At 59.8% G+C, this 56,319-nt stretch carries 53 protein-coding genes (2 of these 53 only partly in view); 24 read left to right on the plus strand and 29 right to left on the minus strand.

Annotated elements, in window-relative coordinates; genetic code table 11:
* Positions 1 to 768: the 3' portion of an efflux RND transporter permease subunit gene (locus VFG26_RS10365; RefSeq protein WP_325024952.1), read on the plus strand. It extends 2,370 nt beyond the left edge of the window; only the last 768 of its 3,138 coding nucleotides appear in the window; its start codon lies off the left edge, out of view; it ends in the stop codon at positions 766 to 768.
* Between the two features lie 93 nt (positions 769 to 861).
* Positions 862 to 2,025: a tellurite resistance TerB family protein gene (locus VFG26_RS10370; RefSeq protein WP_325024954.1), complete on the plus strand. Its 1,164-nt coding sequence runs from the start codon at positions 862 to 864 to the stop codon at positions 2,023 to 2,025.
* Between the two features lie 88 nt (positions 2,026 to 2,113).
* Here VFG26_RS10370 and VFG26_RS10375 read toward each other — a convergent pair whose 3' ends face one another.
* Genes VFG26_RS10375 through VFG26_RS10385 form a run of 3 tightly spaced genes read right to left on the minus strand, consistent with a single transcriptional unit; the run spans position 2,114 to position 5,086 of the window.
* Positions 2,114 to 3,214, minus strand: coding sequence for an HlyD family secretion protein (locus VFG26_RS10375; protein ID WP_325024956.1), 1,101 nt, complete (start codon positions 3,212 to 3,214; stop codon positions 2,114 to 2,116).
* Positions 3,207 to 3,959 (minus strand): ABC transporter ATP-binding protein, encoded by a 753-nt coding sequence (locus VFG26_RS10380; protein WP_325024958.1) that lies wholly within the window; start codon positions 3,957 to 3,959, stop codon positions 3,207 to 3,209. Before VFG26_RS10380 ends, VFG26_RS10375 begins: the two co-directional genes overlap by 8 nt.
* Positions 3,956 to 5,086: an ABC transporter permease gene (locus VFG26_RS10385; RefSeq protein WP_325024959.1), complete on the minus strand. Its 1,131-nt coding sequence runs from the start codon at positions 5,084 to 5,086 to the stop codon at positions 3,956 to 3,958. Before VFG26_RS10385 ends, VFG26_RS10380 begins: the two co-directional genes overlap by 4 nt.
* A 360-nt stretch (positions 5,087 to 5,446) precedes the next feature.
* On the opposite strand from VFG26_RS10385, the gene VFG26_RS10390 reads away from it, so the two are divergent.
* Positions 5,447 to 6,121 carry a DUF2147 domain-containing protein gene (locus VFG26_RS10390; protein ID WP_325024961.1) on the plus strand — a complete coding sequence of 225 codons (675 nt, stop codon included), beginning with the start codon at positions 5,447 to 5,449 and terminating at the stop codon, positions 6,119 to 6,121.
* 106 nt (positions 6,122 to 6,227) lie between these two features.
* On the opposite strand, the gene VFG26_RS10395 is transcribed toward VFG26_RS10390, so the two are convergent.
* Entirely contained in the window at positions 6,228 to 7,118 is an 891-nt protein-coding gene (locus VFG26_RS10395; RefSeq protein ID WP_325024963.1) for an alpha/beta hydrolase, read from the minus strand.
* A 495-nt stretch (positions 7,119 to 7,613) separates the two neighbouring features.
* Between VFG26_RS10395 and VFG26_RS10400 the strand changes: the two genes are divergently transcribed.
* The 3 genes from VFG26_RS10400 (at position 7,614) to VFG26_RS10410 (ending at position 10,135) form a co-directional block, all read left to right on the plus strand.
* Positions 7,614 to 9,425 carry a hypothetical protein gene (locus VFG26_RS10400; RefSeq protein ID WP_325024965.1) on the plus strand — a complete coding sequence of 604 codons (1,812 nt, stop codon included), beginning with the start codon at positions 7,614 to 7,616 and terminating at the stop codon, positions 9,423 to 9,425.
* 185 nt (positions 9,426 to 9,610) lie between these two features.
* Positions 9,611 to 9,787 carry a hypothetical protein gene (locus VFG26_RS10405; protein ID WP_325024966.1) on the plus strand — a complete coding sequence of 59 codons (177 nt, stop codon included), beginning with the start codon at positions 9,611 to 9,613 and terminating at the stop codon, positions 9,785 to 9,787.
* A gap of 114 nt (positions 9,788 to 9,901) precedes the next feature.
* Complete coding sequence (locus tag VFG26_RS10410) at positions 9,902 to 10,135, plus strand: hypothetical protein (RefSeq protein ID WP_325024968.1); 234 nt, start codon at positions 9,902 to 9,904, stop codon at positions 10,133 to 10,135.
* Here VFG26_RS10410 and pabB read toward each other — a convergent pair.
* The 3 genes from pabB to VFG26_RS10425 form a co-directional block, all read right to left on the minus strand.
* Entirely contained in the window at positions 10,112 to 12,004 is a 1,893-nt protein-coding gene (gene pabB, locus VFG26_RS10415; RefSeq protein ID WP_325024970.1) for an aminodeoxychorismate synthase component I, read from the minus strand. The genes VFG26_RS10410 and pabB overlap by 24 nt on opposite strands.
* 92 nt (positions 12,005 to 12,096) lie before the next feature.
* Entirely contained in the window at positions 12,097 to 15,240 is a 3,144-nt protein-coding gene (locus VFG26_RS10420) for a multidrug efflux RND transporter permease subunit (RefSeq protein WP_325024971.1), read from the minus strand.
* A gap of 3 nt (positions 15,241 to 15,243) precedes the next feature.
* Entirely contained in the window at positions 15,244 to 16,428 is a 1,185-nt protein-coding gene (locus tag VFG26_RS10425) for an efflux RND transporter periplasmic adaptor subunit (protein ID WP_325024973.1), read from the minus strand.
* A gap of 523 nt (positions 16,429 to 16,951) precedes the next feature.
* Here VFG26_RS10425 and VFG26_RS10430 point away from each other — a divergent pair.
* Positions 16,952 to 18,808: a CHASE3 domain-containing protein gene (locus tag VFG26_RS10430; protein ID WP_325024975.1), complete on the plus strand. Its 1,857-nt coding sequence runs from the start codon at positions 16,952 to 16,954 to the stop codon at positions 18,806 to 18,808.
* Positions 18,809 to 18,829: 21 nt separating this feature from the next.
* On the opposite strand, the gene VFG26_RS10435 is transcribed toward VFG26_RS10430, so the two are convergent.
* Entirely contained in the window at positions 18,830 to 19,045 is a 216-nt protein-coding gene (locus VFG26_RS10435; protein ID WP_325024977.1) for a 2TM domain-containing protein, read from the minus strand.
* A 181-nt stretch (positions 19,046 to 19,226) separates the two neighbouring features.
* Between VFG26_RS10435 and VFG26_RS10440 the strand changes: the two genes are divergently transcribed.
* Positions 19,227 to 19,436: a hypothetical protein gene (locus VFG26_RS10440; RefSeq protein ID WP_325024979.1), complete on the plus strand. Its 210-nt coding sequence runs from the start codon at positions 19,227 to 19,229 to the stop codon at positions 19,434 to 19,436.
* An 82-nt stretch (positions 19,437 to 19,518) separates the two neighbouring features.
* Here the strand turns inward: VFG26_RS10440 and VFG26_RS10445 are convergent, their stop codons facing one another.
* Positions 19,519 to 19,785: a histone deacetylase gene (locus tag VFG26_RS10445; RefSeq protein ID WP_325024981.1), complete on the minus strand. Its 267-nt coding sequence runs from the start codon at positions 19,783 to 19,785 to the stop codon at positions 19,519 to 19,521.
* 148 nt (positions 19,786 to 19,933) lie between these two features.
* On the opposite strand from VFG26_RS10445, the gene VFG26_RS10450 reads away from it, so the two are divergent.
* Complete coding sequence (locus VFG26_RS10450) at positions 19,934 to 20,347, plus strand: NUDIX hydrolase (RefSeq protein ID WP_325024983.1); 414 nt, start codon at positions 19,934 to 19,936, stop codon at positions 20,345 to 20,347.
* Here VFG26_RS10450 and VFG26_RS10455 read toward each other — a convergent pair.
* A complete protein-coding gene (locus tag VFG26_RS10455; RefSeq protein ID WP_325024985.1) occupies positions 20,344 to 21,624 on the minus strand; it encodes a DUF763 domain-containing protein in 1,281 nt (426 codons plus the stop codon). The two genes, VFG26_RS10450 and VFG26_RS10455, sit on opposite strands and share 4 nt — an antisense overlap.
* Positions 21,625 to 22,291: 667 nt before the next feature.
* On the opposite strand from VFG26_RS10455, the gene VFG26_RS10460 reads away from it, so the two are divergent.
* Both VFG26_RS10460 and VFG26_RS10465 read left to right on the plus strand, forming a co-directional pair.
* Positions 22,292 to 22,690: a hypothetical protein gene (locus VFG26_RS10460; RefSeq protein ID WP_325024987.1), complete on the plus strand. Its 399-nt coding sequence runs from the start codon at positions 22,292 to 22,294 to the stop codon at positions 22,688 to 22,690.
* Between the two features lie 227 nt (positions 22,691 to 22,917).
* The gene (locus VFG26_RS10465) at positions 22,918 to 24,714 is read left to right on the plus strand and encodes an ABC transporter ATP-binding protein (protein WP_325024989.1); all 1,797 of its coding nucleotides are present in this window, start codon (positions 22,918 to 22,920) and stop codon (positions 24,712 to 24,714) included.
* A 99-nt stretch (positions 24,715 to 24,813) separates the two neighbouring features.
* On the opposite strand, the gene VFG26_RS10470 is transcribed toward VFG26_RS10465, so the two are convergent.
* The 3 genes from VFG26_RS10470 to VFG26_RS10480 all read right to left on the minus strand — a co-directional run bounded on the left by VFG26_RS10470 (position 24,814) and on the right by VFG26_RS10480 (position 28,622).
* Positions 24,814 to 26,994, minus strand: coding sequence for an amylo-alpha-1,6-glucosidase (locus VFG26_RS10470; protein WP_325024991.1), 2,181 nt, complete (start codon positions 26,992 to 26,994; stop codon positions 24,814 to 24,816).
* A gap of 64 nt (positions 26,995 to 27,058) precedes the next feature.
* Positions 27,059 to 28,150, minus strand: coding sequence for a glycosyltransferase family 4 protein (locus VFG26_RS10475; protein ID WP_325024993.1), 1,092 nt, complete (start codon positions 28,148 to 28,150; stop codon positions 27,059 to 27,061).
* 211 nt (positions 28,151 to 28,361) lie between these two features.
* Positions 28,362 to 28,622 (minus strand): hypothetical protein, encoded by a 261-nt coding sequence (locus tag VFG26_RS10480; protein ID WP_325024995.1) that lies wholly within the window; start codon positions 28,620 to 28,622, stop codon positions 28,362 to 28,364.
* A gap of 372 nt (positions 28,623 to 28,994) precedes the next feature.
* Here VFG26_RS10480 and VFG26_RS10485 point away from each other — a divergent pair, with 372 nt between their 5' ends.
* Positions 28,995 to 29,252 carry a hypothetical protein gene (locus tag VFG26_RS10485; RefSeq protein ID WP_325024997.1) on the plus strand — a complete coding sequence of 86 codons (258 nt, stop codon included), beginning with the start codon at positions 28,995 to 28,997 and terminating at the stop codon, positions 29,250 to 29,252.
* A gap of 169 nt (positions 29,253 to 29,421) precedes the next feature.
* A complete protein-coding gene (locus VFG26_RS10490) occupies positions 29,422 to 29,730 on the plus strand; it encodes a hypothetical protein (RefSeq protein ID WP_325024999.1) in 309 nt (102 codons plus the stop codon).
* 76 nt (positions 29,731 to 29,806) lie between these two features.
* Here VFG26_RS10490 and VFG26_RS10495 read toward each other — a convergent pair whose 3' ends face one another.
* The gene (locus VFG26_RS10495) at positions 29,807 to 30,052 is read right to left on the minus strand and encodes a hypothetical protein (protein WP_325025001.1); all 246 of its coding nucleotides are present in this window, start codon (positions 30,050 to 30,052) and stop codon (positions 29,807 to 29,809) included.
* A 472-nt stretch (positions 30,053 to 30,524) separates the two neighbouring features.
* Positions 30,525 to 30,866: a hypothetical protein gene (locus VFG26_RS10500; RefSeq protein ID WP_325025003.1), complete on the minus strand. Its 342-nt coding sequence runs from the start codon at positions 30,864 to 30,866 to the stop codon at positions 30,525 to 30,527.
* Positions 30,867 to 31,331: 465 nt separating this feature from the next.
* Here VFG26_RS10500 and VFG26_RS10505 point away from each other — a divergent pair, with 465 nt between their 5' ends.
* The gene (locus tag VFG26_RS10505) at positions 31,332 to 31,877 is read left to right on the plus strand and encodes a hypothetical protein (RefSeq protein WP_325025005.1); all 546 of its coding nucleotides are present in this window, start codon (positions 31,332 to 31,334) and stop codon (positions 31,875 to 31,877) included.
* A gap of 331 nt (positions 31,878 to 32,208) precedes the next feature.
* Positions 32,209 to 33,579 (plus strand): hypothetical protein, encoded by a 1,371-nt coding sequence (locus VFG26_RS10510; protein WP_325025007.1) that lies wholly within the window; start codon positions 32,209 to 32,211, stop codon positions 33,577 to 33,579.
* A 15-nt stretch (positions 33,580 to 33,594) separates the two neighbouring features.
* Here VFG26_RS10510 and VFG26_RS10515 read toward each other — a convergent pair whose 3' ends face one another.
* Entirely contained in the window at positions 33,595 to 33,903 is a 309-nt protein-coding gene (locus VFG26_RS10515; RefSeq protein ID WP_325025009.1) for a formate dehydrogenase subunit delta, read from the minus strand.
* A gap of 149 nt (positions 33,904 to 34,052) precedes the next feature.
* On the opposite strand from VFG26_RS10515, the gene VFG26_RS10520 reads away from it, so the two are divergent.
* Both VFG26_RS10520 and VFG26_RS10525 read left to right on the plus strand, forming a co-directional pair.
* Positions 34,053 to 35,102 carry a flavodoxin family protein gene (locus VFG26_RS10520; RefSeq protein WP_325025077.1) on the plus strand — a complete coding sequence of 350 codons (1,050 nt, stop codon included), beginning with the start codon at positions 34,053 to 34,055 and terminating at the stop codon, positions 35,100 to 35,102.
* A gap of 150 nt (positions 35,103 to 35,252) precedes the next feature.
* Positions 35,253 to 36,347: a DNA topoisomerase IB gene (locus tag VFG26_RS10525; RefSeq protein WP_325025011.1), complete on the plus strand. Its 1,095-nt coding sequence runs from the start codon at positions 35,253 to 35,255 to the stop codon at positions 36,345 to 36,347.
* 26 nt (positions 36,348 to 36,373) lie between these two features.
* On the opposite strand, the gene VFG26_RS10530 is transcribed toward VFG26_RS10525, so the two are convergent.
* The 3 genes from VFG26_RS10530 to VFG26_RS10540 form a co-directional block, all read right to left on the minus strand.
* Entirely contained in the window at positions 36,374 to 37,108 is a 735-nt protein-coding gene (locus VFG26_RS10530) for a Crp/Fnr family transcriptional regulator (RefSeq protein WP_325025013.1), read from the minus strand.
* Between the two features lie 201 nt (positions 37,109 to 37,309).
* Positions 37,310 to 39,646 carry an FdhF/YdeP family oxidoreductase gene (locus tag VFG26_RS10535; protein WP_325025015.1) on the minus strand — a complete coding sequence of 779 codons (2,337 nt, stop codon included), beginning with the start codon at positions 39,644 to 39,646 and terminating at the stop codon, positions 37,310 to 37,312.
* Between the two features lie 203 nt (positions 39,647 to 39,849).
* A complete protein-coding gene (locus VFG26_RS10540) occupies positions 39,850 to 40,629 on the minus strand; it encodes a Crp/Fnr family transcriptional regulator (RefSeq protein WP_325025017.1) in 780 nt (259 codons plus the stop codon).
* A gap of 264 nt (positions 40,630 to 40,893) precedes the next feature.
* Between VFG26_RS10540 and VFG26_RS10545 the strand changes: the two genes are divergently transcribed.
* The gene (locus VFG26_RS10545) at positions 40,894 to 41,844 is read left to right on the plus strand and encodes a sensor histidine kinase (RefSeq protein WP_325025019.1); all 951 of its coding nucleotides are present in this window, start codon (positions 40,894 to 40,896) and stop codon (positions 41,842 to 41,844) included.
* On the opposite strand, the gene VFG26_RS10550 is transcribed toward VFG26_RS10545, so the two are convergent.
* The gene (locus tag VFG26_RS10550) at positions 41,845 to 42,492 is read right to left on the minus strand and encodes a hypothetical protein (RefSeq protein ID WP_325025021.1); all 648 of its coding nucleotides are present in this window, start codon (positions 42,490 to 42,492) and stop codon (positions 41,845 to 41,847) included.
* Between the two features lie 192 nt (positions 42,493 to 42,684).
* Between VFG26_RS10550 and VFG26_RS10555 the strand changes: the two genes are divergently transcribed.
* From VFG26_RS10555 to VFG26_RS10565, 3 genes are all read left to right on the plus strand, one after another.
* A complete protein-coding gene (locus VFG26_RS10555) occupies positions 42,685 to 43,191 on the plus strand; it encodes a cytochrome P450 (RefSeq protein ID WP_325025023.1) in 507 nt (168 codons plus the stop codon).
* Positions 43,192 to 43,283: 92 nt separating this feature from the next.
* Positions 43,284 to 44,273, plus strand: coding sequence for an alpha/beta hydrolase (locus VFG26_RS10560; protein WP_325025025.1), 990 nt, complete (start codon positions 43,284 to 43,286; stop codon positions 44,271 to 44,273).
* 133 nt (positions 44,274 to 44,406) lie between these two features.
* A complete protein-coding gene (locus VFG26_RS10565) occupies positions 44,407 to 44,724 on the plus strand; it encodes a hypothetical protein (RefSeq protein ID WP_325025027.1) in 318 nt (105 codons plus the stop codon).
* 18 nt (positions 44,725 to 44,742) lie between these two features.
* On the opposite strand, the gene VFG26_RS10570 is transcribed toward VFG26_RS10565, so the two are convergent.
* The 3 genes from VFG26_RS10570 to VFG26_RS10580 are packed head-to-tail and all read right to left on the minus strand — an operon-like array spanning position 44,743 to position 48,930.
* Positions 44,743 to 45,819 carry a lipocalin-like domain-containing protein gene (locus VFG26_RS10570; protein ID WP_325025029.1) on the minus strand — a complete coding sequence of 359 codons (1,077 nt, stop codon included), beginning with the start codon at positions 45,817 to 45,819 and terminating at the stop codon, positions 44,743 to 44,745.
* Positions 45,809 to 48,274, minus strand: a complete 2,466-nt coding sequence (locus VFG26_RS10575) for an ABC transporter permease (RefSeq protein ID WP_325025031.1) — start codon at positions 48,272 to 48,274, stop codon at positions 45,809 to 45,811. Before VFG26_RS10575 ends, VFG26_RS10570 begins: the two co-directional genes overlap by 11 nt.
* On the minus strand, positions 48,271 to 48,930 hold the full coding sequence (locus VFG26_RS10580) for an ABC transporter ATP-binding protein (RefSeq protein ID WP_325025079.1): 660 nt from the start codon (positions 48,928 to 48,930) through the stop codon (positions 48,271 to 48,273). Before VFG26_RS10580 ends, VFG26_RS10575 begins: the two co-directional genes overlap by 4 nt.
* A gap of 277 nt (positions 48,931 to 49,207) precedes the next feature.
* Between VFG26_RS10580 and VFG26_RS10585 the strand changes: the two genes are divergently transcribed.
* Positions 49,208 to 49,402 carry a hypothetical protein gene (locus VFG26_RS10585; RefSeq protein ID WP_325025033.1) on the plus strand — a complete coding sequence of 65 codons (195 nt, stop codon included), beginning with the start codon at positions 49,208 to 49,210 and terminating at the stop codon, positions 49,400 to 49,402.
* Positions 49,403 to 49,510: 108 nt separating this feature from the next.
* Here VFG26_RS10585 and VFG26_RS10590 read toward each other — a convergent pair whose 3' ends face one another.
* Positions 49,511 to 49,699, minus strand: a complete 189-nt coding sequence (locus VFG26_RS10590; protein WP_325025035.1) for a hypothetical protein — start codon at positions 49,697 to 49,699, stop codon at positions 49,511 to 49,513.
* A gap of 325 nt (positions 49,700 to 50,024) precedes the next feature.
* Here VFG26_RS10590 and VFG26_RS10595 point away from each other — a divergent pair, with 325 nt between their 5' ends.
* Positions 50,025 to 50,483, plus strand: coding sequence for a DUF3775 domain-containing protein (locus tag VFG26_RS10595; RefSeq protein ID WP_325025037.1), 459 nt, complete (start codon positions 50,025 to 50,027; stop codon positions 50,481 to 50,483).
* A 74-nt stretch (positions 50,484 to 50,557) separates the two neighbouring features.
* Here the strand turns inward: VFG26_RS10595 and VFG26_RS10600 are convergent, their stop codons facing one another.
* The 5 genes from VFG26_RS10600 to VFG26_RS10620 form a co-directional block, all read right to left on the minus strand.
* A complete protein-coding gene (locus VFG26_RS10600; RefSeq protein ID WP_325025039.1) occupies positions 50,558 to 51,142 on the minus strand; it encodes an HPF/RaiA family ribosome-associated protein in 585 nt (194 codons plus the stop codon).
* 112 nt (positions 51,143 to 51,254) lie between these two features.
* Entirely contained in the window at positions 51,255 to 52,463 is a 1,209-nt protein-coding gene (locus VFG26_RS10605; protein WP_414653277.1) for a biotin/lipoyl-binding protein, read from the minus strand.
* A 10-nt stretch (positions 52,464 to 52,473) separates the two neighbouring features.
* Positions 52,474 to 52,677, minus strand: a complete 204-nt coding sequence (locus VFG26_RS10610; protein WP_325025041.1) for a DUF1656 domain-containing protein — start codon at positions 52,675 to 52,677, stop codon at positions 52,474 to 52,476.
* Positions 52,674 to 54,515, minus strand: a complete 1,842-nt coding sequence (locus tag VFG26_RS10615; RefSeq protein WP_325025043.1) for an FUSC family protein — start codon at positions 54,513 to 54,515, stop codon at positions 52,674 to 52,676. The genes VFG26_RS10610 and VFG26_RS10615 overlap by 4 nt, the downstream gene beginning before the upstream one ends.
* A 69-nt stretch (positions 54,516 to 54,584) precedes the next feature.
* Complete coding sequence (locus VFG26_RS10620) at positions 54,585 to 55,637, minus strand: cupin domain-containing protein (RefSeq protein ID WP_325025045.1); 1,053 nt, start codon at positions 55,635 to 55,637, stop codon at positions 54,585 to 54,587.
* Between the two features lie 336 nt (positions 55,638 to 55,973).
* On the opposite strand from VFG26_RS10620, the gene VFG26_RS10625 reads away from it, so the two are divergent.
* A protein-coding gene (locus tag VFG26_RS10625; protein ID WP_325025047.1) for a PAS domain-containing protein crosses the window boundary here: on the plus strand, positions 55,974 to 56,319 show its start. 1,895 nt of this gene lie beyond the right edge of the window; the window shows 346 of its 2,241 coding nt (coding positions 1-346); it begins with the start codon at positions 55,974 to 55,976; its stop codon lies off the right edge, out of view.

The raw sequence follows: 56,319 nt of genomic DNA on the forward strand, positions 1-56,319 counted from the left end.
CTGCGGCGCTCGGTGATCGGCGTCGATCTCGATCGCGGCGTTGCTATGAGCACCGCGCGCGATCGGTTCCTCGAAGTTGTCAACGGATTGGATCTGCCCAAGTCGGTGATCTTGCAGCCCTCGGGCGACGCCGAGGTTCAAGACGAAGTTGCCGACGGCTTCATCACGGCCATGGGAACCGGCATCTTGATCGTGCTCGGGCTTTTGATCTTGCTCTTCGGCAGCATCTTCCAGCCGATCACGATTCTTCTGTCGTTGCCGCTCTCGTTCGGTGGTGTCGTGCTAGCTCTGCTTGCCACCAACAATCCGATCAGCATGCCGGTCTATATCGGCCTGCTGATGTTGATGGGCATCGTCACGAAGAACGCGATCATGCTTGTCGATTTCGCGATCGAGGAGATTGCCGCGGGCGTGGACCGCGCCACGGCGATTATCGATGCTGGACGTAAGCGGGCGCGACCCATCATCATGACGACGCTCGCCATGGCGGCCGGCATGCTTCCCAGCGCCTTTGCGCTTGGCGACGGCGGTGAATTCCGCGCGCCAATGGCGATCGCTGTCATTGGCGGGCTGCTCGTTTCAACGCTGCTGTCTCTGGTATTCGTGCCGTCCTTCTTCACGGTGATGGACGATCTCGGGAACCTCATGCAGCGCATTTTCGGCCGCTTCATCGGTCCGCGCGATGAGCCGCCTGGGAATGAGCACCCGGCATCGGGCAAAGCGGCGGATGCTTCTGGCAAACGTCCGCTGCCGCTCGCGGCGGAATAATTTCGAAAGGATTGATCGGTCGTCGGATTGTGCTGGCCACGGCGCGTTCCTACGTTCCAGCCCGAGCGGCTGCAACAGAAGGAGCCCCCTCACATGTTCGACGCCAAATCCATACTTGAAGGTATTGTTCGCGGCGCGGCACCCGCGAGTGCATCAACTCCACCGCAACCCAACGGCAACAACGCGCCAGCCGGCGGCAGCATTGGAGATATTTTGAATGACATTCTTCGCAATGCAGGCGCCGGAGGCCAGAGCGCGCAAAGCGGAACGAGCAGCGGCGGCGTAGGCGATATCCTAGGTCAAATCAGCCGAAGCCTGACGCAGGCGCAATCGAAATCGCCATCACCGGCTGAGCCTGGGCAGCCCGCGCAAACGAGTTCCCCAGACTTCGGCAGCATCCTCGGTCAGATCAGAGACAGTCTGAGCGGGGCAGGCGGTTCGGCGTCCGGCGGCAGCAGCATCGGCGAGATCTTGAGCCGCGTCTTCACGCAAGCCACGGAAGGCGTGAAGGAGGGTTCGCAGCGCATCGGGCAGGAGACCGGTGCGAGCGAGGCTCTCGGCCGGCTCGCGTCGGACCCGCAGACAGGGCCGATGCTCGAAAAACTGAAAGGCCTCATCCAAAACAATCCCGAGGCGTCGAGTGCGGCTGCCGGCGGGCTTGGCGGATTGTTGCTCGGCACGCGCACAGGCCGGTCGGTTGCGACGAGCGCGGCGAAGCTCGGCGCCCTCGCGATGATCGGCGGTCTCGCCTACAAGGCCATCCAAAACTACCAAAAAGGCGCGCCGCTGCTCTCAGGCGACCAGTCAGATGAGGAGCGCAGAGCCCAGGGCGTCCGGCTAACAGACGGCGGAATGGCCACTGAGCCGCCTCCGGCCGGTTCAGGTTTCGAGCCAGCAGCGATGACGAATGAGGCAGCAGTTCATTATCTGCAAGCCATGATCGCCGCCGCCTACGCTGACGGCCGCCTCGACCCGAACGAGCGGCAGGGGATCGTGTCCAGTCTCAAAGGGGCAGGTCTCGACAGCGAGTCCGAAGCGTTCTTGTCACGCGAACTCGATCATCCACATTCCGTCGAAGAACTGGCCGCGTCCGTGGAAACACCACAGGAAGCGATCCAGCTCTACACGATGGCCCGGTTGGCGGTTGCCGATAACTCTCCGGCCGAGGACCGGTTTTTGTCTTCGCTGTCGCGGGAGCTTGGGCTTGATCCGCAGCTCGCGGCCCAAATCGACTCGACGGCGTTGGCGGCGGCCTGACCCGGCATTTCCCCTTAGCGGCATCGCAAAACGAAAAGGGCGCCCGCGGCAATCGCGGACGCCCTTTTTTACTGTGAGTCTTACTCGATCAGTTGGTCTTCGTGCCGCTCGATGCGTTGGCGGCCTGATCGAGCTTGAAGAAAGTATCGACGCGCATGCCCGTGAAAAGCGGCGGGCGATCGTCGAGCGAGACCATGACTTCCACGACTTCAACGTCGTTGGGACGGCGCGGACCACGCGTTGCGATGCGCGGCGCACCGAGCGACTGCGAGATCGAGGTCACGGTGCCTTCGAAGGTCTTGTCCGGGAAAGCATCTGCCTTCACGACGACACGCTGGCCGACGTGAACGCGAGCAGCGTCGCGTTCTTCGACTTCGGCGCGGAGGCGCAGGCTCGACATGTCGCCGAAGACCACGACGGCGCTTTCGGGCGACGGCACGGCCGTTTCACCGACGCGTCCCAGGACATTGAGGACGGTGCCGTCAGCGGGGGCGCGAATGCGCGTGCGCTCGAGCGCAAGCTCGGCCGAGGTCAGGTCCGAACGGGCGAGCGCCAGCGAGGATTCCAGACGCTGCTGCAGCGGCATGTTGGGCTGGGCGTTGACCTGAGCCAGCTTCGCCTTAGCGGCCGACAAAGCTGCTTCCTTGTCGGCGAGATCCTTGCGGGCCTTTTCGACCGCATCGGCGTCGCCGTTGTCCTTCTTTTGCGCGCGGTAGGCGGCGTCAAACGCCTCATGGGCGGCGAAAACGGCACGCTGCGCCTTGGCAACCGCGTCTTCAGCATTGCGGCGGTCGAGAGCAGGACCGGTCGCGGCTTCTTCAGCGCGTTCGCGCTCGCGCACGCTGGCTTCAGCGGCAGCAGCTGCGATCTTGTTGTAGTAGTCATCGTCGTCGAGGCGGATCAGCAGATCGCCGGCTTTTACTTGGTCGTTGGTGCTAACGAGGACCTCGGCAATCTTGCCGCCGACTTCGCTGGCGATGCGAACTTCACCGTCCTTCGGTTCGACGCGCGCGGTGGCGGATGCCGCCCATTGCGCAGCCGGGACGGCAGGATCCGCGTGCGCGGGGCCGGTGACGGCCGAGAACATCGTCTCGCTGTGCGTCAGGGAGTTGATGGCAAAACCACCCATGAGCGCCAACGCGCCGGCGGCCAGGATGGCCGTTACCGTGGGGTCAATCTTCTTAAGCATGCAGCTTGCGCCTCTTCGTCAAATCCGTGATTTCGGGGGAATCTATTCCTTCCGGCCGGCGTTCTTCGCCGACTATTCTTCCATCTTCGATGCGTACGACGCGATCGGCGTAGCCCAAGGTTCTCGGGTCATGCGTTACGGCCAGGACGCTGCGATGCTGCTCCTTCGCGATACGCGACAGGAGCGCCATCACGGCATGTCCGTTTTCGCTGTCGAGCGCGGCTGTCGGTTCGTCAGCGAGTACGATCGAGGGGGAACTTGCGATCGCGCGAGCGACCGCCACTCGCTGCTGTTCACCGCCGGACAGGTTGCGCGGGTAGTTGGTCAGGCGGTGGCCCAGACCCACTTCTCGCAGTACCTCTTCCGAGCGGCTCGTAGCAGCGAAACCTTTGACGCCTCTGACATCGAGAGCGATGCGCACGTTCTCGATGGCATTCAACGTCGGAAACAAGTTGTAGGACTGGAAGATGAAACCAAGGTGCTCGCGGCGCACCTTGGCCAGCGCTTCGGCGGACAGTCCATCAATCAGCGTATCGGCGATGCGGATGCTTCCCGACGTCGGCTTCATAATGCAACCGAGGATCGAGAGCAGCGTCGTCTTGCCGGAGCCCGAGGGCCCCATCAGCAGGGTCAGCTCGCCGGGAACCAGTTCAAGCGAGACGCCTTTGACGGCGACCACCAAGCCTGCCCCGGAGCCAAGCTCCTTGACGATATTGTCCGCTTGCATGACGGGGGTCGTTGTCATCTCGAAAACACCGTAGCCGGATCTATCTTCGTGACCTTGACGATGGCAGACAGCGCCGAGATCGCGCACATGAACAGCGTCAGCGCGAACAGCCAGAAGGCCAAGCCCGGCGTCATCACCAGCGGCAACGACGAATTCCTACTCAAGTAGAGTATCACTAGCGCAATTACCATGCCGAGCACGTAACCCATGATGGCGCTCAGGCCGGCTTGCGCCAGGATAACCTTATAAATGTAGCCTCTCGAGGACCCGAGCGCGCGCAGCGTTGCAAACTCGTGAATGTGGTCCTTCGTGCTGGAGTACAGCGTTTGAGCGACGATGACGGTTCCGACGAGGCTGCCGAGGATTGCGCCGCCGATGAGGGCCAAGCCGGCACCCGTGCGGAACAGCCACTGCTTCAAGCTACGGCTTTCGAACTCGTCCTTGGTCAGCACGTCGGCCGAATCCAAGCGCTTGGCGAGATCTTTCTGGACTTCCGTAATGTTGGCACCCGGCGCAAGCTTCACGAGCAAGAAGGTCGTCTTGTCGTCGTCAACACCCAGCAATTGCCGAGCTCGGCTGAGCGTCGTGTATGCGTACGGCGATTGTGTGAAGGAGCGTATGCCCTCAGTCAGTGCGCGGATCTTGACGCGGCCGGTCGCGGCCTGGGCAGTGTCGCCGATGCCATTGATGCCGAGCTCGTTCAGGTACGTGCGGTCGACCGCGATTGCGTCCGGCGCCTTGATGTCTTCGATGGAGCCTTCGACCAAACCCCACGGTAGGAGGCCCTGATCATCGAGGTTGCTGCCGATTAGGACGACGCGGGAGGAACCGCCCTCGGGCTTGCGCCATTCTGCGAACGCTACCACGAGCGGCAAAACGGTCTCGACGCCAGGAGTGGCAAGGGCCTGATGGCGTTCACGGTCTCCCAGCAGGAGACCGCCGTCCTCAAAGCTTTTGGCACCATAGGTGGTGACGATGAGATCAGCGTTCGACCGGGCGATGTTGGCGGTAATCATCCGGCTCGAGCCGAGGTAGAGACCGAGCTGCACGGCCACAAGGACGATCGAGAAAAGGATACCAATAAGCGTAACCGCCAGGCGAACGCGATCGTGCAACAAGTTACGAAGCGCGAGAGTAAAAACCATGTATCTGCCGGATCTCTTAGAATTGTTTCTAGTGGCCCTATGGCCTGCAAATGGCGCCTACTCCGCATCATACCGGTGCGCCTACGCAGGCTCATATAGCTTTAATGTATCGCTGCGACCACAGCCAAACGGCAAATTGGCCCGCGTCACGTTCCGCTCTCAGACTGTGCCAGAGGTTAATCAGAGGGATGATGAAGGTTCCGTCCCAATTATTAGCAGCGGCTTAACAAATTAGATCCAATGTTTTGCCGCTTTCGGGGCATAGGAGTAATAAACTTGGGTTCTCATCTGCGGTTTATTGTCATGCGTAGCTTCAATATTGTGAATTGTTCAACAGCTGCCCTCGTAGCCGCAACCTGTTTGCTGGGCGCGAGCATCGGACCCGCTCCGGCGGCCGCCGAGCCGAAAGAAGTGGGCGTCTGGTATGACGACAGCGGCAAAGGCGCCGTGAAGATCGAGATCTGCACACCGACCACGCTGTGCGGCAAGATCTATTGGCTGGAAGAGCCGATGGCCGCCGATGGGCAGCCGAAAGTCGACAGGTACAATCCCGAGCCGGAAATGCGCGAGCGTCCGATCTGCGGTCTGCCGGTGCTGGGCGACCTGAAACAGCTCTCTGGCGGCGGTTTCGACAACGGTTGGGTCTATGACCCCAAGGAAGGCAAATCCTACAGCGTGGCCCTGGATCTCGTTGGGCCCGACAAGCTCAAGGTGACGGGCTACAAGGGCATGCGCTTCTTGGGCAAGTCGTTCATTTGGACCCGCGCTCCGGCTGACCTGCCGTCGTGTGCTCCTGACGAGGCATCTGCCTCCCCAGGCTCTGGCGCCAGCACCGGCGCAGCCGGCGTCCCCGCCCACGCTCCAGCTGTGAAGAAGCAGGCCGCTGGAGCGACGAAGAAACCTGCGAAGACCACTTCTGCTGCTCCGAAGACCAAGACCGCCGAAGTCGCGGCGGCAGCTCACAAGAAGAAAAAGCCGCCTGAGAAAGCGGCGGCTACGCAGCCGAAGGCCCAATCGCCAGTGGCAGCGGACTAGCGCTCTCAAGTTACGACGGGCAGCTCACGAGATACGGAAACAGAAAAGGCGGCTCCAACTAGGTTGGTGCCGCCTTTTTCGCGATAGTGCCCTGCGAACGCTTCAGCTATTCAGCTGCGCCCAGTTGTTTCGAGCCTGTGGAAGCGGGCTTCTGGCTTGCGGCCTTGTCGGCCTGACGCGCAAGCACGCGCTCGACAAATTCCATTGTCCGCTCAACAACATAGTTGCGCTGACGGTCGAGCGTGACCAAGTGATAGCTATCGTCGAGCACCGATACTTCGACCATGCCGCCGAGCTGGCGCTGGAGTGCCATCGTGTTCTTGATGTCGCTCTGGTCGTCGTGGCGGGGATGGAAGATCAGCGTGTGAAGCTTCACGAGCGGCAACATCGGACGGACGTTGCGGACGAGGCAGAAGAATTCATAGACAGTGCCGCCGCCGCGCTCGGTAATGTCGGCCGGCATGTTATCGCTGCCGCGCATGGAATCGAGCGCGAAATTGCGTACGCGCTCATCCTTGATGCCATAGGGAGCCGGCGTGCGGAATTTGAAGAGCCGTGCCGTCCACTTGTCGGTGACAAGGTGAAACAGCTTGATCGCCTTCGGGATGGCCCAGCCGTTGACGGCAAGCGTCGGTGCGTAAAGCATCACGCCGCAGGCTTGGTCCTGCCGATACGCCGCAAGCCTCAAGGCCAGGATCGAGCCGGCCGAGGCGCCACCGATGATGATGTTATCGCAAACCGTACGCAGGTGGTCGAAAGCGTCGGATACCGACTTATACCAATCCTGCCACGTTGAAAGTCCAGAGACGTCCGTGCCGAAGGTGAGACCCGGAACAACGGGGCAATAAACGGTCATGCCCTTACGGGACAGCGCGTGGGCAACAGCCTTCATCTCCAGCGGTGATCCGCCCAGAGAGTGAACCAGCAGAACCCCCGATTTCCCGCCGGGAATATAGAGGCTCCCGCGGGGAGGCTGAAATTTTTCTTGGTTTTTCATTACCTACGTGAACTCGTTATTACCCTGTGGGACGCTATTACGCCGTGGGCGCCTCAGATGCCAACGCAACTTTGTCGCGTCGCCGCAGATTTGAGCTACTTTGCAGATACCCGCAGTTGAGATTTGGTTTGTGGAAGCTATTACGAAGTAGCTGAAAACGCCATACGTTTTGGTGTCAGGTTACTTACGATTGGTTAAGCTGGACGGAATGCCGCGCTGGTTTGCCGCGAAAGTGTTGCTGCATTGCGGCACAATTTCCTACGATCCCCGGAGAACTCTGGTTCTGCAGCATGCAGTTTTCCTTCGGCTAAAGGTTCCATTTCGAATCGCCGGCGCGCGATCCCAGCGACGAAGACGAGGCCCAAGTCGAGACTATCCAGCAACCCCTGGATTGCAGACACTGTTCCCACGAAATCGATGCTTTATACTTAAACCGCCGTTACCGGCCGCGTTCCGCGGGTTACACCGGTAGAATGTGCCGGGGACTGAGCTGAAGTGATCCATTCCTTGCGCCTGCCCGTTTCGCTGCTGACCGCCGCGGCCATTATGGTGTGTCAGGTTCCAATGCGCTTTGCTTTCGCCCAACCGGTCAGCCGGGCAGACTACGAAGCGTGCCAAGCTAAAGATGACTTCGCCCTCAAAGCCGCTGTCGTAACCATCGCAACCGACGCTCTCACAAATGGTACAAAGACGATCGATTACAAGGCGTTGGTTGCCGACCAATGGCGGCAGAGGAACCTTGATCAGATCATCGACAGCCGCGTTGATATCGCCGTTGCCGAGATAACGAGCGAAACGAGCTGGTCGGAACGTCTCCAGTCACTTGCCGACAGCGAAAAGTCACAACAGCTCGCCACAGCCGTCGCCGAACGGGTCTATCGCTCGGATGCCGTGAAAGCAGGCATCGAGGACCTCGCAACGGGAGTTGCAAGCGAAGTTGGCAAATCAATCGAGTTCGCGAGCGCGGATGCGACGGGGCCCCTCCTCGATTGCCTGAAGGCTTACGTCGGACCGCGTTATGGAAGCTCGGTCGCCGCAGCGCTTGCCAGCGATGCGAGCAAGGGCGTCGTGGTCGATCCGAGTAAAGGGGCCGGCGGCGTCTCGGCGGGTTCTGTGCTGAAGGAAACCGGCGGCGGACTTGCCGGGGCGACGATCCTCATCGTGCGACGTCAACTTGCCGGGCTCGCGCAGCGTGTCGGCCAACGGATCGTGGGCAGCGTTCTTTCGCGTCTTGTCTCGGCAGTGGCCGGTGGCGTTGGCCTCGTTCTCATTGCCAAGGATCTCTGGGACTTCCGCAACGGCGTGCTGCCGATCATCGCCACCGAGATGAAGGCACCGGCCACAAAGGAGAAGGTTCGCGAAGAGCTCGCAAACACTCTCCGTGAGCAGATGAACGAGCACGTTGCCGAGATTGCCAATGCCGCGGCTGACAATGTCATCGACGTCTGGCAGACCTTCAGGCGCGCGCACGCGCTCGTTCTGAGGATTGCGGACGAGAACGGGGAATTCCGAAAGTTCCTCGACGGGGTTCGGCCGGATGCCCTGCCGCGGCTCGATGAGGTGGTGTCGATCCTGGTCGCCTCGGAGGGTGAGCCGGCCATTCTCAATCGGCTACAGGATGGATCCCTGAACAATGCGGTGCACCTTATGCCCGAGAGCGGACTCCAGATCGCACGGGACCTGAAGTCGGTCGGCGCCGGCCTCGACTGGACGGGTCTCGCCGGCGACCAGATCGGAAGGGTGACCGAGTACGAGTTGCATAAGCGGATGTCGCCGAAGGATCTTACTCGAGCTTCCCTCGACCGGATACTTGCACTCAACGACCGGAGGGCGATCGTTCGGATTGCGAGCGTGCCGCCCGATGCGCGCGAGATGCTGTTCGCCCTTCAGCCCGGCGATCTCGACAGCCTGCTGAAATCGCTTTCGGAAGATGAGCTGCGCGCGCTCGCCGGTTATCTGTCGGGACTGAAGCCGGGGCCGCGGGAGAAGGTGTTGCGGGCCGTCTCAGCTGATCCTGCCAAGATGCAGGTGCTGGCCTCGCCGCGGGTTCGGGAGCGCATCATTGCCAGCAGCGATCAGGGGGCGGCCGCCGACATGATGCTTGCGCCGTCGGCCGGTTACTCCACGAAGGTTCTGGGAGACGACCTGAAGCTCGTCTGGGATGGCCGGGTGGCACCACTGTTGCTCTGGGACAAGCATCCGCAAGCCGTTATCGGAGCGGGACTTATCACATTGATCTTGTTGGCGTGGCTCGCCCGCCTGTTCCGGCCTCGGCGGGTGAAAAGCGCACCTGCCGGCAACACCTAAGTTGCAGGACAGGCGGCATGCGCACCTTCGTAGAGCGCCCCTCACCAAAAGCTTTCCACATGCAATCCAGCGCAGATGATCTCAACCGCCTCTGCTGGCTGCTATAAAGATTCGGCGGTTTGGGAACCCATGAGAGCAAGGGGGGCGAAATGCGCGTTCGGCTAAGAGCGGAGGGAGTGCACGACATGGGTTTGAAGGCGCCAAGCATTGTAACTTTCATGCTTTCGGTGATCCTAACCGTCATCGTCCTGACGTCCCAATTTTTCGGCGCAGAAATACCTTGGCTAACGGGACATGAATCTTGGGCGTTGCTTGCTTCCTATACGATCCTGATGCTCGGCTGCATGGTTCGCGGCATGTAATCTGGCGTGGCATTCAAAACGGGGTTTATCGCGATCTTGTTTTCTGAAGAAATGCTTCTTCTACTTACGATGTGCGCAGGTGTCGCGCGGCATCGGGCGGGCTAGAGAGTGGTCATGCTGCCGAGTACCGAAGAAGGCATGACGAAAGAGATTCCTCAGGTCTTTGCACGCCGCGCACGGCTTTCATCGAAAGCCATATTCACTGCGGTTGCTTTGACGCTGGCGGCGCTCATTGCGATGGCCATCGCCTCGCGTCGCGAGACGCAGACTTCCGTCAAAACCATCAGCCCCGTTACGCAATTGCCGGCCGAAAGTGACTCTCTCCTAGTCCCGGTGGTCTCCCACTAGCCGCGGCACCAGCGGCTCGGCTCGAATAAGTCCGCGAACGGAATTTCCCAAATAAATCGCATCCGCCTTGTTGACGTCGTCGATCGTCAAAGCGGCTTCCGATGCTCGGCCCTCGTCGACGAGCGCCGCCCGCAGCGTGCCCGGCAGAAGACCGGCCGCGAGCCGGGGCGTCAGAAGCTTGCCGTCGCGCTCGACGAAGACGGTCGTGCGGCTGCCTTCGGCGAGTTCGCCGTTCTCGTTGAGATAGATCACCTCGTCGGCGCCGAGGGTTTCGGAATAGTGCTTCCACTCCCGATCATAAAGCTCGCGGCGCGTCGTCTTGTGGTACAGGAACTGATCGCCGCTGTTCACGCGCGTGTCGGAGACCACGTACCGCATGACGGCATCCGCCGGGCTCTTTGGCTGAGGCGCTGTCGTGACCGTGACGGCGCCATCCTCGTCGAGCAGCAGGCGGACGCGCCGCCGCTCACCGGGCTGCTCGGCGATCGCCTTGTCGATGGCGTCCCTGACCTTCACCGGGTCATAGGCAAATCCGAAGTATGCCGCTGACGCTGCCAGCCGCGCCAAGTGATAACCCCGCAACCAGATGCCATCGCCCGGCTCATAGAGCATCGTCTCAATCAGTTCGAAGCGGCGAACGGGGTCGGTCAAGAACTTCATCTTGAGCAGGCACTCGGCATATTCTTTCGGGCCGTCGGAATCTGCGACGATCCCTGAGCCGATACCCATTTCACCCGCGCCGTTGCGGTCGATGACGGCCGTGCGGATGGCGACGTTGAACTGTGCCGAACCATCCGGCGATAAATTGCCGATGGCTCCGCAGTAGATGCCGCGCGCCTCGGTTTCAAGTTCGCGGATGAGTTCCATCGCCCGGATCTTGGGGGCGCCCGTGATGGAGCCCGGCGGGAAGATGGCCTTCAGAATATCTCTGATGCCGACACCATCCTTCAGGTGCGCGCGCACGCCTGATGTCATCTGATGGAGGGTCTTGAAGGTTTCGATCGTGAAGAGATCCGTGACGGTCACAGAACCGAGGTCGGCGATCCGCCCTAGGTCGTTGCGCATCAGGTCGACGATCATCAAATTCTCGGCGCGGTTTTTGACGTCCGTCGACAGGGTCTGGCGCACCTCTGCCTCTCCCTCGGGCGTGCCGGCGCGCGGTGCCGTTCCCTTCATGGGCCGGGTTTCGATGAGGTTGTCGTGCAGGTCGATGAAAAGTTCGGGCGACGCTGACAGAATAGTTGCATCGCCCGTGTCAACGAGACCCGCGTAGGCGACGCGCTGTTTCAGGCGCAGGTCACGATAGAGGGCGAGCGGCGAGCCCTGGAGATTGAACTTCGCCTTGAACGTGAGATTGAGCTGATAGATGTCGCCGCTGCGGATGTTCTTTTGAACTTCGTCGAAGCGCTTCAAATACGAAACGCTATCCCAGCTATGCGCAAGCTCACCCAGCGTTGGGTTGCCGATAGCCTCTTCGGTCAGCCATCCCTGCACCTCGGCTCCCGTCATTTCACGGGGGGCGGAATAGAGGCCAAACCAGAGCAAGGGCATTTTGCGCTGCTCAGGCAGCAGATGCGCGAGCCTTGGCTCGAGCAGGTAGCCAAGCTCGTAGGAGAAGAAGCCGGCGGCATGCAGGCCGCGTCCAATACCCGCCTGCAGCGCCGTTAGCGCGGCTTCGACATCTTCCGGAGCATCCGCGCGGATGATCTCGACGGGCTTTTCGAACAGCTTCGATACGGCATCAAGGCTCGTGCTGTTATCGAGCAGCACGAAACCTTCGGCGAGATTGGGCGACGCCGGCTTGGCGGAGCTTGCCTGGGAGGGGGTGGAAGCCGCCGTCCCTGATGTCTTTGAAGAAGAGGAATCCATGGGGCGCTTCTAGCGCGGCCGCATGCCGATTGCCACACCGTCCTCGCCGCGAACCGTGCGAGATTTCGCCCAGTACGGGCGAGCGCCCGCGGTCAATGTTCAGGCATCTTCTTCGCGGCCGGAGGCTTGCCGGTCAGGCCTTTCGCGCGTTCGCGGATGGTCTGGAAGACCACGTAGAGCATGGGGATTATGAAAATCCCGATGAGGCTGGCGGCGAGCATTCCCGCGAAGACCGGCGTTCCGACATCGCGCCTGCTGATCATTGCAGCGCCAGTTGCAATGACGAGCGGAAGGAGACCCAATACGAAGGCGATCGAAGTCATTATAACGGCGCGGAAGCGCATCTCGGCGCCAAGCACGGCGGCCTCCCGGATGGAGAAGCCTTCCTCGCGGCGCTCCTTGGCGAACTCGACTATTAGAATGCCATTCTTTGCTGCGAGCGCGATGAGCACGACGAGGCCGATCTGCGCATAGATGTCGAGCGACAGGCCGGCCATTTTTATGCCGGCGAACGCGCCCAGCACACCGACCGTCACCGAAAGGAGCACCGGGATAGGGATCGTCCAGCTTTCGTAAAGCCCGACGAGGAACAGGAATGCGAACAGAATCGCAAGCGCGAGAATGTAGGGCGTCTGCCCTTGCGATTGGTATTCCTGAAAGGCGGTGCCCGTCCATTCGAAGCTATACCCTGGCGGCAGTGTCTTGGCGGAAATGTTGGCCATCGCCTGTAAGGCCGTTCCTGATGACACGCCCGGCGCGGGCGAGCCGTTTATCGTGACCGAACGATAATTGTTGTACCGGGCGATCGTCTGGGGTCCGAGAATAGTCGATATGGTAGCAACCGAGCGCAACGGCACCATCTGGCCCGTCGCATTGCGCACGTAGATTTTCCAGATCGCGTCGATCTTATCGCGGTCGGCAATTTCACCCTGAAGATTGACCTGCCAAGTGCGTCCATAAAGATTGAAGTCGTTGACGTAGGTACCGCCGAGCGTCGACTGGAGGGCCGCGAAGATGTCGGCGATCTCCACGCCGAGCGCTTGGGCCTTTTCGCGATCTATGTCGAGGTAGATCGATGGGTTTGACGCGGTGAAGGTCGAGAAGACCCGCTGCAAGTCGGGACTCTGATTGGCAGCCGCGACGAGGCCTCGCATAACGCTGCCCATTGCGGCCGTGCTCGCTCCTTCGAGATTTTCAAGCTGATATTCGAAGCCGCCACTCGTTGAGAGGCCAATAATCGGCGGAACGTTGAAGGCACGGATTTGCGCGGTGCTGATTTGCTGCGCCGCCGCGGTGACTTTGGCGATCAAGGCCTGCGCCGAATCTTGCGGCTGCGTGCGGTCGGCGAACGGCTTCAGGCGTGCAACCATGAATGCCGAATTGGGCTGCGCGCCGCCATCCAAAATAGAGTAGCCGACGATCGCGATGATGTCTTGGATTTGCGGCATCGCCTGCAAGATGTCTTCAACTTGCGCGACGACTCCGACGGTGCGGTTGACTGATGCGCCGTCCGGCAGCTGAACGGATATGAAGAACGCACCTTGGTCCTCTTCCGGGATGAAGCCAGTCGGCGTGACCCGAGACAGCATGTAAATCCCGGCCGCGGAGGCAATGACAGCAATGATGCTGAAAAAGGAAATACGAACGAGACGGCGGACAATCGCCCCGTAGCCTGCGCGTACATGGTCGATCCCTCTGAGGAGGTATCCCATCAAGCCGCGCTTTTCGGTGCGTCGCAGGAAAATTGCGCAAAGCGCTGGCGAAAGCGTCAGCGCATTCAATGCGGATATGAGCATAGCTGCCGAGATCGTCACGGCGAACTGACGGAACAGCTCTCCCGTCAGCCCAGGTATGAAGGCAATAGGCACGAAGACTGACAGCAGCACGAGCGTTATGGCGATGACGGGTGCCGTGATCTCTCGCATCGCTTTTTTCGTTGCTTCTACGGGCGAAAGATTTGGCTCTTCCTCCATCACGCGCTCGACGTTTTCGACGACGACGATTGCATCATCGATGACGATGCCGATGGACAGCACGAGCGCCAACAGCGACACGGTGTTGGCGGAGTAGCCAAGGGAGATCATAACGGCGAACGCGCCTATGAGGCTCACCGGAACGGCAACGGCCGGGATGATGGTTGCGCGCAAGCTGCCGAGAAACAGATAGACGACGACGATCACGAGGACGAAGCCTTCGATCAACGTCCGTATGACTTCCTTGATCGTCTCATCGACGAACAGCGAGCTGTCATAAACGACCCGCGTTTTCAGCCCTTCGGGAAAGCGCTTCGACATGTCTGCCAAAGCCAGCCTGACGCGCTCTGCCGTTCTGACTGCATTGGCGCCTGGAGACAGATAGATCGCGATCGATACGCCCGGCTTGCCGTTCAACCGGCTTTCGGTATCGAGGCTTTGCGCCCCCATCTCGGTACGCGCCACGTCGCGTACGCGCAGCAACGAGCCGTCGGGATTGGCGCGAATAACGATATTGCTGAATTGCTCCGGGGTCTCGAGCCTTCCTTGCGTCTGCAGGTTCATTTGAAACTGCTGATCTGGCAACGCAGGTTGCGCGCCGATGCGGCCGATGGGCGCTTGGACATTCTGGGCTTGGATGGCCTTCACGACATCTGACGGCTGCAGCCCAAGGTTCGTCAATCGTTGCGCGTCGAACCAAATCCGCATTGAGTACTTCTGCACGCTCGACAAGCTGGCTTGCCCCACCCCTTCGGTGCGGGACAGACGATCAAGGACGTTGATCGCCGCGTAATTGGTTATGAAGAGCGGGTCCTGCTTGCCGGTTTCGGAATACAGAAAAACGTATTGCAGAATTGCCGACGACCGCTTCTGCGTGGTGACGCCCTGCTTCTGGACCTCTTGAGGAAGCCGGGAAAGCGCCGCCTGCACGCGGTTGTTCACGTTGACCGTATCAATGTCGGCGTCCGTACCCAGCGCGAAGGAAACTGTGAGGCCATAGCTGCCGTCGTTGCTGCTGTTCGACTTCATGTACAGCATCTTGTCGACGCCGATGACCTGGGCTTCGAGCGGTTGGGCCACCGATGATTCGACGACTTCCGCCGACGCGCCCGGATAGGTCGTCGTGACCTGAACCTGGGGCGGAACAAGATTTGGAAATTGCTCGAGTGGGATACGCGAGAGCGCCAGCAATCCCGCAATCGTCGTGATCAGGGCAATGACGATCGCGAGCCGCGGCCTGTCAATGAAAATGGCTGAAAACATTGCCTATTGACCGGTGGATTTGGTCGGATCGGGACCGGCCGGCTGCGGCTTCACTTTCATGTCGGGCCGGACGCGCTGAATGCCTTCGGACACCACCCTCTCACCTTCCTTCAGTCCGGCTGTCACCATTGCAAGGGCGGGCGTGGATTGACCCAATTGAATGCGCCGCTGAACCACGACGTCGTCTGGGCCGACCACGTAGACGTATTCGCCCTGCTGGTCGGACAGGACTGCCGCCCGCGGAATGGCCAAGGCGACGACTGGCTCGACACCTTCGATGAGCGCGGTGATGAATTCGCCGTCCAGGAGCGGGCGCGTTGTCACCTCACGGGGCTTGGGCGGCTTCGGGAGCGGGTTTGGAATATTACCGCGCACCAGGACCGTATCAGTATTGGTCGAGACGGTCGGATCGACGTAGTCGAGCTTGCCCTTTTCCGAATAGAGCGATCCATCGGGCAGACGAATTCGCAAGACGACCGCCTTGAAGCCGCCCTTGGGCACGTACAGCTTGCGCAGCTCTATGAACGTGGGAGCCGGCACAGGAAAGACGACGTACATCGGATCCTGGCTAACAATCGTCGTCAGTGTTCCTGAATTCGGGCCGACGATGTTGCCGGGTGTCACCGCCGTGCGCCCAATCTTGCCGGAGATCGGCGCGGTGATGGTGGTGTAACCGAGATTGATTTCGGCAGTTTTAAGTTGCGCTTCGGCGCCTAGGATTTGAGCTTCGTAGGCCTGCTGCTGCGCAAGAGCGCTGTCCACGCTCGATTGCTGACCCGCCGGACCCTTGAGCAACTGCTTGGCCCGCCCCGTGGTCAGCTCAGCATTTCGGAGGAGGGCCTTGTACTGGTTGATCGAGGCCTGCGCATTTTGCACCTGTGCCTCAAAGGGGGGACGTTCAAGCCGATAAAGCACGTCGCCTTTCTTGACTTCGGCGCCTTCTACGAATGCCCTTTCCTGCAACTCCGCCGTGACGCGGGCGACGATGTTGACCCTGTCGATCGCCTCGATACGGCCGATGAACTGCTGCACCTCAGTGACAGGTTTCTTTTCCGCTATCGTATACCCAATCACAGGCGGCCCGGCCGGCGCTTGGGCAGAAGCGGTTGCAGCGGCACATGCGAAAATGAGCGTCAGGCTAAGCGCCCGAAGCGCGCTGCGCCGGCAATGGGCATTTGGGGCTGTCATAGCTGCCTGCGAACGTTCAATGACTAACGCGCATTGGAAAATGCTAACGCAAAGCCATCAAAGGGGCAGCAAAGTCAAAATTCCTCCTTAGCGGAAAGGACTCATTTCTTGAGGCCTTTTCTTCGACTTTCATTGCGTGGGTTTACGGATTAATCACAACCAGGGCTCGCGCAGATTGGCTGCCTCAATGGCGGGCATATAGCTAAAATGAGATTGCAATTGTCCCGAAAGTCATCCTAGGAATTTGGATGTCCCGGATGAGCCCCATTTCGAAGTGCGCGATTGCCGTCGCGTGCATTCTTTTGAGCGCGTGCGAAGCGCAGGAGCGGAAGCTGCAATGCACTGATCCGATCATGACTGCCGAGTGCGGACGTCTTTTGAGCGCGTGTCAATCCGAGCGCCGGGCCGCAGATGGCGGGAACGCCAAGAGCGCCTCGCAGCTGATGACGGCCTGTCTCAGACGCTCATACGAGACCCGCTGCAATGCCATGTGTCAGATCGCGGAATAGGCGGCGGGGACTGAATGCCTGCACTCACCCATCCAATCAAGAAGAGGGTTCCGGAAGCATCGGCCCTCGCGCTGTTGCTCCTGACCTTACTGGCCGTGTGGCTCGGCTCCCGATTGGTCAACGAGGCCTCCTGGGTTCGCCATACGCTTGAGGTTCAGTCGAAGATTTCGGAAATTCGTGCCGACCTGCAGTCGACTGAAATCGCGCAGCGCAACTTCGTCCTGACCGGTGACGAAACGTTTCTCACGCCCTTCAGACGGCGGCGCTCCAAGCTCAATGCGGGGCTCGATAACCTTGCGCAAGTCGTCATCGACAATCCGAAGGAGCTCCTCGCATTAGCGTCTGCCCGGCCGCTCATCGAGCAGCGCCTAGCCGACGCGGATCGCGCCATTATCCTCCGGCAGGAAGGCAAGTTCGAAGAGGCTCGGGACCAGCTCCTCAGTAAGCAGAGTCTGGAACGCGCAGCTAAATTGAACGAATTTTTCACGGAGATGCTGGCTGAAGAGGAAAGGCTCGTTCAGATCAGGAGCTCGCATGCGCGAGAGACGAGCAAGGGCGCCGCGTTGGTTTTGGGATTGGGCCTGCTTGGGCTCGTGTATGCGCTTGGCGCTTGGATCCTCGGCGCCCGGCGCTCCGCCGCAGAACTCGCCCGGACGAATACCGAGTTGCGCCGCTCGATTGCCGACCGCGAGGCTGCCGAGCAGCAGGTCCGGCAAATGCAAAAGATGGAGGCTATCGGGCAGCTGACGGGAGGCATCGCTCACGACTTCAACAATATGCTTGCCGTCATTACGAGCGGCATCACGCTTGCGCAGCGCCGGATCGCGCGCGGCCAGGAGGGCGCGCCGGAGCTGCTCGAGGGCGCTCTTGATGGCGCGCGCCGGGCGGCGCGGCTCATCAGCCGCCTTCTCGCATTTTCTCGCCAACAGCCGCTCTCGCCCAAACCGCTCGATGCCAACCGATTCGTTTCCGGTATGTCGGAACTGGTCGCACGATCTCTCGGCGGATCCATCCGGATGGAGACCGTGCTCGGCGGCGGCCTTTGGCCTGTTTCAGTCGATGCTGCGCAACTCGAAGCGAGCATTCTCAATCTGTGCGTCAACGCACGCGATGCGATGCCGGACGGTGGCCGTCTTACGCTTGAGACCGCAAATTTCTATCTCGACGAGAGATACAGCGCTCTGCATCCGGGCGTGCCTCCCGGCCAATACGTGCTCATCGCCGTCACGGATACTGGCTTCGGTATGGACAAGGAGACGACTGAAAGGGCCTTCGAGCCGTTCTTCACGACCAAACCTGCGGGAAAGGGGACTGGGCTCGGTCTGCCGCAGGTTTACGGGTTCGTGAAGCAGTCAGGGGGCCATATCAAAATCTATTCCGAGCCCGGCCAGGGTACGACCGTCAAAATCTATCTCCCGCGGCACTGGGAAAACGCTCCCGCAGAAGTGGAAGGCCGCGCTCCGCCCCAGATCGTCCACGGCACCGAAACGGTGCTGGTTGTGGAGGACGATGCAAAGTTGCTGGAGCTGACTGCCGAAGGGCTGCGTGAAATGGGGTACAGCGTCGTGGCCGCTCCGCATGCGAATGACGCGCTCGCGTTCCTCGCAGGCGATGGGCACATCGATCTTCTGCTTACCGATATCGTGATGCCCGATATCAATGGACGGAAGCTCGCCGACCAGGCCCGGAATCTGCGGCCGGCACTCAAGGTTCTCTACATGACCGGCTTCACGCGAAACGCCATCGTGCACAACGGCATCCTTGACGTCGGCGTTCACCTGCTTGCCAAGCCATTCACCCTCGAAGAACTTTCACAGAAAGTTCGCGAGGCGCTGAATACGGTCGTGGTCGAAACCGCACCGCGCAACTGAGACGCTTATCGCAGGCTCAGCTCACCTGCGAATGGGCCGGACAGGCCGTACCGGACGAGAGGGCGCGCGCCATACTGAATAGCCATGCGCCGCAAGACCTATGCCCCAGCCGATAAGCACCCAATAAAACCAAATCGTTTGGGGGTTCATGTAGTTGATGATCGCGAGGATCACGTTCACGCCGACATAGGCCAGCAGGTGAATCTTGAAGCCCTGATTTTCTAGCAGTCTGTTCATCTCGGTCTCCGGCCGAATATCCCGCTAGTTGCTTTGTACCGGCTTTCCCGTTCGGCCGCTCAGAAATCTATGGTCAACGGTCAGTTGAACGACCGGAACCTGGACATTTGGGTACGCGTTATCGCCGGATGCCCTGGAAACAAGCAGCGGACCCGAACGAAAGGGCCGTCTGGAGGAGCCCATGAACAGTAGCGAAAAGCCTAAGGCTCAGGTTGACCAAGAGCTCGACGAAGCCCTCAAGGAGACCTTCCCGGGAAGTGATCCCATTGCCGTCGATCGTACCAGCGACCAAGTCGTACGGCCGGTCGATCGCCAGCCACCGCTCCTCGACAAGGATCTCGTTGAGAAGCTTTCTGAGCAGGCGAAAGCGGAGCAGTTAAAATCCAAATAGCTGCCGCTCTGCCTCCCAGACCGTCGATATTCCGGCCGGAAAACTTCGCGTCTTCCGGCCGACTTATTCTCATGCGTCCGCACTACGGCCCGGGATTGGGCGAAGGGGCAGGATGCGTGGGGCTCGCGTTAGGCGACGAGGGAGTTGTCACCGGCTCGGTGATCGTGGACTGGCCGGTGTTGGTGCGATCGACCGTGGGGCTCACCCGGCCGTAGAAGAACCAAGCGATGAGAGCCAGCGCGATCAACAGCGCAATAATTCCAAAGGAAGACGACGTGCTCCGCGGGGAACGGGAGAGGTCGCCGGTATCGCGACGCTGGCCGGTTTGTGGATCGGTATATAAAGCCATTTACATTCCTCCAGTTCGTGTGAGGAGGAAACAGATGCGAAAAGAGGAAGGTTCCGAATGACGCAGAACTGTACGGCCTAGCTGCAAATGATAATAATGCTGTCTATGCTGTCTATGCTGTCTTTGCTGCATTCGGAAAAGCCCATTCATGACAATTCGACAGGTCGGAGCCGTGCCCCTTCGGAAGACGCGGGAGGGACTGGAGGTTCTTCTCGTATCGTCCAGAGAGACGGGTCGATGGGTCATTCCAAAAGGTTGGCCTTCGAAGCGGTTGAGCGATCCGGCGGCGGCGGCGCGCGAAGCCAAGCAGGAGGCAGGCGTTACGGGAAAAATCTCAGGCGTGCCGATTGGCAGCTACCGTTACCGAAAGAAGATGACGGCGGAGACAAAAGTGCTCACCGTCATTTGTTATGTTCTGTGGGTGAAGAAGCAACGGAAGCGTTGGCGCGAGCAGGATCAGCGAACGCGTGAGTGGTTTCCGCAGGAAGAAGCCGTGAAGAAAGTTCGCGAGCCCGGGCTGAAGGCGATCTTCGCTGGGCTCGAGGCGCAGCGCAAACGTTAGGCTGCGCCACGTGTCTTACCGGCCTTTGCAGAAGGCGGTGGTGGCGCTTCCCATCCGAACACAGAGCGGCCGCCTAAAGACGACGAACTTGCCAGTTCCTGCGCCACGTATTCCTCAAAGGACGGGCCGCTGACAGTCCGTTCCAGCTGTCTTGCCTGCGCGTCCAGCCGCTTCAGCGCGGCGAGCGTCTCGGCATTTCCAAGCTTGGCCTTTTCGACTGCGGACTTCAGGACCCTTATCGTCTCGTCATACACTTTGGTCGGCACCGGATAGGGATGCCTATCCTTGCCACCGTGAGCTAGCGAAAAACGGGCTGGGTCTTGGAAGCGATAGGGCGCACCGTGGAGCACTTCGGCGACCATCGCCAAGGATTGCACAGTCCTTGCTCCGACTCCCGGCGTCAGTAGCAGGTCGGGGAAGTCCTTGGGCCCCTGCTCCGCGGCAGCCGCCAAGGTTCCGTGAAGCCGCCTTATGAACACGTCGCTCGAACGAACCTCGTGGTGGGCCGGCATCGAGAGGTGAGGCAGTGAGAGCTGCTGCTGTTCCTCGAGAACAGCGCCTGCGCCTGTTCTCTCCTCGGTCATCAGCTCGGAGACGATTTTGTCAGGACCGAGCGTCGACAGCAGGTCAAGCTGCGCCGATCGCGATGCCGCAGCGCGCCGGTCCGTCAGGTTGACGATTTCGCCCTGCTGCGGACCGTCAATCGCCGCATGCGGCTCGTCAATGAAATTCGATTGTAATTGCGAACACCAATGGTAGCGGCGCGCCTGGCGCGTTCCGGTGTTCATGCCTTGTTGAACGACCGTCCAATGGCCGTCGCACGTTGCGAAAAATCCGTGAAGATAGAGATCGAAGCCGTCCTGCACGGCGGCGCTGTCGACCTTGGCGACCAGTCGGCTGGTCCTGGTCAGCGCGTCAGCGTCAATTCCGACGCGGTCGCCAAGGGCGCCCAGCTCGTGAGGTGTCTGGCGCGATTGCTTGCCGCGACCTCCGCAAACGTAAACGCCCAATTCGTCTTGAATGGGCCGGAGCCCGCGTTTCAAAGCTCCGATGACAGTGGTCGTGACGCCGGATGAATGCCAGTCCATCCCCATAACGGAGCCGAAGGACTGAAACCAAAAAGGATGGGCGAGACGGGCTAGTAATTCGTCTCGCCCATATTCGTGTACGATCGCTTGACAGATGACCGCCCCAAGGGAGGCCATGCGCGCCGAAAGCCACGGTGGCACGCGGCCACCGTGGAGAGGAAGATCAGCGCTGCCTGTACGCCTGGCCATCGGCTCCTTCAGAATTTGCTCTGATCACCGTATGCCGAGTCGGTGAATGCGGCCACAATGGCGTGCCGTCGTCCAGCTGCAAATCACGGCGGGCGCGCTCAAAAGCGGCCTCGAATTTTGCTTTTCTATCCAGACGGGACGCACGTGCGCGACGCGTGAATTCACCTAGCTTCATGCACCATATTCCTCTGTAAAAATCCGGTACTCGCGGAATATTCGCGGTAGCTGTTCGTCAATGGCCTGAGGCGTTTGCCCCATGCGTATGATGAACAACGCTTCAGCTTTGGTTGTTCCGAACGACGCTCCGCCGTCCGTCTTTGCCGCAGAGAACTCGCGGCAAAGAAACGCAGCTGCATTAAGCGCAGCATGAGGAAGCGAGCGGTCCAACGGCGGTGGCTAGCGGCCGATGCCTCTGCTGGTGATCCGCGCCAAGCCCGTCGCTCCGAGGCCCCTGTTGGGGAATAGGGAGCGGCCAGTGAGTGGAGAGCTTACGCCTCTGAAGCCGGATAGGAAGGTCGTCGTGGCGGCGGAGTCGCGAATGCGGGTGGGGTAGAGGCTCGGCGATAAGGGGGACGGTTGTGGCGTCACAATCGTCGATGCCGGCGCGATGATCGTGTTGAGCTGGACGCCGGAGGCTGGGAGCTGTGTCGACTGCAAAGTCCCACTGATGGTGGAGACATTCGACCGGCTCGGATCAATCGTGACGAGCAGGCGGCTGGACGCCGACGGATCAACCCTGTTGGTCTCGGTAGGCGAGGGCGACAAGGAAGGCGACAGGATAGAAGGGACCTCCGAACTTCCCCGCACGGTGATGGCGCTATTCGGCAGTGTCGGGGTCAACGGCGATGCATTCGGCGTGGGTGTGAGCGGACTACTCGTCGCACCCGAGCCCGTGATGGCCGATGGCGACACTGGCGGCGTCAGAACCTGCGGTGCGGACGGCTGGCTGAACTCTGTAGACGTTTGCTGGGCCATAGCGGCGCAAGGGACGCCGAAGAGGAAAGCGGCGGTCAGGGCAGCTGAGATTTTGTGCATGGTGTTCGCTCCTGCTTGCCCGTCGTCCTAGGAACTTAGCAGCGAATTCTCAGTTCCGACGGCAACGGGACTCTGCTCAGCAGCGGCGGCTTTCGAAATGATCGGCAGCATCACACTGAGTTAACCAGTCGCAGCCCGGCCGTTGTCTGATCGCCGCATCCATCGAGTTTACCGAGGCAGTGTTTCAGAGCGCTCACGTAAGGATCATCCGTCGTCTGTGCAAACAGCCAAACAGCCGATGCGGACCGGCCGCCCGAAATGAATTCATGTGTTGAAGGGATACGTATTTTGACGAGCGACTTGTCGGCTTTTGCAAGGCACCCATACCGTTTCATTCTAGCGATCCTCAGCACCTACCGGTGGAGCCATATCGCGATCCTGCTATCCGTGGTCGCTGCCGTTACGTTTTCGGTTTCGACGCAGTACGGCTTAAAAAAGCTCGTGGACGCGCTTTCGGATCCTTCGCGGCATGGTGCTGTTTGGCTCGCATTCGCGCTGCTCATCGGCTTTATAGCTGCCGATAATCTGTCCTGGCGGCTGGCCGCGTGGATTGGCCATTCCACCTTTACCGGCGTATCGGGACGTGTGCGGCGTAAGCTCTTCCGGCACCTCACCGGGCATGCTCCGAGCTTTTTCCACGGTCAGGCACCGGGCGCACTGACGAGCCGCATCACGGCTACGGCAAACGCGCTTTACACAACCGAAACCATGGTGACGTTCAACGCGATGCCGCCGCTCATTGCGACGGTCGTGTCCATCGTTTACCTCGCGACCGTCAGCATCCCGATGGCCCTGACGCTGACGGGCATCGTCGGCATCATCGTCGCGATCATGTTTTACTGGGCGTCGCGCGGCACCCCGCTTCATCATGGTTACGCGCGGGAAGCCGCTAACGTCGACGGCGATATGATCGACGTCATCTCCAATATCTCGGTCGTTAAAGCGTTTGGGCGCATGCGGAGCGAACACCGGCGGCTGGGTAGCGTCATCAGCCGCGAGGTTCGCGCCCGCAAGCGGAGCCTGTACTTTCTCGAACGCCTGCGGATCTTTCACGCGCTGACAACCGCTGTTCTGACGTGCTGCGTGCTCGCTTGGTCGATCAGGCTTTGGCAGCAAGGGCAGGCGACTGCCGGCGACGTCGTGCTGGTTTCCACGCTTGGCATTTCCATTTTGAGCGCCACGCGTGATCTTGCTGTCGCCCTCGTGGATGTGACGCAGCATCTGGCTCGCTTTTCAGAAGCCTTGAAGACCCTGCTTACGCCGCACTCGCTGCCGGTCAATTCTTCGATGAAGCGCGTGGATACGGCGCGCGGCGCGTTGGAATTCCGCGACGTCAGCTTCTCCTATCCGGATGGAAAGCAGGTTTTCTCAGGCTTGAATTTCAAGATCGAGCCGGGCACGCGCGTTGGAATCGTTGGGCCCTCGGGAGCAGGTAAATCGACGATCTTCTCGCTCGTCCAGCGCTTCTACGACGCTCAGTCCGGTGCCATTTTGATTGACGGCGAATTGGCCTCGTCGCTGCCCGACCAATCTCTCCGCAAAGCGATTGCCGTGGTGCCTCAGGACGTCAGCCTCTTCCATCGTACGCTGCGGGAGAACATCCGCTATGGCCGCCCGGACGCCACGGACGAGGAAGTCATGGAGGCGGCGCGAATGGCTCGCTGCCTCGGCTTCATCGAGCAATTGCCAGACGGTCTCGATACGATCGTTGGCGATCGGGGAGCCAAGCTGTCAGGCGGTCAACGGCAACGCATCGCGATTGCGCGCGCCTTTTTGAAGAATGCGCCCATCCTGCTTCTGGATGAAGCCACGTCCGCTCTCGATAGTCATTCCGAAGAGCTGATCAGAGAGGCGCTGACGACGCTCATGCGTGGCAGAACTGTGATTGCAATCGCGCACCGGCTGTCGACACTGCGTACCTTCGACCGCATCATGGTCATTCAAAACGGCCAGGTCGTACAGGACGATACTCCGGAGACCCTGATCAGCAAGGCCGGCGCTTATAAATCGCTCGTTGAGCTCGAGGTGCGCCGCCTGCAATCGGCGGCGGCGTAGAATAGCTGCCGTAGCCGCCTCTCCGTAAATCCATACGTGGGGACTACGGCCGCGGTAACTTGAATGGGTTTGGATCAGCTCTTGTGCCGGATGCTCAAATTAGGCCAGCACGACCTTCGCGCCTTCGCGGCATTCCAGTACGTCGAGCGCGACGCCACCGCTCTTCCGCCTCACGACGAAATCGGCCGTTCCCATGCCGACGGGCATATTGCGGATGGTGACCTCGCCGAGGCGCTCGGGCAGATACGGGGCGTTCAGCGTGACCGTGCGCGTTGTGCCGTCGGCCTCGAGGCCCAACAATGATTGCAGAATGTGGGGCATCGAGCCGCTCGCCCACGCCTGCGGCGAACACGCGACTGGGTAAAGAACCGGCGAGCGGCCAGCGCGGCGCCGGAAACCGCAGAACAGCTCAGGCAAGCGGCCCTGATTCATATTGAGGGCCGCATCAAGCAAGCCATTGAAAACCGCTTCGATGCGATCGGAATGCCGGTAGTGCGCGAAACCCGCCGCTATCATCGAGTTGTCGTGCGGCCAAATCGAGCCATTGTGGTAGGACATCGGGTTGTATCGCGCCTCGGTCGTGGCGATCGTTCTGATACCCCAACCAGAGAAGAAACTGGCCGATAGCATCTGGTCGATGACGCGCTTCGCCCGCTCAGGATCTGCAATGCCTGAACTCAACACATGACCGGCGTTGCTTGAGCGCACATCGACGCGCCGCTTTTGACCATCGAGTGCAATGGCATATGTGCCGATCTCCGGCGACCAGAACTTTTCTTCGAACTTCTGCTGGAGCGTGACGGCCTCTTTTTCCAGGCGGCGCGCAAGATCGGGCTCACCCATTATCGTGGCCATGCGCGCGGCTAGCTGTTTCGCCTGGAAAACGTAGCCTTGTACTTCGACGAGAGCGAGCGGCCCCTCGGCCAGTTCGCCATCCTTATTGAATACGGCGTCATGGCTGTCCTTCCAGCCTTGGTTCGCCAGACCCTCGTCCGTCTCGCGGGCGTATTCGACGAAGCCATCACCGTCCGGGTCGCCGGGGCCATCTATCCATTCCAGAGCTTTGAGAATGGCAGGCCAAATTTCGTGGAGGAAATCCGTGTCTCCGGTCCTGACGAAATAGGACCCGGCGAGAACGATGAAGAGCGGCGTCGAGTCGACACTGCCGTAATACAAGCCGAACGGAATCTCGCGCAGCGCGGCCATCTCTCCGTTGCGCATTTCGTGCAGGATCTTTCCGGGCTGCGCGTCAGCGGCAGCGTCGTAGGATTTAGCTTGGTAGTGGGCGAGCCGACGCAAAACGCCTTTGGCGATGGAAGGATTGAACCATAAGACCTGCAGAGCCGTGATCAAGGCATCCCGCCCGAACGTGGTCGAGTACCAGGGCGTACCCGCGTAGGGATAAGGTCCCTCCGGCGTCTGCGTGATCAGCAATCGCAAGTCGGCACGTGAGCGTTTCAGCACATAGTCGAAATCGGGGTTCGAGACTTCGATGTTCGCTGCAATAGGGTTGAAACGCCGAAGGTAGCGCTGCGCATCGCGCAAACCCTTGACGTAGGAACACGGGGCTCGGGCTCGCTCCGTCCCTGCAACGGCAGTCACAAAAACACGCTGTGACCCTTTGGGGGGAATGTGGAGCCGAAAGAACGCCGATGTCTCCTTCAATGAAAGAGGCTCCGGGTCAACGTGAATCGAGGTTTGACGGACGATGCCATCCAAGCCCGAATAGACAAAATTGACCGAGCGGGATGATTCGATTTGCCGCCGGACCGCACCGCGCTTCTCACGGCGCATGCCTCGAACTTCGAAAATGTCACAGAAATCGGCGTCGAAGAAAACCGTTACGGGCAGATTGCAGTAGACATTGGAATGGTTGGTGAAAACCAGACGCTGCCGCAAGCTACCGTCATGGACGTAGGTCGTTCTGAAAACATGAACGACATCTTTGTGCAGCCAGAGCGCGCCGTCGGAGTAGATGTCCGTGTTCGTCAGATCGCAGCAGTGTTGAATATCCTTGCGATCGAGCGTCGAGCCGAGAAGCAAAGGCGGGCGCCTGGCAATCAGCAGCTCGAGGCGAGATAGATAACGCGTATCGTTATAGAAGAAGCCGTCCGAGTGGTTGCCGAATGCACCGATGTCGCCATGCGTATCGATGACGAGGAAAGCATCGTCGTGCTTCAGCGTCTCATGATCCCGAGGCGAACTATCAGCCTCAGCATGAATCCGTTCGGGCTCGTGCTCGTGAGGCTGATCATGTTGCCGGGATGGCGCGCCTGCCATCGCCAAACTCCGCTAAAAAATATCTACGCCAAACTAGACGCTTTCGGCTCAGGCTGCCACTGCGTCAATTGACGAGAGTCTCGCGGACGGAGGAAATTTCTTCAGCGCGCGCGAGCGGGAGGCGGTTAGCGCCGGCAAAGGCTCGCGAATAGAGCGCAACGTAAGCTTTCGCCATTTGATCAGCTGTGAACCTCTCATCAAATCGTTCGCGAATTCTCACACGATCGAGCGCGAGGACATTAGGCAACGTAGCGATTGCGTTCTCGACGCTGTCGACGATGAAGCCGGTAACACCCTCGTCTATCACCTCACGGACGGAACCCTTATCGAACGCGAGAACCGGCGTTCCGCAGGCCATGGCCTCAATCATCACCATGCCGAACGGTTCAGGCCAGTCGATGGGAAAAAGCAGGGCCGAAGCTTCGCCCAGAAACTTCCCTTTCTCCCGGTCGCTGATCTCACCGACGAAGTGAACATCGTCGCCATGCAGAAGAGGCTTGATCGTCGTCTCGAAGTATTCAACGTCGACGGCATCGACTTTAGCCGCAATCTTCAACGGGAAACCCGCGGCCCGCGCAATCTCGATTGCACGGTCCAGCCGCTTCTCGGGGGAAATTCGTCCGAGGAAGGCTAAATAGCCGCCGCGCGGATTGAAGGTCGGTCGGTGCAGATCGTGCGGCAGACCGTGATAGACCGTGCCGGCAAACGTCGCATAGGGGATCGGCTCGCGCTGCGAGTCAGAGATAGAGACGAGGTTCATCTCTGGGAATGCGCGATAGAGCAGCTGCAGGTCCGGCAGGTCCTGCCGTCCATGAAGCGTCGTCAGAGTTTTATGCGCGATTGTCCGGAATACCGGGAACTGAAATTGATCGATGTGAAAGTGAATGACATCGAAGCTCGATGCCATGCGGCGGATCTTGTCGACCATCATCATGTAATACGGGATGGGATCTCGCACGGCCGGGTTGGAGCGCAGCGATTGCTCACAGCACGGAACAAGATTTGCGGACGTTATGGAGTCGCCGCTGGCGAAAAGAGTGACGTCGTGACCTTGCTTGACGAGTGCTTCAGTCAGATAGGAAACAACTCTTTCTGTCCCCCCGTAGAGCTTAGGCGGAACGCTCTCGATCAAGGGGGCAACTTGTGCAATCTTCATACGCTAGGTCCTTCCCGTGGTCGAGAAGTCCAACGTTCCGCTCACCAAAATCGTTCCAAGGCCGTGTGCGGCGCAATCGCCGGCGCCGGATGGGAGCAAAGGCTCGCAATCAGCGATCGCACGCATCGAGGACGCGACCGCAACAATCAGCAAAATAGCTCACCAAAAAACGCCCGGCTTCACATCGGCCCAGCGCCGAGCAATATGAACCCTACCTCCTACGGAGATTTTGATTCCGCTGGGTCGGGTCGTTGAAAAACGGGTCGTAGGTTTGCGTGATCGGTTTGGGGTAGGTCGACGTTGTCGGCGACGGAATCGTTCCTGCCGTACCCGCGCCTGGGAAGCTTGACGGCGGGTTCTTGACCATGGGCGCAGCCGGTTGCTTCATCGTGCGGGAATTGAAACGGGTTTGCGCGAGGGCCGGCGTGGCAAAAAGCGCCGCGGCCGAGATGAGTAGTAGTACTTTTTTCATGTCCCCTCCGGTTCTCCTGATCGATAGAGCGAGACGCACGCGCTGGCAATGTTCCTGGCTGCATGTCCCCGTCGCGTCCACCGCCGTACTCTACCACCGGTAGTCTGGATGATCGAAATTCGGCCGGATGAATCAGCTGCCGGTACCTTGCACGGAGGACGTGGCGGCGATGGGGCACGCGTGATTCGCGTCCGGACTGCTTTCCGCGTCCAGACCGCGCATGCGAGTCCCAGGTGTAACACTTGCCTTAGCAACCGGCGTAGCATGCTCTCAAAGCCCTGCGAAACGTCGCGAGGGCGGAAGACGATGGTGCCCGACGCGTGCAAGCATGGCACCGTCTGAACGTCTGTTGCTGATGCGGAAGGTGAGCCGATGGGAAAGCTGGTTCTTCTGAGTGGCGAGCGCGCGAAGAAAGAGTTGGAGGAAAAGCAGCGGATCATCGCTGGTTTGAAAGAGCTTCTGGCTCGCGCGGAAAATGGCGAACTCAAAGCGATTTGCTATGCCAGCGTCGATACCGATGGCCAGAACGTCACCCTTGGAATTTTGCAGGATGACAAGACAGGCCTGCATGAGCTGATCGGTCTGTCGCAGATGCTGAGCGACGCCGTTCTGCAAAGCGCGCGGGATTAGCAAAGTCAGCTGCTTGCCTCGGCGACGTGCGTTTCTTTTTGAGGCGTTCGTTTGGACGTCGGAAACCGTCGCAGCAGGATGCTTTGCCCGGGAAAGCAGCTGATAATCGGATCAGCACATGATCTCTCCCGCGCGGGCTGGTGGAAGCCAAGGCGCTCGGAGATAGATCGTGAAGACAATTACCGTGGCCATTGCCGCTTGCGTTATGGCCGGCAACGTGGCGGCAGCTCCTGCCGGAATGACCAAGCCGGGCAACGTTCCTCTCGTTCAGAATACGCACGGGCATGGCGGCGGTGGATGGGGGCCTGGGCCCGGCGTGATCGTTGATGTGCCCTGGGAGGCGATCGGAAACGCCAATCCTCCCGCCCCTATTGCGACCACACCTGACCGGTGCCGAGAAGCCCGCCACGCCTGCTTCGATCAGTGGGGCACGGATGGCGCCCGTTACGGGCGCTGCATGCGAGAGAGCGGCTGCTGATCTCAACAGCTCCGATAGACCTACCCTCGGCTTGGGAACAGAGGTGAGAGGCCCATGGCCGCTCACCTCATGATGTTCACGCTGCGTGCTTGTGCGTCCGCTTGGAGGCCACGTGCTTGTGAGCGTGCTTCGATGCATAGTGCTTATTGGAGTGCTTGGAAGCATTGCGCTTGTGCGTCGCCTTCGAGGCGTGGTGCTTTGAAGACTTATGCATCGTTTGCGCATGATGCTGCTGCTTGAGCGGCTTCTCGGCTGCGCTTGCAACGCCAGCGCCGATCATCATTGCGACTGCCGCCATAGCGACTTTCAAAACTGTTCTCATATTTCCGGCTCCTTGTTTGTAACGCCCTCATGGACGTGGAGCCGGTGTTAGGCCGCCTAGTCTGTCAGCGAGATGAACAGATTAGCCTCTAACGCCATACACTTTCGTAAGGTCAACGCGGCCCCTCATTGGCGTCCGCAATGAAACACGAGCCCAGCGCAGAGCCGCGCGCGCTCTGTCGCGCCTTGCAGGATTCGACAGTAGCGAACGAAGCACGCGGATTGCACGTTAAGCGCCTGTCGCAGCGTTTAAGGGCGTCCTTGGCATGTTTAGGGACAATGTTATTTGGGTCGATTTCCGCGTCTCGAAGGACATTAGAGACAAACAGGCTCTGACGTTTGCTGAGCGCATGAGATCCAACTCGGACCGGACTCGACGACATCTCGATGCCACGAGAGCTGCCATCGAAACGGTCAGACGCATGCTCGGTCAGCCCATCGGCGATCCCACCGACAAGACCTAGGATCATGCCTCAGGTCTGCCTTGAGGAGCTTCTCTTTCGAACGTCGCCCGCACGTAAGGATAGGCCGGGCTCTCTTACCCCGTATCTCTTGAGGTCCCCCGGCTCCAAGTAAGGCGAAACCACGATCGGCACTTTGAGCGCCTTGACCGCGTCGCAGAAGTCCAGGGTGTCGGTTCCAACGTCGAACTCGATGACGACCGAGTCAACTCTCGTTTCCTGCAGAAAAGCCAGCGCCTGTCCGTATGATCCGAACGCGTAGGCACTTCCGGTCCGCTTGCGGCTCGTGTCGCAAAACCGCATCGGAGGGTTGATTGAGCGCTCGACAATGACGATCGCTCGGCAGCTTTCCATGTCGGGTACCTCTAAGCCTGGCGGCTACAGGAGCGGCTCTTCCGCAGTCCCTTGAGTTCAATCTACCGGCGACTCGAAACCTGACAATCGCTAAAGAGCAATGCTCCGAAATAATCTGTGAGTTCGGTGGATGACGCGGCGGGCGCCCAACGGCCCCTGGCCTGCACATACGAGCAGGCATTCGAGAATCGGTTCGTCTCAAACCTCTTCGCCGGTGACCGGCGTGCCCTTAGGGATGCGTGGCGTCGTACTTCGCGGCCTCGTTCCACATGACGTAGCGGCCGGCCACGAAGCCGACTGCGAGCAGGATGCATGCGATGGTGACAAGCTTGACGTGGCGATGCATTGGGGGCCTCCAAGGAGCAGACTTGTGTCCTGCCATAGGCAGGTCCTCAAGGTCGAGCACGTTCATTGGCCCAGTCGCTAAACAATTCAGGTTGTAGAGAAAATCGGAGGCGCTGGCCCGTGGGATCAGACCGGTGGATGCTCGCTCTCGATGCCAACGCCCTCACCTACTGGGCCGAGGCGATGAGCGCGGCGCCGGCTCCGCCCTCAGAACCGCTGGCTGAGGAAAAGCTCGCGCTCGTCCGCATCTTCTTCTGGATGCCGGCGGAGGCCAGCTTCAAGCTGGTACCTACCGTCAAGGCCGAGTACGAGGCGATCTCCGACCGCACGAAGCGTGAAGCCCACATCGGTTGGGCCCTGCGCCAGGTTTCGGAGGTCCGTCCTGAACCTGACAAAACTCTCGTTGCCGAGCGGGCCGAAGAGCTGATCCCGTTTCGGGCGGGCTTGAGCGATCGCAAAATCATCGCTGAGTGTGAGCAGGCCGGGATCTCGGCATTGCTCACGTGCGACGGCAAACTCATTGACCGGCTGCGTATGGAAACCCGCGTGTGGCTGGTACGGCCATCGGAGTTCTGGGACCGCCTTCGAATTGTAAGGGGCACGCCTGCGGTGAGGCTACCTGCGGATGACAACCCGCTGCGGTTTTGCTCGTGGTGGCACTGGTGAGTCCGTCAGGCCTAATGCTCATTTGCCGATGCCGCAGTCTTTTTGTTGTACACAGGTCAGTTGCGCCTCAAGCCTGTTTTCTATTCGCCCTGAGCATGAGGGACATCGCTCCTCCTTGTCCTCAGCGTTTCAACGTTTTCATCACCGGCGCTATTCGTAAGGCTCAGCGCGAACGAAAGCCGCAAGGTCTAGACCGCATAGGATTAGCGGGCGGAACACGGGTGATTTTCTCAGGCGCGTGGCGATAAGCTTGCCCCTCAGAGGTTTTACCGCGGCGGCGAATAGACAGTTCGCCGCCACGTAGGTGGCCTCATACGTGGGGGCGTTTGGCATGCGGACTGCTGCATCGACGATCGCGTTCGCGATCCCCGGCTGCATCATCTATTGCATTGTTCATCTCGCTTTCTGGCCAGCGCAGATGTCGCCAGATTCCCTCGACCAATGGCAGCAGCTGCTGACTTGGCAATTCAACGACACGCAACCCGTCAGCGGCACCTTGTTGAACTGGATGTTCTATCAAGCGGTGCCGAGCCCCGCTTTTATCGTCTTTGTGCATTACGTGCTGTTTGCGCTCGCGACCGGCTATGTTCTGTCTGAGTTGCGCTGCTGGGGTGTGGCGCCATCTCTTCTCGTTGCATGCGCGATATTGTTTCCGCTGTTTCCCCCGAACTTCCTCGTCGTCACGACAATGTGGAAGGACGTGCCCTTCGCAACAGCGCTCATCGCCTTGATGGCGTTGCTCATCAAAAGCGTCAGATTGGATTTCAAGCTCTCCGCCTCGGAATGGGCGTCAATAGGGGCAGCGGGAATTGCACTTGTTCTTCTTCGCCACAATGGCGTGATTGTCTCGGTTGGCATTTTCCTGCTGCTCGCTACGGTCAAGTCTGCTCGCCGTCCCGCCGCGGTGCTCGCGGGCTTGCAAGTCGCCGCATTTATCCTTTCGAAGACGCTCCTGCTCTCAGCCCTTTCCGCTTCACCTCAATCCGGTGAAATGCGAACCATCGTTGCCTTGCCAATGCTGGCAGCCGCCGTACGCGAGGACGTGCAATTATCGCCCGAGCAGGACCAAACCATTCGCGCGATTGCGCCGATCGAAGCGTGGAAGTCGGTTCCATGCTGGAATGTCGTTACGTTCTTCTTCGACGATCCGCGCGTCTCACACGCTGCACTCGAGCCGCACCGTGTGTTCGCAACAGCTGCTCAGATTGCCTTCCAACATCCCCTCGTCGCTCTGAGACAAGAACTATGCATGACCGAGCTGTTCTGGCGTCCATGGCCGCACAGGGCGAAACAGATGGCGGACGTGCCACTCGAAATCACGCAGACTCCGCTTGCCCATGAGCTTAATCTCACCACGCAGTCGAAACTCCCGGCCCTTGCCGATTGGCTCAACTGGTTCAACGGGCGCTATTTCGGCGGCAGAGCGCCTATGAAGCGGCCGGCGCTGTACCTGCTCGCCGGCATAATCGCAGCTGTAAGGCTCATGATGATTGCCAAGCGGCTTATGTGGCTCGCTTGGCTACCGGCAGGGTTGAACTGCGTGAGCCTCCTTTTTCTGATCCAGGCCCAGGAGTACCGCATGGTCTGGCCTTCCGTCGCGGCCTCGGTACTGCTCGCCGTGTTTGCCATTGGCATGGAGGCCAAGCATCGCCAGCGTACTTCAGCCCAGCCCACTCAGGAGCCGATTGCACAATTGGGATGAAGTCATTCGCGCTGATCAGCCAGCGTCGCCTCCGCCATCGGCGAAGCTCGGCTGCGCGCCATCGGGCGCCTTCTTTCGCGGATCGACCGATACACGCCGGCCACCCGATTTTGGCCCTTTGAAATAGTCGTGCATTGCTTCGAGGAAGAGCGGCTTCAACCCGTCGCCTCCGGCATCGATGATATCCTTCATGGCGTCCCGCATCCGACGCTCCCATGTATTGTGGATGTGCTTGGCGATGCCATCCAAGGCCTCGGTTTTCGGATAGACCTCGAAGTAGTCCGTTATCTGATTGGCCATTTGAATGAGATGGGCTCTTTCCATGCGGCACCTCGGTTGTCAGAGACTGTGAGCTCCCCAGCAACCATAGATCTGCAGGAGCGGACTTTGAACCAATTTCACTAAGCGGCGTTCGATTGAACGCCGTAGCAGGAGGAAACGTCAAAGTGGCTCTCACCGATCCGCGCAAAGGGATGCCCGATCCAAAAATCGATGAGGAAACGTTCAAGGCCCGGTTTCGCTCCAGTTTTTGTGACCCCGCGTTCGATCAGTTAGACAATGAGATCGAGGCGATCGCCCAGATCGCCTGGGAGGCCTACGATCAGGGCCGAAAGGCTCCCACGACCGAGAAAGCTGGTCCGGCCTTCGCCGATCCCAGCTACGAACTTTCGACCGAATGGCTCGAAGCCAAGAAGAGGATTGATCGGGCTGCCGAAGCTCATAACGACCCTCAGCGCCCGTCGCGTGTTCTGCTCATCAACGGATCGCCGCGAAGCGAACACACGTGTCCGAGCGAGATGTCCAAGACTTACAGGCTCGTGGAGGCCGCAAAAGCGGTCATCTCCCAGCATCCTGATTTTGTCTGCGATGAGCTTGATCTCAGCCGTTTGACGTCGGAGTACGGCCGGACCATCCATCCCTGCAAGGCCTGCTTTTCAACTTCTCCCGCGCTCTGCCATTGGCCATGCTCGTGCTATCCCAACCACTCCCTCGGGCAAATTCACGATTGGATGAACGATATCTATCCGCTTTGGGTCGCGGCACACGGCATCATGATCATCACACCCTGCCATTGGTATCAGGCGCCGACTGTTCTCAAAGCCATGATGGACCGCCTGGTCTGTGCGGACGGGGGAAATCCTGATCCGTCCGCTACGGAGGGCAAAGATGCGAAGCTCGCAAAGGAGCTTGAGCTCAAGGGATGGTCATATCCGAAGCATTTGCAGTCCCGCGTCTTCTCCATCATCACAAACGGCGATTCCGAAGGCGCCGACATCCTTCGCCGCTCACTTGATGATTGGCTGAGCGACATGGGTTTGGTCGCCGCGGGACGGCTTGCAACGATCGATCGCTATATCGGCTACTATCGGCCTTACGCCACAAGCCACCAAGACCTTGATGAGGACCGGTCATTGTTCCAAGAGACCGCAAACGCGGCGTCGACTCTCATCGAGGCCGTGAAGCAATATCGAAATGGCGAGCGCGAAGCGGGCTCCGGTTTAACCGACCCCCGCCCGAAATAGATCCACAAAGATTTGCCCCCGCAGACGCTTCTTCCTCAGCAGCAAGCGGAACTCATATCCATAAGGCTGCGTTCCGCTTGGTCGAAGGCGCTCTGTGAAGACGAACAACACGTTCGCCGCGACAGTGCTTCAGCGAGTTGGCGGCAAGGTATGCTTCAAGAGTCCAAATCGGGCGACGAAGACCGTATCACTTCTGTCGAGGAGGCCGGACTAACTTACGTCAACGACGGCGATCCGGGTATCGCGCGGAAGAAACGCGGCAGCGGGTTCTCCTACACTTTGCCGTCCGGAGGAACCGTCAAGGACGCCCGTACGGAGCGGCGGATTCGCAGCCTCGCCATCCCGCCCGCCTGGACGGATGTGTGGATTTGCCCTTTGCCGAATGGGCATATTCAAGCCACGGGACGGGATGCACGGGGGCGGAAGCAATACCGGTATCATCCGGATTGGCATCGCACGCGCGACGAAGCGAAATTCGAAAAAATCCTCGCCTTCGCCAAGGTACTCCCGAAACTCAGGAAGACAGTCCGCCGCCATACACGCCGCAAGCGGCTCGACCGTGAAAAGGTGCTGGCGACCGTAGTCACTCTGCTTGATGAAACGCTGATCCGCGTTGGAAACGAGGAGTACGCGCGGGCGAACGGCAGCTTCGGCCTGACGACGCTGAAGGACCGTCACGTCACTTTCTCCAGCTCGCAGGCAAAATTTCGCTTTCGCGGCAAGACGGGCAAGGAATGGCGCGTTGCCGTCCACGATCGCCGTATCGCCCGGATCGTGAAACGCTGCCAAGATCTGCCAGGACAACATCTCTTTCAGTATGAAGCCGAAGATGGCAGTGTCCGGCAGATCACGTCCGCTGACGTCAACGCATACTTGCGGGAAGTTGCGGGCGAGGAAATCTCAGCAAAGGACTTCCGCACGTGGGCGGGCACGGTGCTTGCGGCGGCTGCCCTCGCCGAATTTGAAAACGTGGACAGCGAGGCGGCAGCCAAGCGCAACGTCCGCGCTGCAATCGAGAGCGTTGCGTCCCGGCTTGGCAATACGCCGACGATATGCAGGAAGTGCTATGTTCACCCGGAAATCTTGAACTGCTATCTCAGTGGCGAGCTCGTCCGCTCGATAGCCAGAAAAATCGAGAATGAGCTGGCCACGAGGATGAGCGAGCTTTCTGCGGCGGAGGCAGCAACGCTGGCGCTTTTGCACCGGCGGCTTCGGTCTTCACGCCGCTCTGCGAGGCGAGGGTAAAATCCAGCTCCCTGGTTGCTGGAGCCTCAAATCACTTCGTTTACCGCAGACAGCGGCGGCAGCCAACGCGTGCTTTCGCGTTCTGCCTGGCCGTAAAAGCCTTGGCAGTGCTCCTCGATGCCCTTCCTATCGATGATCACGATCAGACCGCGTGAGGCTTCGATTAGGCCCAGCCGCTCAAGCTGGTTGATTGCAGTCGTAACGCCTGCACGCCGGACGCCGAGCATCAAGGCTAAGAGTTCGTGGGTGAGCTGCAGCTCGTCTCCCACTCTGTCATGGGCAATCAACAGCCACCGGGCCACGCGCTGATCCAGGCTTGCGCGCGAATTTGCAAGGGCCGTGCGCGCAATCTGTATGAAGAACGTATGCAGGTACTTCAGGAATGACGTGCGAATAGCGGGATGTTCATCGGCCAGACGGCGCAATTCCTTTGCACATACGCAGTATCCGTCGCCTTCCATCAGCACAAAAATGTCGAGGGAGGCCCGATCGGCGCCAAGCAGAAGGGATGCGCCGGTCATGCCTTCCCGGCCGATGACGCCGACTTCCGTTTCATGACGTCGGTTGCGGCTGACGGCAACTGCCGAGAGCAGGCCGCGAAATGGAAAGACGACCCTTTCTATATTTTTGCTCGCCGCTTCCACGCACTGCCGCTGGCGAAATTCGACCGGCTTCAGCAGCGGTTCAAGGCGAGCGTAGGCGTCGCCCGGTAAACTGGAAAGGATCACGTTGCCACGCAGGTGGCGGTGGGAGACCAACATTGTTCGTCGGAGCAACTCAGGATTGGCGGCTCGTTTAGCGCTAGCGGGGTGGCCGACGGGACCGCACGTTAAGTGAACGTGCGCGCAGTGCCTCTGTTCCTGCCGCCAATGAAATAAGCGGCGGGAGCCGAGAGTGGTTAAAACCGCTCTGCCGAACGCGCAAAGCCAGCCGCGAGAAGTGCGGAGGGTATCCGGATGCGATCATGCCTCGGCTAGGACATTGCGGCTGTCCTTTTCCCGCGCCCCAGCTGAAGCCCGAATGCGCACGGGAATCGACTTGTAGGCGGGCGTGCCGCTGCGGATGTCGTAGTGGCCGAGATCGACGAGGTTGTTGGCCTCGGGATAATAAGCAGCAGCCGATCCCTTGGCGATTTCGAACGCCACTGCCGTCAGCTTTTGAAGAACTCGAGCTGGCCCCGGATCATCGGGCAACTTGATGACCTCGACGTCGACGACATCGCCATGGGCCAGCCCGCGGGATGCAAGGTCTGCCTGGTTCAGGAAGATCACATCTCTACGTCCGGTGATACCGCGATAGCGGTCATTGAAGCCGTAGATCGTCGTATTGTATTGGTCGTGGCTTCTGATGGTCGCAAGCAGCAGAGCGCCCGGCTCTTTCGCGCGCGGGTCGCCGTCCAGCCCATTGAATACGATGAAGTTGGCCTTCTTCGAGGGCGTGTCCCAAATGCGGTGGGCAGCGGGAATGTAAAGATGGAAGCCGCCCTCGTTGCGGATCCGCTCGTTGAAGTTTTCGAATGCGGGAAAAACCTTTTCGATGGCATCCCGAATTCGGTCGTAATCGGCGATGTACCCATCCCAGCCGACCTTCGTGTCTGGGAGGGTCGCCTTCGCAAGTCCCGCAACAATCGCGGCTTCCGACTTCAGATCGGTTGAGACAGGCGTCAGCCGCCCTGCCGATGCATGAACATAAGAGACAGAGTCTTCCACGGTGACGGACTGCGGACCCGTAGCCTGCTCATCGAGCTCGGTGCGGCCGAGGCACGGCAGGATGAACGAGTTCTTCGCGACCAAGAGCTGCGAGCGGTTCAGCTTGGTGGCGATGTGCACAGCGAGATCAAGATTGCGTGCGCCCTTGAAGGCGGCGTCCCTGTCGGACATCGCGACCGCCAAGTTGCCACCCATGGAAACGAGCGCGCGCGAGCGGCCGTCGATCATCGCTTGGATGGCCTCGATTGCGCCGTGGCCAGGCTCGCTCGGAGGACGAAAGCCGAACGTGCGCTCGATGTTCTGCAGCAAAGTGGGGCTCGGCTTTTCCGTGATGCCGACGGTTCGATCGCCTTGGACGTTCGAATGACCGCGCAGGGGACAGATACCGGCTCCTGGTATTCCGATGTTGCCACGAATGAGCGCGAGATTGGCGATCTGCTGGACGATTGCCGTGCCGTGGCGGTGCTGCGTCACGCCCATTCCGTAGCAGAAAATCACACGGTTCGCCGATGCGTAGCGCCTCGCCGTGTCCTCAATGTCTGCGCGCGAGATGCCTGAGCACCGCTCGATATCTTCCCACGACGTCGCCTCAATATCTGCGATCAGCTTCGGGAGTCCCTGCGTGTGCTCCTCAATGAATGAGCGATCGAGGATGCTCGCCTGACCATTGGCTTGCCGCTCGGCATCGAGAGCGAACAGCGCCTTCATGATACCCTTCAGCATGGCGGCGTCGCCCCCCACCTTCACCTGATGGTAGATGGTTGCGATCTGCGTCGAATGCAGCGTCAGCATTTCGACGGGGGATTGCGGCGATGTAAATCGCTCGAGGCCGCGTTCCCGCAGCGGATTGATGACGATGATCGTGCCACCACGCTTGGCGACTGCACGTAGCGTGCTGAGCATTCGCGGGTGGTTTGTGCCCGGGTTGTGGCCGATGCAAAAGACCATATCCGCGCCGTCGAAGTCCTCGAGCGTCACGGTGCCTTTGCCGACGCCGATAGATTCCGGCAGCCCGATGCTCGTTGCCTCGTGGCACATGTTCGAGCAGTCGGGAAAATTGTTCGTTCCGAACTCGCGAACGAAGAGCTGATAGAGAAAGGCTGCTTCATTCGACGTGCGGCCGGAGGTGTAGAACTCGGCCATGTTCGGATCGGGTAAAGCGCGGAGCAGCTCGCCGATGCGTTGGAACGCGTCCTCCCACGATATCGGCCGGTAGCGGTCCACCGCGGCGTCGTAAACCATCGGGTGCGTCAGGCGACCGGAATCTTCCAGGGCGTAATCCGTCCATTCCCAGAGTTCCGAGACGGTGTGAGCTTCGAAGAACTCGGGGCCGGTGCGTTTGCGTGTTGCTTCCCAAGCGACGGCCTTCGCTCCGTTTTCGCAGAACTCGAAGGAGGACGCGTCACGAGGATCTGGCCACGCGCATCCCGGACAGTCGAACCCACGTGCCTGGTTCACCCGACTCAGCGCAGTCGTTTCACGGCTCAGCGCCATTTGCGCCCGCAATGCTTTGGCGACCGACTGCAGTGCGCCCCACCCGCCAGCCGGACCACCATAGACGCCGACGCCCGGAACTTCCCGTTTACTCATTCTGCTCGCTCACCGATTGGACCTAGGTAACTGGCGAACTGAACCCTTCAGATACAGTTCCTTACGTGCGGCCGGATGTGGCGGGAGGAATACTTGCGCGAACAGGATGAATTGGAGTGGTGGAAAAGGCGGCGGTGCCGGCTGAGGCTCTGTGCTTCTGAGCCGCGCGAACCCGGCGCCATAGCGCGCTTCTTCTTTCAGGGCTATCGGCCGCGGAATGCGGTCTTCGATACTTCCGATTCCTTATCCACGTGCAGGTAGACCGGGTCAAATTCTGAAAGGCGAACAAGAGCCTTCCAATTGAATATCGTCAGCTTGCCACTTCGCAGATCCAGCAGACCGTCTTTGCGGAGCCTCTGGAGAGCGCGATTGATCGAGATGTGGGAAATCCCAAGCGTTTGCCCAAGTTGGATCTGATTTAGCGGGAGGCTGCAGGAGTCGCCATCGGCGAGACCTGCGTGGCGCGCGCGAAAATATTGCTCGCAGCAGAAGTGAGCGAGGCGAGAGGCAGGATCTCTGGAGCTGTTGTTCGTGATCATCTGCCGGAAGATTGCGGCGTCCACTAATGTCGTGCGCCATAATGCAAAGGTCACGCCAGGGCGCTTGAGAAACAGCTTTGTGAGGCTGTCATGCCGGAACAAAGCGATCTCTCCGGCATTCAACGCACACAGCGAGTGGTCCATCATATCGAGAAAGACAGACTGTATGTCTGGCATGTCACCCGCAATGTGGAAGGAGAGATACTGCCGGTCACCATTTTGCATGGTGTGATAACGGGCCATCATCCCGTCCAGAACCAACACGGCCTTACGGGGTCTGTCCCACTGGCAGACGACATCCTCTTCCGACGAGAGACTTCTCCTTTCAAAGGGGAGACTTCGTAGTGCCGCCTCGTCCGCTGAGGTCAGCGTCGCGTGTTCGCTTGCCTTCTTGAACAGCAAGTCATGGACGCTCTCTTTATTAGGTCGGGTGTTCTTCGGCATGATATCCGATAAACTACCCAAATTTCATTTTGCTCCATTATCATTTGATAAGACGTAGGCGTATTCAACATGCCTATATTCAGCGCAATCAGCCGGTAAATAGCCGGGCAGGCTGACTGAGGCTGCCGCTGCTTCCAAATTGTCTGCCGTGCTGATCCCGCCTTCGAAGGCGGGTCCTTATCGAGGACCGTTGCCTATATGCTCAGATTTTCGCACCAGCTCTGGAACCTGGGGCGGTCTGACGTGGCTGAGCGCCCAGCTGGAATGGCCGTTCTCGCGGACTTTCTGCTGGCCGGCGGTCTCGTCAGCGTGGCCTTCATCGTCCGGTGGCTCTTGGGTTTTGCTGGCGAGCGCGTTCTTGTTTTTGCCGTCTGCTTCCCCGCCGTTCTTGCCGCAACTCTTATTGCCGGATTCCGATGCGGCATTATGAGCCTATTCATATCTACCATTTTGTTTTCGTGGGCTTTCATTTCTCCCACCCGATCATTCGCTCTGATGTCTTTCGTCGACGTCCTCAATATTGCGCTTTATGTGGCCGTCGGCGCCGTCATCATCTGGATTGGCCACCTATATCGCCGGATGGTGGAGCGCCTGCGGGCCGCGAAGTCCAAGAATGAGCTGCTCATGCGCGAGCTCAGCCATCGCTCCAAGAACAGCTTGGCGGTGCTGTCGGCCATCATCTCGCAAAGCCTTCGTCATGATCCCGCTCAGGCGCGCAAGATCATCGGTCGCGTCGCCGCTTTGAAGCTGGGTGAGGAGCTCATGCTCGAAGCTGAGGTCGCTCCAATTGCGTTGCGCGACCTCCTTGCCCGTGAACTCACCGTCTATGAAGTGGATCGTCTGACGCTGGACGGCACGCAAATGGCCGTCCCTGGCGACCTTGCGAAAACCCTCAGTATGGTTGTCCACGAACTTGCGACCAACGCTCTAAAATATGGAGCGTGGTCCACCGATGTTGGCAGGGTCAGCATTACCTGGGGCGCCCACGGTCAAAGCTCGTACCTCCGCTGGGCGGAAGACGGCGGGCCCGCTCCCACTCCGCCCGAAAAGGTAGGCTTCGGCACATTTCTGATCGAGCGGCTCATTGCCGGTCACCATGGCCAGGCCAATATGGAGTGCCGGCCCTCCGGCATCATCTGGCACCTGACCTTCGCCAATCCTGCCGACCAGGATAGCATCGAGCCTGCGGCAAACACCGCACCCGTTACGGCGTAGCTAACCGCTGCTCAGGCGGGCAGCCGGGCCGGCACTCCGGAGCAGGAACCTGATCGCCTTTGCGGCCGTTTCTGCAATGGCTTCATCAGGTGATACATGCTCAGGACAATGCGAGAGCCGCCAAGGCTTCACGCACCAGATAGTACGCTTTCCCTTTTCACTGAGGGCTACACGTTCGCGTCCGACCGGCGCCGGCAGGTGGGCGCGGATGCTTTCTCCTGCCGCTTGATGCTTGAGAAGGCCGTTTGCATCGGCGGACCTGACGCCGTGGAACCTTTCTTCGATCCGAAGCTGTTCAAGCGCGAGGCCGTGTTGCCGCGGCGCATCCGGCGCACGCTGCTTGGAGACGGCGGTATTCACAGCCTGGATGGTGAGCCGCAAAGGTTGAGAAAGGCCATGTTCCTGCAAGCCCTGGGCCCGCACAGGATCACAGAATTCCGGGAAATATTTACACGTCACTGGGAAGCCGCTGTCTCGGATTGGACGCGCGATAAGAGTAAAGGAACCGTCTTTTTCGATGCGGTGCGTTCCATTCTCTGCGGCAGCAGTTGCGAGTTTGCAGGCGTTCCAACTTCCGAAGTCGACGCCGGTCTCTGCGACGACCTTTTTCAGATGGTCGACTCCTTCGCTGCGGTTGGCCCGCTTCACTGGCGCGGGCGCATGGCACGCTCACGCCGGGAGCGATGGGCTTCGCAGCTGATTCACGGGGTTCGCAGTAGGACGATACCGGCGCGGGAAAACTCTGCCTTACACATCGTTGCGGCCTACCGCGATGTAGACGGACGCCTTCTTCCAGACGATGTGGCAGGCGTTGAGCTGCTGAATTGCATCCGGCCCATCATGGCGGTCACCTATTTTGCCGAGCTTGCAGCCGCGGTGCTTATCATCAATCCCGTTTACCGGCCGGAGCTCGATGACGATGCATTTCTCGAGAGCTTCGTACACGAGTTGAGGCGCTACTGTCCCTTCACGCCCGTGCTCGGCGCTCGGCCGTGCCGCGACTTGGAGGGGAACGACTACATCATTCCGAAGGGCGTTCTCACGATTATCGACATCTATGGGATTCATTACGATGAGCGCATCTGGCGTGATCCGCACGCGTTCATCCCCGATCGCTTCATCGGGCAGGATGCGTTCCAATCCGCGATCCTCCAGCAGGGGGGCGGAGCGCATGCAAATGGTCACCGGTGCGCAGGCGAATGGATTACGGTGGAAACGCTTAAGCTGATCGTCGCTGGATTGGCCCGCCTTTCTTGGCGGAACAAAGGGGACGCTGGATCCCTGGCCTACGACCTCAGGAGAATACCCGCGCGGCTGAAAAATCCTGTGGTGCTGGAATTCGCCTGAACGCGATCTGCTTTCGCTTGCCCGGCTGCTGCGAAAGCGGCGCCACAGCTGCTTACATAGGTGAACCCGCTACGGAAAGAACGCAGGTGCTCATGCGTGATCGAAAATCGCTTCTGACGAGCCGCATCCTTTGGGGCGGCATAGCAGGTCTCCTCGCGTCCGCCGTCGCCGTCCGCTATCTGACGCACAGGGCGGAAGCGCGCTTCATGCCCGTGGGGCGCAAAGTCCATGTGGAAGGCCATGAACTCCAGGTCTTCGAGTGTGGCGAGGGTCCTCCGGTCCTCGTACTTCATGGCAATGGCGGGATGCTGCAGGATCTTCTCTCCAGCCAACTGCTAATGCGTTTGGCCGAGCGCCACCACGTCATTGCGCTTGATCGTCCAGGATTTGGTGCGACGCCGCGCGATGCCGAGACGACATGGACGCCGGAGTTAGAAGCTGACCAGATCGCCAAGCTTTTGGACACCCTGGGTATCGAACGGGCCGTCGTCGTTGCTCATTCCTGGGCGACGCTGGTCGCTTTAGCGCTGGCTCTTCAGCATCGGGAAAAGGTTTCAGGTCTCGTCCTGCTATCGGGCTTTTACTTTCCCGAGTTCAGGCTGGACGCCCTCTTGGCTGCACCAGCTGCGACACCGGTGCTTGGCCGCATAGTGACGAACACGGTGTGGCCGTTGATCGCGCGGCTCTCGGCGCCTCTGATCTTCCGGCGAATCTTTGCGCCGCGCCCGGTCTCAAAACGTTTTCTTCGGGCCTACCCCATTGAACTTGCCGCGCGCCCAAGCCAACTGAAAGCCGTCGCGGACGATACGTGGATGATGCAGCGAGCGGCGGCGCGGCTACAGCCACATTACACAGATGTCGATGTTCCTGTGCGTCTGATCGCAGGAGAAGATGACCGGATCGTAGCTACGGACAAGCACTCCCAGCGCCTGCACGAACTGCTGCCCAATAGCGAAATTTACGTCGTGCCGGACACGGGGCACATGGTGCATCACGCCGAGCCGGAGATCATTGCTCGCGCGGCTGCCGAGCTTCAGGACTTGGACAGTGAAGAGAATGCGACGGGCTACCTTCGCGCTTAGGGACACCGCGAGATTTTTGTGCCGGATATCCTAGCCGGCGCGCAGGCATCGGCTGATGGGGTGCGGGCCATGGCAGGTTTCTACCCGCGCCCATTTCTGTTTGAAATTCCCTCAGAGTAAAAAGGTTGGGTGCATGACTTCAAAATCGATCGTTATCGTCGATCCAAGTCGCACATCGGGCGTGGGCTTGAGAAACTGCCTGACGCGCGCGGGTGACACTGCGCACGTCTTCAGCAATTTTGCCTCCGCATTGAAGATGGTCGAGCGCAAGAAGGTCGACGCGGTGGTGGTCGACTTCGATACGGATCGGGAGACGATTACTTTCTGCGATGCTGTGCGCTCGCTCGGCGTCCAGGTGGTCTACTCGTCGGCGCCGGTTCAGCCGTCGATCTTGGCCGGGGGAGCGACCGAGCACGATGCGCGGACCATTTATAGGAGGCTCTTCGAATGAGGTTCGGATGTGCGTCCATCAATATCCGGTCAGTTCCAGGTATCCGCGGCCCTCGTGCGAGCCGGCAATACGCACCGGGCCTTCCCAGTAGGGAATGCTCGTTGCCATCCAGCTGTCTTTGTTTAAGGCAGCCGTTTGAATATCGAGGCCACGACTCTTGACTTCGATCTGCCAAGCCGTCGGGATCTTGCGATCGCGGATCACGCTGTCCGATAGCGGGCGCATTACAATAGCGCCCGGCTGAAGCGCTTTTGGTGTTCCGTCGGCTGAGATCCAGGTGCCGGCAGTAAACGGTTTGTCTTTTTCCGACCGCAGGCGAAATATCATCAGCTTCTCGCCGCTACTCAGGTGAAGCGAAAACCAGTCCCATCCCTTCTGATCCGCAGCCAGAGGCCGGCTGCTCCATTCACGGTCCATCCAGGCTTGTCCGGCGACGCGAACCGGCCGGCCATGAATCGTAAGAAGGCCCTCGGCAGTGAAGAATGGCTGGCTGTAGTAGTAGGACGCCTGTCCACGGTCGGACTTGACGCTGAACCCCTGTTCGCCGTGCTCAACGAGTGGCCGGTCTACTGCGAGGTTGAGTTCGTAGCTGAAGTTTGCCCCGCTGGCTGAGACTTTAGAGCGAGAAAGCCCACCGCTCGCAGCTATATCGGTGCTTACGAAGCTCCAATTATCGATCCAGGCGCGGAAGGGCGCTGCGGTGACCCCTGCCTGCCCGATGCCGCCGCGCGCGAGCGTCTCCGAAGCGAGATGCTCATCCGCACTCGTCACAGCTGCGTGCGCCATCCACACCTGCTGATTGTCCCATCCTTGCCGCTCGGAACCCGGCTCAATCGACTGCCTGAAGAGGGTCCACTGCACGCCGTAGGCATTGCCTGCGTCGTCGTTAAGATTGGCTGTCAGATACCACCACTCGATCCGGAAATCGGGATGGGCGCCCAAGTCAGCGGGGAACATGAGCTTTCTTCCGGGTACCACCTCGGCGAAGTTTCCGGCATCGCGCCCAAGTCCAGCAAAGCCTTCAGCGTGGGCGCCGAGGCCCGCAAAAGCCAATAGCAGCGCGGCGGCAATCGATTGTGAGGGCCTAACGTTCACTGGCGAAAATCCTGAGCAGGTCTGCGGGCGGCGTCCGGCCGAGACGAATGATCGGGATGATGGACGCGACGAAGGCTGTCACGAGCGCCAGAAGAAAGATCAGCAGCCATTGTCCCGGAAAAACGTGAAGCGGCAGCCGCCAGCCAAACGCCTGAACATTGACGACCGCCACCAAGCACCAAGCCAAGACAAGGCCGAGAGGAATTGCCATGAGAGCGGTCGCGGCCGCGAGAAACAGGATCCTCATCAGCTCCAGCTCGGACAATCGCCGTCGCGTGACGCCAATGGCCCATATTGGCGCGAGCTGCGCCAGACGGATATTTCCAAGCGTGAGCAGGCTGGCAAGCAACGCAATGCCCGAGACCATAAGGGTCAGCGTGTTGAGGGCTGCAGTCACAGCGAATGTCTTCTCGAATATCTCCGTCGAAAGAGATTTCAGTGTTGCCTGATCGAGGCTGCGCACGATGGCATTCCCGAATTCGGCGCGCATAGCAGCCAGCAGTGATGGCACGGCTTGTGGTTCCGCGCGTAAGCTATAGGCCGTCTGCGGCACCTCGGGCCAACGCGATGTGAGCGCATCGACGTTCACCCTAACTTGTCCTTTTGGATTGCCGTAATCGGGATAAATGCCGGCGACCTTCGGGCTCCAACTGCCGCTCGATGCCGGTATTTGCAGAGTGGATCCAAGCGGCAATTTCATGCGCCGGGCCAGCTGTTCGCTGACGAGCACGCCTTCTCCGCGACGTACATCGTCCCAAACGGCGCCGGTCGCTGAAAGCAGAGGAAAATGCTCGCGGTAGGTCGCATGATCTTTGAAGCCGAAGACCTCCACCGGCAGACCCGCAAGACGTGTTTCGGTTCTCCACGCCGGAAGTATCGCGCTTACCTCCGGCCGCTTCTCGAGCCACGCTTGAATCCGCCGAGCATCGGCAGTGTTTGCCGCTTCGAAGTAGACTTCGGCGACGAGGCGTTGATCGAGCCAAGCGGTGAACGTTTTGCGGAAGCCATCAACCATCGTGCCAACTCCGACGTTCGTCGCTAGAGCGATGAGCAGTGCCATCAATGCGAGTGATAGGCTGGATAGCTGCTGCCGGCTATCCGCCCAAAACCAGCCGGCCAGCGCGCCGTGCGCTCTGCGTTCTGCGGCTCTCAAAAAGCTGGCGAGCGCAAGAGGCAGTAAAAGCGCCGATCCAATCAGCACGCCAGCCATCATGACGAAGCCCGCCAGCAAGCTGTCGCCGAAGAAGAATGCGATGACCGCGATCAAGAGGCCGATGCATGCCATGAGAGCCTGGCGGCGCAGATATCTTTCTTGCGCCTCTCGGACCGCACACGCATGGGCGATGGACAAAACCGGCAGCCGATACGTCTTGTACAAGCCCGCAACAGTTGCGGCGAAGGTTCCAAGGAGCGCCATGCCGAGCCCTGATAGCCACCACTTGGCTTCAAGCGTGAGCTGTCCCGGGACGCGTGCTCCATAAAGCCCGCCGAGGCTTGCCGCCATATCCGGCAGCAAAGTCGCGGCGATCAGATAGCCGCCGATCATTCCGGCCGCACCGGCGACCAGCGCCAACGCCACAAGCTCGACGAGCATGACGGACACGACCGTGCGCGCCGACACGCCGACCGCTCGCATCGTTCGTATCATCGGCAGCCGTTGCTCGAACGCCAGCCCAAACGAGGCGTGGGCAATGAAGAGCCCCACGAGGAATGCGAGCAGTGCAAAGGCCGTGAGGTTCAGGTGGAAGCTATCCGTCAGGCGCGCGAGGTCGCCTTCGCTCTGAGGCTCGACAAGGCGAAGCTGCCCGCCTGTGATCTCAGAGAGGGACGGTGCACCGGCCGCCGGGTCTGCCGCCACGATCAGCCTTGAGAGCCGCTGCGGCTGGTTGAGAACGCGTTGTGCAACACCGATGTCGACGACGAGCGGCCCGGGCGGCGTTTCGGCAGACGGCGTGAGCGGCGGTAGCCGTTGCCCGCTTTCCGTTGCGGGCCTGTCGCCTTCGGCGAGCCCCAAGCGGCGGCGCGTTTCGTTTGAAACAAGCGTCTGAGATGGTGGCTTCAGAAAGCGTTCTATGCTGCCCGCATCCTTCACGCCGACGAGCCGGCTTTGGTGCGGCAGCGTCAAAGGTTCGATGCCGATCAGCTGAAAGGTCTGGCCGCCAATCCGAATGTTGCCTTCGAGGACCGGCGATACCTTCCAGCCCGCGAGCCGCAGCTTGACGTAAAGGTCTTGCGGAAAAAGGCTGTCGCGCGTGGGCAATAGGTTCTTCGTATCGCCTATACCCAATGCCGTTGTCGCACGCTCATAACTTCGGAGCGCCTGCTGGTTGAGCGCCTGCACGCCGCTCCAGAGCGCTGTCGCAACCGCGAGGCCGACTAAGAGCGTTGCCAAATTGGCCGGGTGACGGCGCCAATGGCTGATGAGCGTCAGAAATGGCCACAGCCAACGTTTCACGATGTTGCAAGCACTCCCGATGTCAGAGTGACTTGGCGGTCCAGTCTTTTTGCAAGCCGATGACTGTGCGTCGCCATGAGAAACGCGCAGCCTGTGGCATGAACGAGATCGAGGGCGAGGTTCAGCACCTCGTCGCCGGTCGCTTCATCGAGATTGCCTGTTGGTTCGTCCGCCAGCAAAAGGCGCGGGCGCGCGGCCAACGCGCCTCCGACAGCCACACGTTGCTGCTGGCCGCCCGAGAGCTGTTCGGGATAACGATCGGTGAGGCATTTCAGGCCTAGCCTCTCGACGAGCTCGTTCTGCCAAGCGGTATCGAAGCGGCCCGTGATGCGTGCATGAAACTCGAGGTTATCATGCACGGTCAGGCTCGGAATGAGGTTCAGCTGCTGGAAAACGATCCCGAGTTTTTCGCGGCGCAGTGCGGCACGCTTCGTCTCGGATAAGCCGGTCATCGATATTCCGTCGAGCCAGATCTCGCCAGCGTCGACCTCGTCGAGCGCGGCGATGAGGTGCAAAAGCGTACTCTTGCCGCTGCCAGATTCCCCCAGTAGCGCCAAGCTTGAGCCAGTTTCCAAAGTCAGATCAACACCTTTTAGGACTGCGAGCGCCCCCTGGGGTGTCACATACGATTTGTGCAAGCCACGAACGGTTAGCAGTGGTGTCTCACCTTGCAGTGGCAGCGCCGGGCCGTGCGACGGTGTATTGAGGTTCAACTGGTGCCCTTCTCCGACTGCTGCATGACATTAGCCGCCGATATCGCTGCTATTTCAGAGGCGCTTGCCGGGGTGAACCAGCGGCACATCAAAAAATATAGCAGGGCAAGTCATTGAATCCATGCAAAGACGCTTGGAAACTTCATCAAGATGCGGCGGACCGGTGGAACCACGCCGCACGTACACGCTTACAGGATTGGTTCAGGCAAGAGGTCGACCAATGGACACAGAAGCCACCCTCTTTCGCGCACGCGTCAACGAACTCGAAGACGCGCTATTTCAAGCGGACTTCTACGTAAGCCAAGCCATGGATTGTCAAGCCGAGCAAAGCCGGGAGGCGATCCTGCGCATCACGCGCGAAACCTTGAAAAAGGCGTTGGGCGGTGTGCCGCCGCAGAAGCTGATCGATCTTTGACGAGCGGCTTGGGCACTTCAAACGCGCCTTGACCGGTTGGGCAGGAGGGAAAGTCCCGCCCGGAGGGCCTTCTGCTTCCAACATCAGTTCAGTGTCAGTCGGGCGGATTTAGCGGTTCTGTCCCGTCTTTTCCGTCTTGGTCCAAGGCTTGTCTTTTGCTTCATCCTTGGCCTTGTCCGGGTCACCCGATGTGGGCTGCGGCCCAACCTGATCATGGCGTTCCGACTTTCCGGGAATGGGGTTGTAACCGCCGCGATTATGTTCGGGGGTCGGATGCTTTGATGGTTCTTTGGACATTTTATTGTTGCCTAGTGTTTCGAGACGGGTGCTCCAGCCTCGCGACCTCTCTGGCGATGCCCAGATAGAGCGCAACCCCAAGCACGAGAGGAGCCAGCACGCTCAGCGTCAGCATGATTGGTGCACCCATCTGATGACCTCGCGTTTCGATGTAAGGGACGAACGTCCCGCTGGGGCAGCGGTTCCTGATTTGGCGAGGCCTGAGCTTGATCCTCCCGCAGTCTCCCTGGCCGCGCGTTGTGATCTCTCGCCGCCCTACGTCGCAGGCGTCATCCGGCAGCGTTACGTTCGATGCCTAGCCGGCAGAAGGAACCCGAGCCGATGAGTGACCGTTCTTGATCGCCACAACAGGAAGCTCACCATGCCGGAACTCACATTGCCCGCCGATTACATCGGACAGCTGATCGTTAGAATGCGTGCCATCCAAGGCCGCGAAGCTGAAACCGATGCCGACAGCGGATCGAACGCTACTGATGACCAGGCGATCGACATGCTGCAGGAAACGCCCGGGGATCTGACGCGCACAGCGATACGCCAGGAGATCCGTGGGCTATCGCCTGAAGAGCAGTCTGAGCTGGTCGCGCTGTTATTGACGGGCCGCGGAGACGCCGAGCCGGAAGAATGGCAGACCACAAAAGAGACGGCGGTAGAAAGCACAGGGATGCCCGTCGACCAATATCTCTTGAGTGAGCCGCTCGTCGCCGATTTATGGGCGGAGGGTCTGGAGAGACTTGGTTTCGACGTCCCGCTAGGAGATCCGGCGCCGCCTCTGCCGCCAATATAATTTCAAACGGATTTCTTTTATCGAAAAAATGGCGGCTGCACGTCAGCAGCCGCCATTAGGATTTTTCAAGATAGTCAGGCTGGGGCCCTGCTTCGGTCGAGCAATCGAACAGAGCTCGCCTGCGGGCCCATTGGGCCTTCGTCCGTGGCGCGCGTCACCTGCACCATCGTGCCGACCTTGAGTTCCTGAAATTCGCCGCCAACGACGGCGTTGCTTGTGAAGTAAAGCTCGGGCGAGTTATCGACTTCGATGAACCCGTAATTCTGATCAGGAAAGATTCGAACGACCATTCCACTTTGACCATCGGCAGCATGTGCCGTCACCTCACGGCTGCGCATGTTCGAAATCTTGTCGAGTTGGCGCTCGACGGCCTCGAACGCATTGTTCAAAGCGGCCGTATGATCTTCCTTTGCCTCGCGCCGTTCTTCTTCGTCCTTGCCGATAATGGGGTGAGGACGTCCCGGAACATCCGCTTCAACCGAAATAGCGATTGGGACCTTCGCCGACTCCGATTTCCTGTGCGGCACCTCAACGACAACGCGGCATCCAGTCAGACGCGGATAAAGTTTTTCGAGCTTGCCTACCCGCTCGACGATCAGCGCCTCGAGCGCCGGGGAGGTCGCCATACCCCTGAAGGTGATTTGAAGTTGCCGTTCCATTGTCCAACGCCATCAATCTGTTACGCAGGCTGTTCTGCCACCTGCTTTTCTAACCCTCCGGCTTGTTGTGTGTTCCGCTTGGCGAATGATGCGTAATGCGTCGCAAATCCTTTCAATCGATGCGCGGCGATTTATCGATGCCAGGCACCAGACCCGGAACGATCTTCTTGGCGGCGGGGGTTGGACCCAGTTGCTCGGGCGCGAGCGCTTCAGAAGCGGGCCGACCCTGCAGTTCTGATCCGAGGCAGTTCGGCCGCGACATAGGTGGATCGAAGAACTGGCTGAGGTTACCAAGGCGCGCTTTGGTCATATCGAACCAGCTCTGATGTTCGGCTGCGCCCGGCGGATCAACGGTCACCGTGGCGGTCATACCCGAGACAAGCGGCACGCCGGCCGGCACATTGTCGATCGCGATCCGCACGGGAATGCGCTGAGCAAGCCGCACCCAAGTGTAAATCGGATCGACACTCGGCAGACCCTGCGTGCCGCCGGCTGCGTTAGAAACGCTGATACCGCGTGTGATCGTCTCAACGTGGCCCGTGATGGGCTGAGGATAGCTCATCAGCTTCGCTTCGACACGATCTCCGAGGCAGACCTGCGATAGCTTTGTTTCTTCGAAGTAGCCGTCGATCCAGAAGCTGTCGGAATCTGCAACCGATACGTTGCTCGATCCCGTCACTGCGAAATCGCCGACGCGCAGAAGCAGGTTCGTCACGTAGCCGTTCACTGGACTTGTTACGCGCGTTCTCTTCAGATTGAGCTTGGCAAGCGCGAGCTGCTGTGTTGCGGAGTCGTAGGCGGCCTTTGCCTGTGCGGCACTGCCAGCAAAAACCTGCTGCTCTTCCGGCGTCGTCGCATCGGCTGACAGCTCTGCTCTACGCGTGGATTGTGCCTGCTTGACCTGCAAGTCCGCCGCTCGCTGGTCGACTTCCGCCTGTGCATTGCGGACGGCAACCTCAAAGTCGAACGGATCAATGACGTAGAGCAAATCGCCCCTGTGGACGAATTGATTGTCGGAAACCGGCAGCTCGATGATTTGGCCGGATACCTGCGGTGCAATGTTCGCGACCTGCACGCGCACAGCACCGTTTCGCGTCCAGGGCGATTGCACGTAGTATTGCCACGTCATTGCTGCGAGCACCAATGCGATGCCTGCAACGGCTAGCGTCGCGAGTATTTTTCCGGCGGTTAGAAAACGGGATCTCCACGTCAGCGCCGCCGCAACCGGCATCCATGACAACTTGCGGCGAGGGCTTGCATTCTTGTTTGCGGGGGCGGCCCGCAATTGCGTTTCCGCCCGGTCGATAAGAGCAGATTCCATCGTAACCTCCCTACATGCTTAAAGTTAGAAGACTGAAAATTGCGATGCAGAGGCTGAATTCTGCGATTGCCGGGCTCGCAAATAGTCGTGCGAAACCGATGCGGCGCAGGATGGGCCTCAAGACGAGCATGATCACGACCGTCATCACGACAGACGAAACGACCGGGGCTAGCATGACGCCGCCAATGACAAGTTCGTTGAAGACTGGTGTCATGGGGCGTCCTCCTTTTTGGGAGCCGCCAGAGCGAGAAGTTCACCCGCCGCGGCAAGAGCTGCGACTGCGTCATCAATTGATCGGCTGTTGTCAGTTGCAGACGAAATGATTGCATCGGATACGGCGAGGATCGCCTGCCCATCGCCTTCGGCAACAGCAAAGGCTGCTCTTTCACGAAGGTCGCCACTCAAGTCCTCTGGCAACATCTCCAAGGCGGCTGCGGCCAGCCGCAGAGCCGCGGCACCATCAAAGTAGCCCAATGCCTTCTTGATAAGCGGCGCTTCTTCTCCGGCGGCGGCAACGATCTGGCTCATGCGCACGGCTTCGCGGAACATCGCATCGTGGCGGCCGTGCTGGCCGTGCTTGGCAAGCACCGCCGGCACCGCATCCTGACGGGCTTCGGTCAAGAGGATCTTCAACTTTTGCTCGTCGGATAGCGGCGGCAGGAAAAGCTGACAGATGAAGAGCAGAACTGCCGCGGTGCCTAGGAATACGCAGGCGAAGAGGAATGATTGCGGGTTGTAGGCCTGCGGGTTGCTCGGCGAAAAGACAGCGATTGTGAAGACCAATAGGGCACGTCCCAAAGACACGGACGCCGGATTGGGAATGCTCATGATCAGGGCGCAAAGGACCGTGAACGGCAGCAAGCCGATCGCAAGCAGCGGAAAATCCGTTACGCCATCGAGCACTACGAATTCGAGGATGCCGGCGAAAAGACAGCCGACAGGAACGGCGACGAAAGCAAGGACGGTGGCCGCGTTCTGATTTGGCGACATGGCGGAGAGCCCAATCAGGATCCCGACGAATGCCAGCGCAACGCTCGTCGACGGCCATCCCAATATGGCAAGTGCGACGGCGCCCAGAACGAAATAGACGCTAGCCCTCACAGCATTCGCTAAGGCGATCCGACGCGAACGATACAACGGCGCGCGGTGCGGATCGCGCGGGGCGGTGCCGTCCCGCAGGGCTTCGATGCTGGCCTCGACATCACGGCCGCTCTGGCGCAGCTCGGAAGACAGCCAATCCAAAGCAAGGCTGGATACACGGGATGCCGAGTTCGGCGAGCCCGTCAAAGCCGCGAGGCTGCGGCTTGCCTGCAGCTCGGCCACCAGATCGACCATCGCCGTCCGGGCGGCTGCGCCTCGGGCAGGTCCAATGCTGGTCTCGGTAGAGAGGCTCGAAATCTCAGGGCGGAGCGCCGTGATATCCCGCAAGAGCGCCACGGCCGCCTCTGGCGAAATGCTGACGCCGCGGAGCGCAGAGCCTGCGAGCGCCGCCACCTTAGCCTGCAGCGCTTGGAGACGCGCAGCTATCTCGGGGAAGTAGTCTGGCGCAAAGAGGATGTCGTTGACGAACATCACCGACAGGATGCCGATCAGGATTCCGGCGCCTCGCTCATGCGCGAGGTCGAAAACGGTTTGCGGCGTGTCCAGCGGCTCGATGGCAACGAGGCAGACCGTGATGATGCCAAGCACGGCGGCGTAGCTTCGGAAGCCGTCGAGCAGCGAAGACGCATAGACACAGATGCCGATCCAAGCCGCGAGCACCGCAATCAATAGCCATCCGGTCTGGGCGAAGAGACCGACGATCACGATCGAGGCTATCAGCCCGACAATCGTCGCAAGCACGCGGTAAGCTGCCTTCTCCAGTCCCTGGCCGCGCCACGGAAAGGCGAGGACTGCAACCGTGAGCGCTGCTGTCGACGGCGATTCCAATTGCAGCCAGAATGCAACGTAGAGAGCGAGGACCATCGAGGCCCACGTCCGTATTGCGAATGCCCAGGCTGCAAGTGGAAAGCCCGCAAATGCGATCGGCAAGCGATTGGCGGCGGCGGTCATAGCGGCCTCTCCCGGGTTCCGGATGATTGCTGCAAGAGGGCGCCACTGCGCGCGGCGCCCCGAAGGGGATCAACCCGGCGGTGAAATGGGATTGCCACGGGGCACGATGAGTGGATCGACCGGGATCAGCGGAAATTCCGGCAATGCGCTGCCGCTGACGCCGAAGGCTGCTTCAAGAACTTCGCGCGAATAGCAGCTCGGGAGCGTCTGGAACCCGACATCACCCGGAGTCGGCTGATCGAAGAAGATCAGGAGGTGCAGCGTATCGCTGCCCAGATTTTCAATGTGATGCGGGTAGGCGGGCGGAATGAAGTACGTGTCGCCTTCAGAAATCTCGAAGGTCTCAGTACTTCCTCCAGGACTCAGAATGGTGATGCGGCCGCGGCCACCTGCAATGTAGCCCATCTCAGCGGTTTCCGGGTGCCAATGGGGCTCGCGCATTCCCACGTCGGTAATGCGGACCGAGAACATCGAGACGTTCTTAAGCGCTGGCCACAGCTCCTTCTTGGCCGTATGGGCGGAGCCGGCTTCGCCGGTGATTTGCGCCGGCGTTGCCTCAAGGTTGTAGTGCAACGGATCGGGATGGCGCGCCTGCTCTTCGATGACCGTCTTGGTTGAGCGGCTGCCGATATAGGTGTCCTTCGTCGAGCGCTTGAACTGGCTGAAGGCCTCGGTCTTCAGATTGTAGGTATTGGCAAGAACCGAATCCGTCATCGCGCCGAACGAACCGGAAATGCCGAAATCCTCCGGCTTCTCGTGAGAGAATGCGAGGATGAATTCCGCCTCGTCGCTGCCAATGTTCTCGATGTGATGCAGAGCACCGCTCGGCACGAAAAACATCTCGCCCGGCGAAACCGTGAAGCTGTGACGGACGCTGTGGCTATCGGCGATCGTCATCAGCGCGTTGCCGCGAAGGCAGTAGCCGAGTTCCTGGGCGTTCGCGTGCCAGTGCGGTTCCCGGACGCCCAATGGCGACAGGAGCAAACGCCGAATTGAAAGGCGCTTCATGACGGGCAGGACCGACGCGTCCACGCTCGCAATCGAACCGTTTTCACTCTCGAACTTAGGGCGTTGTGCGGCCAGCGATTTTACGCTGCCGCTCGTTTTATCAGTTGCAAGCATGGTAGCATCCTCATTGAGCTGACATGGCGCGAAGCTAGAAGAGCTCGGCGCCTCTCGAAATCGCTCATGCGGATTGCCGGATCATACCTTCGTCTACATCCAGGCGCGCGACGACTCGGCCCGCGTAAATCATTGTTTTACAGCACGCCGGCTGACATTCGTCCGCCGACGGCCTCTCGGCCGCTGCACTGACAATCGAACGCTTTCGGCTATAGCAAAACTTCCTATTGGCTTTTAACCTTGCTGAGCCGGTGCCGTTTCGCGCCTCGCCCGTTCATGGCCTTATGGACGGGCCCTTCCACCACATGTGCAAGTTCCTCATAGCCGAGCTGCTCAATGAAAGACTGGTTCAGCTACGCTCCAAAACCGGACGTCAGCGTATCGGACTCTCCGCGCTTGATGACCATTGCGGCGCTTTTGATCGCTGCCGGCATCTTTGTGGTCGATATCTACACGCCGCTGGGAATTGCGGCCGCGGCTCTCTACTCGGTCGTCGTGGTTTTGGCTGCACGGCTAACCGAACGCCAAGGGCTACTTGCCATTGGTTTCGGATGCATGGCGCTGACGGTTCTGGCCTACGCTATTCAGCACGGTTCTCAACACGAGCTTGGGCCGCTCATGCGGTGCGTCGGCAGCCTTTGCGCAATCCTGCTGACGACGCTTATTGCGTTAAAAACACAAG

This window comes from Hyphomicrobium sp. (genome assembly GCF_035687085.1).
Classification (GTDB): domain Bacteria; phylum Pseudomonadota; class Alphaproteobacteria; order Rhizobiales; family Hyphomicrobiaceae; genus Hyphomicrobium_B.

Excerpts from the sequence above, each read along its gene's own strand:
- VFG26_RS10370 (WP_325024954.1), top strand. The coding sequence starts at position 862 with ATGTTCGACGCCAAATCCATACTTGAAGGTATTGTTCGCGGCGCGGCA.
- VFG26_RS10375 (WP_325024956.1), bottom strand. The coding sequence starts at position 3,214 with ATGCTTAAGAAGATTGACCCCACGGTAACGGCCATCCTGGCCGCCGGC.
- VFG26_RS10380 (WP_325024958.1), bottom strand. The coding sequence starts at position 3,959 with ATGACAACGACCCCCGTCATGCAAGCGGACAATATCGTCAAGGAGCTT.
- VFG26_RS10385 (WP_325024959.1), bottom strand. The coding sequence starts at position 5,086 with ATGGTTTTTACTCTCGCGCTTCGTAACTTGTTGCACGATCGCGTTCGC.
- VFG26_RS10395 (WP_325024963.1), bottom strand. The coding sequence starts at position 7,118 with ATGAAAAACCAAGAAAAATTTCAGCCTCCCCGCGGGAGCCTCTATATT.
- VFG26_RS10405 (WP_325024966.1), top strand. The coding sequence starts at position 9,611 with ATGGGTTTGAAGGCGCCAAGCATTGTAACTTTCATGCTTTCGGTGATC.
- VFG26_RS10410 (WP_325024968.1), top strand. The coding sequence starts at position 9,902 with ATGCTGCCGAGTACCGAAGAAGGCATGACGAAAGAGATTCCTCAGGTC.
- pabB (WP_325024970.1), bottom strand. The coding sequence starts at position 12,004 with ATGGATTCCTCTTCTTCAAAGACATCAGGGACGGCGGCTTCCACCCCC.
- VFG26_RS10420 (WP_325024971.1), bottom strand. The coding sequence starts at position 15,240 with ATGTTTTCAGCCATTTTCATTGACAGGCCGCGGCTCGCGATCGTCATT.
- VFG26_RS10425 (WP_325024973.1), bottom strand. The coding sequence starts at position 16,428 with ATGACAGCCCCAAATGCCCATTGCCGGCGCAGCGCGCTTCGGGCGCTT.
- VFG26_RS10430 (WP_325024975.1), top strand. The coding sequence starts at position 16,952 with ATGCCTGCACTCACCCATCCAATCAAGAAGAGGGTTCCGGAAGCATCG.
- VFG26_RS10435 (WP_325024977.1), bottom strand. The coding sequence starts at position 19,045 with ATGAACAGACTGCTAGAAAATCAGGGCTTCAAGATTCACCTGCTGGCC.
- VFG26_RS10440 (WP_325024979.1), top strand. The coding sequence starts at position 19,227 with ATGAACAGTAGCGAAAAGCCTAAGGCTCAGGTTGACCAAGAGCTCGAC.
- VFG26_RS10445 (WP_325024981.1), bottom strand. The coding sequence starts at position 19,785 with ATGGCTTTATATACCGATCCACAAACCGGCCAGCGTCGCGATACCGGC.
- VFG26_RS10450 (WP_325024983.1), top strand. The coding sequence starts at position 19,934 with ATGACAATTCGACAGGTCGGAGCCGTGCCCCTTCGGAAGACGCGGGAG.
- VFG26_RS10455 (WP_325024985.1), bottom strand. The coding sequence starts at position 21,624 with ATGGCCAGGCGTACAGGCAGCGCTGATCTTCCTCTCCACGGTGGCCGC.
- VFG26_RS10460 (WP_325024987.1), top strand. The coding sequence starts at position 22,292 with ATGGTGGAGACATTCGACCGGCTCGGATCAATCGTGACGAGCAGGCGG.
- VFG26_RS10465 (WP_325024989.1), top strand. The coding sequence starts at position 22,918 with ATGAATTCATGTGTTGAAGGGATACGTATTTTGACGAGCGACTTGTCG.
- VFG26_RS10470 (WP_325024991.1), bottom strand. The coding sequence starts at position 26,994 with ATGGCAGGCGCGCCATCCCGGCAACATGATCAGCCTCACGAGCACGAG.
- VFG26_RS10475 (WP_325024993.1), bottom strand. The coding sequence starts at position 28,150 with ATGAAGATTGCACAAGTTGCCCCCTTGATCGAGAGCGTTCCGCCTAAG.
- VFG26_RS10480 (WP_325024995.1), bottom strand. The coding sequence starts at position 28,622 with ATGAAAAAAGTACTACTACTCATCTCGGCCGCGGCGCTTTTTGCCACG.
- VFG26_RS10485 (WP_325024997.1), top strand. The coding sequence starts at position 28,995 with ATGGGAAAGCTGGTTCTTCTGAGTGGCGAGCGCGCGAAGAAAGAGTTG.
- VFG26_RS10495 (WP_325025001.1), bottom strand. The coding sequence starts at position 30,052 with ATGAGAACAGTTTTGAAAGTCGCTATGGCGGCAGTCGCAATGATGATC.
- VFG26_RS10500 (WP_325025003.1), bottom strand. The coding sequence starts at position 30,866 with ATGGAAAGCTGCCGAGCGATCGTCATTGTCGAGCGCTCAATCAACCCT.
- VFG26_RS10510 (WP_325025007.1), top strand. The coding sequence starts at position 32,209 with ATGCGGACTGCTGCATCGACGATCGCGTTCGCGATCCCCGGCTGCATC.
- VFG26_RS10515 (WP_325025009.1), bottom strand. The coding sequence starts at position 33,903 with ATGGAAAGAGCCCATCTCATTCAAATGGCCAATCAGATAACGGACTAC.
- VFG26_RS10520 (WP_325025077.1), top strand. The coding sequence starts at position 34,053 with ATGCCCGATCCAAAAATCGATGAGGAAACGTTCAAGGCCCGGTTTCGC.
- VFG26_RS10525 (WP_325025011.1), top strand. The coding sequence starts at position 35,253 with ATGCTTCAAGAGTCCAAATCGGGCGACGAAGACCGTATCACTTCTGTC.
- VFG26_RS10530 (WP_325025013.1), bottom strand. The coding sequence starts at position 37,108 with ATGTTGGTCTCCCACCGCCACCTGCGTGGCAACGTGATCCTTTCCAGT.
- VFG26_RS10535 (WP_325025015.1), bottom strand. The coding sequence starts at position 39,646 with ATGAGTAAACGGGAAGTTCCGGGCGTCGGCGTCTATGGTGGTCCGGCT.
- VFG26_RS10540 (WP_325025017.1), bottom strand. The coding sequence starts at position 40,629 with ATGCCGAAGAACACCCGACCTAATAAAGAGAGCGTCCATGACTTGCTG.
- VFG26_RS10545 (WP_325025019.1), top strand. The coding sequence starts at position 40,894 with ATGGCCGTTCTCGCGGACTTTCTGCTGGCCGGCGGTCTCGTCAGCGTG.
- VFG26_RS10555 (WP_325025023.1), top strand. The coding sequence starts at position 42,685 with ATGGCGGTCACCTATTTTGCCGAGCTTGCAGCCGCGGTGCTTATCATC.
- VFG26_RS10560 (WP_325025025.1), top strand. The coding sequence starts at position 43,284 with ATGCGTGATCGAAAATCGCTTCTGACGAGCCGCATCCTTTGGGGCGGC.
- VFG26_RS10565 (WP_325025027.1), top strand. The coding sequence starts at position 44,407 with ATGACTTCAAAATCGATCGTTATCGTCGATCCAAGTCGCACATCGGGC.
- VFG26_RS10585 (WP_325025033.1), top strand. The coding sequence starts at position 49,208 with ATGGACACAGAAGCCACCCTCTTTCGCGCACGCGTCAACGAACTCGAA.
- VFG26_RS10590 (WP_325025035.1), bottom strand. The coding sequence starts at position 49,699 with ATGTCCAAAGAACCATCAAAGCATCCGACCCCCGAACATAATCGCGGC.
- VFG26_RS10600 (WP_325025039.1), bottom strand. The coding sequence starts at position 51,142 with ATGGAACGGCAACTTCAAATCACCTTCAGGGGTATGGCGACCTCCCCG.
- VFG26_RS10605 (WP_414653277.1), bottom strand. The coding sequence starts at position 52,463 with ATGGAATCTGCTCTTATCGACCGGGCGGAAACGCAATTGCGGGCCGCC.
- VFG26_RS10610 (WP_325025041.1), bottom strand. The coding sequence starts at position 52,677 with ATGACACCAGTCTTCAACGAACTTGTCATTGGCGGCGTCATGCTAGCC.
- VFG26_RS10615 (WP_325025043.1), bottom strand. The coding sequence starts at position 54,515 with ATGACCGCCGCCGCCAATCGCTTGCCGATCGCATTTGCGGGCTTTCCA.
- VFG26_RS10620 (WP_325025045.1), bottom strand. The coding sequence starts at position 55,637 with ATGCTTGCAACTGATAAAACGAGCGGCAGCGTAAAATCGCTGGCCGCA.